41 protein-coding genes (1 of these 41 cut by a window edge) are annotated in these 57,671 nt (G+C 64.0%); 10 read left to right on the forward strand and 31 right to left on the reverse strand.

The genetic code is table 11. The annotated features are described in order from the left end of the window. The first annotated feature begins 12 nt into the window (after nt 1-12). From hfq to tsf, 4 genes are all read left to right on the forward strand, one after another. On the forward strand, nt 13-246 hold the full coding sequence (hfq, locus tag BMI86_RS09215; protein ID WP_078521029.1) for an RNA chaperone Hfq: 234 nt from the start codon (nt 13-15) through the stop codon (nt 244-246). A 33-nt stretch (nt 247-279) separates the two neighbouring features. Then, entirely contained in the window at nt 280-1,566 is a 1,287-nt protein-coding gene (gene hflX / locus BMI86_RS09220) for a GTPase HflX (RefSeq protein ID WP_078540910.1), read from the forward strand. Nucleotides 1,567-1,904: 338 nt separating this feature from the next. Further along, on the forward strand, nt 1,905-2,672 hold the full coding sequence (rpsB, locus tag BMI86_RS09225; protein ID WP_078540912.1) for a 30S ribosomal protein S2: 768 nt from the start codon (nt 1,905-1,907) through the stop codon (nt 2,670-2,672). Between the two features lie 73 nt (nt 2,673-2,745). Beyond that, a complete protein-coding gene (gene tsf, locus BMI86_RS09230) occupies nt 2,746-3,627 on the forward strand; it encodes a translation elongation factor Ts (RefSeq protein WP_078540914.1) in 882 nt (293 codons plus the stop codon). A gap of 85 nt (nt 3,628-3,712) precedes the next feature. On the opposite strand, the gene BMI86_RS09235 is transcribed toward tsf, so the two are convergent. The 19 genes from BMI86_RS09235 to BMI86_RS09325 form a co-directional block, all read right to left on the reverse strand. Further along, the gene (locus tag BMI86_RS09235; protein ID WP_078520694.1) at nt 3,713-4,480 is read right to left on the reverse strand and encodes a LuxR family transcriptional regulator; all 768 of its coding nucleotides are present in this window, start codon (nt 4,478-4,480) and stop codon (nt 3,713-3,715) included. 149 nt (nt 4,481-4,629) lie between these two features. Further along, nucleotides 4,630-6,381: a sulfate permease gene (gene sulP / locus BMI86_RS09240; protein WP_078540916.1), complete on the reverse strand. Its 1,752-nt coding sequence runs from the start codon at nt 6,379-6,381 to the stop codon at nt 4,630-4,632. 24 nt (nt 6,382-6,405) lie between these two features. Then, a complete protein-coding gene (locus BMI86_RS09245) occupies nt 6,406-6,846 on the reverse strand; it encodes a TIGR01244 family sulfur transferase (RefSeq protein ID WP_078540918.1) in 441 nt (146 codons plus the stop codon). A 68-nt stretch (nt 6,847-6,914) separates the two neighbouring features. Next, nucleotides 6,915-7,778, reverse strand: coding sequence for an MBL fold metallo-hydrolase (locus BMI86_RS09250; protein ID WP_168173840.1), 864 nt, complete (start codon nt 7,776-7,778; stop codon nt 6,915-6,917). A 48-nt stretch (nt 7,779-7,826) separates the two neighbouring features. Then, a complete protein-coding gene (locus BMI86_RS09255) occupies nt 7,827-8,528 on the reverse strand; it encodes an HAD family hydrolase (RefSeq protein WP_078540922.1) in 702 nt (233 codons plus the stop codon). Further along, the gene (locus tag BMI86_RS09260) at nt 8,522-9,184 is read right to left on the reverse strand and encodes a phosphoglycolate phosphatase (protein ID WP_078520689.1); all 663 of its coding nucleotides are present in this window, start codon (nt 9,182-9,184) and stop codon (nt 8,522-8,524) included. The genes BMI86_RS09255 and BMI86_RS09260 overlap by 7 nt, the downstream gene beginning before the upstream one ends. Next, the gene (locus BMI86_RS09265; RefSeq protein ID WP_078540924.1) at nt 9,181-9,735 is read right to left on the reverse strand and encodes a thioredoxin family protein; all 555 of its coding nucleotides are present in this window, start codon (nt 9,733-9,735) and stop codon (nt 9,181-9,183) included. The genes BMI86_RS09260 and BMI86_RS09265 overlap by 4 nt, the downstream gene beginning before the upstream one ends. Before the next feature lie 8 nt (nt 9,736-9,743). Beyond that, nucleotides 9,744-10,700: an MBL fold metallo-hydrolase gene (locus BMI86_RS09270; RefSeq protein WP_078540926.1), complete on the reverse strand. Its 957-nt coding sequence runs from the start codon at nt 10,698-10,700 to the stop codon at nt 9,744-9,746. A 2-nt stretch (nt 10,701-10,702) separates the two neighbouring features. Continuing rightward, nucleotides 10,703-11,611 (reverse strand): MBL fold metallo-hydrolase, encoded by a 909-nt coding sequence (locus tag BMI86_RS09275; RefSeq protein ID WP_078540928.1) that lies wholly within the window; start codon nt 11,609-11,611, stop codon nt 10,703-10,705. A 112-nt stretch (nt 11,612-11,723) separates the two neighbouring features. Next, the gene (gene rpe, locus BMI86_RS09280; protein ID WP_078540930.1) at nt 11,724-12,425 is read right to left on the reverse strand and encodes a ribulose-phosphate 3-epimerase; all 702 of its coding nucleotides are present in this window, start codon (nt 12,423-12,425) and stop codon (nt 11,724-11,726) included. A 15-nt stretch (nt 12,426-12,440) separates the two neighbouring features. After that, entirely contained in the window at nt 12,441-14,768 is a 2,328-nt protein-coding gene (locus BMI86_RS09285) for a VWA domain-containing protein (protein ID WP_078540932.1), read from the reverse strand. Nucleotides 14,769-14,780: 12 nt separating this feature from the next. Beyond that, nucleotides 14,781-15,617, reverse strand: coding sequence for a CbbQ/NirQ/NorQ/GpvN family protein (locus BMI86_RS09290; RefSeq protein WP_078520683.1), 837 nt, complete (start codon nt 15,615-15,617; stop codon nt 14,781-14,783). An 83-nt stretch (nt 15,618-15,700) separates the two neighbouring features. After that, nucleotides 15,701-16,066, reverse strand: coding sequence for a ribulose bisphosphate carboxylase small subunit (locus tag BMI86_RS09295; protein ID WP_078520682.1), 366 nt, complete (start codon nt 16,064-16,066; stop codon nt 15,701-15,703). A 41-nt stretch (nt 16,067-16,107) separates the two neighbouring features. Then, nucleotides 16,108-17,541: a form I ribulose bisphosphate carboxylase large subunit gene (locus BMI86_RS09300; protein ID WP_078540934.1), complete on the reverse strand. Its 1,434-nt coding sequence runs from the start codon at nt 17,539-17,541 to the stop codon at nt 16,108-16,110. Nucleotides 17,542-17,612: 71 nt separating this feature from the next. Continuing rightward, the gene (gene fba / locus BMI86_RS09305) at nt 17,613-18,692 is read right to left on the reverse strand and encodes a class II fructose-bisphosphate aldolase (RefSeq protein WP_078540936.1); all 1,080 of its coding nucleotides are present in this window, start codon (nt 18,690-18,692) and stop codon (nt 17,613-17,615) included. 44 nt (nt 18,693-18,736) lie between these two features. Beyond that, nucleotides 18,737-19,738 (reverse strand): type I glyceraldehyde-3-phosphate dehydrogenase, encoded by a 1,002-nt coding sequence (gap, locus tag BMI86_RS09310; protein WP_078540937.1) that lies wholly within the window; start codon nt 19,736-19,738, stop codon nt 18,737-18,739. A 13-nt stretch (nt 19,739-19,751) separates the two neighbouring features. After that, nucleotides 19,752-21,725: a transketolase gene (tkt, locus tag BMI86_RS09315; protein WP_078541379.1), complete on the reverse strand. Its 1,974-nt coding sequence runs from the start codon at nt 21,723-21,725 to the stop codon at nt 19,752-19,754. Between the two features lie 17 nt (nt 21,726-21,742). Next, complete coding sequence (locus BMI86_RS09320; RefSeq protein ID WP_078520678.1) at nt 21,743-22,615, reverse strand: phosphoribulokinase; 873 nt, start codon at nt 22,613-22,615, stop codon at nt 21,743-21,745. Between the two features lie 3 nt (nt 22,616-22,618). Continuing rightward, on the reverse strand, nt 22,619-23,614 hold the full coding sequence (locus tag BMI86_RS09325) for a class 1 fructose-bisphosphatase (RefSeq protein WP_078540938.1): 996 nt from the start codon (nt 23,612-23,614) through the stop codon (nt 22,619-22,621). Nucleotides 23,615-23,721: 107 nt separating this feature from the next. Between BMI86_RS09325 and BMI86_RS09330 the strand changes: the two genes are divergently transcribed. Beyond that, nucleotides 23,722-24,651: a LysR family regulator CbbR gene (locus BMI86_RS09330; RefSeq protein WP_078540940.1), complete on the forward strand. Its 930-nt coding sequence runs from the start codon at nt 23,722-23,724 to the stop codon at nt 24,649-24,651. A 47-nt stretch (nt 24,652-24,698) separates the two neighbouring features. After that, the gene (locus tag BMI86_RS09335) at nt 24,699-25,670 is read left to right on the forward strand and encodes a quinone oxidoreductase (RefSeq protein WP_078540942.1); all 972 of its coding nucleotides are present in this window, start codon (nt 24,699-24,701) and stop codon (nt 25,668-25,670) included. Nucleotides 25,671-25,792: 122 nt separating this feature from the next. Here BMI86_RS09335 and BMI86_RS09340 read toward each other — a convergent pair whose 3' ends face one another. From BMI86_RS09340 to BMI86_RS09365, 6 genes are read right to left on the reverse strand one after another with little or no spacing between them, the layout of a single operon-like run. After that, nucleotides 25,793-27,418 (reverse strand): alpha-D-glucose phosphate-specific phosphoglucomutase, encoded by a 1,626-nt coding sequence (locus tag BMI86_RS09340; RefSeq protein WP_078540944.1) that lies wholly within the window; start codon nt 27,416-27,418, stop codon nt 25,793-25,795. Further along, the gene (gene glgX / locus BMI86_RS09345; protein ID WP_078540946.1) at nt 27,415-29,433 is read right to left on the reverse strand and encodes a glycogen debranching protein GlgX; all 2,019 of its coding nucleotides are present in this window, start codon (nt 29,431-29,433) and stop codon (nt 27,415-27,417) included. The genes BMI86_RS09340 and glgX overlap by 4 nt, the downstream gene beginning before the upstream one ends. Beyond that, on the reverse strand, nt 29,430-30,851 hold the full coding sequence (glgA, locus tag BMI86_RS09350; RefSeq protein WP_078540948.1) for a glycogen synthase GlgA: 1,422 nt from the start codon (nt 30,849-30,851) through the stop codon (nt 29,430-29,432). The genes glgX and glgA overlap by 4 nt, the downstream gene beginning before the upstream one ends. A gap of 58 nt (nt 30,852-30,909) precedes the next feature. After that, nucleotides 30,910-32,181 carry a glucose-1-phosphate adenylyltransferase gene (gene glgC / locus BMI86_RS09355; RefSeq protein WP_078540950.1) on the reverse strand — a complete coding sequence of 424 codons (1,272 nt, stop codon included), beginning with the start codon at nt 32,179-32,181 and terminating at the stop codon, nt 30,910-30,912. A 26-nt stretch (nt 32,182-32,207) separates the two neighbouring features. Next, nucleotides 32,208-34,352: a 1,4-alpha-glucan branching protein GlgB gene (glgB, locus tag BMI86_RS09360; protein ID WP_078540952.1), complete on the reverse strand. Its 2,145-nt coding sequence runs from the start codon at nt 34,350-34,352 to the stop codon at nt 32,208-32,210. A gap of 13 nt (nt 34,353-34,365) precedes the next feature. Next, complete coding sequence (locus tag BMI86_RS09365; RefSeq protein ID WP_078540956.1) at nt 34,366-36,762, reverse strand: glycogen/starch/alpha-glucan phosphorylase; 2,397 nt, start codon at nt 36,760-36,762, stop codon at nt 34,366-34,368. A 166-nt stretch (nt 36,763-36,928) separates the two neighbouring features. Here BMI86_RS09365 and BMI86_RS09370 point away from each other — a divergent pair, with 166 nt between their 5' ends. From BMI86_RS09370 to BMI86_RS09380, 3 genes are all read left to right on the forward strand, one after another. Continuing rightward, the gene (locus tag BMI86_RS09370; protein WP_078540957.1) at nt 36,929-38,515 is read left to right on the forward strand and encodes an alpha-glucosidase; all 1,587 of its coding nucleotides are present in this window, start codon (nt 36,929-36,931) and stop codon (nt 38,513-38,515) included. A 296-nt stretch (nt 38,516-38,811) separates the two neighbouring features. Next, complete coding sequence (gene mprF / locus BMI86_RS09375) at nt 38,812-41,373, forward strand: bifunctional lysylphosphatidylglycerol flippase/synthetase MprF (protein ID WP_246831680.1); 2,562 nt, start codon at nt 38,812-38,814, stop codon at nt 41,371-41,373. A 1-nt stretch (nt 41,374) separates the two neighbouring features. After that, nucleotides 41,375-43,411 (forward strand): bifunctional DedA family/phosphatase PAP2 family protein, encoded by a 2,037-nt coding sequence (locus tag BMI86_RS09380; protein ID WP_078540960.1) that lies wholly within the window; start codon nt 41,375-41,377, stop codon nt 43,409-43,411. Nucleotides 43,412-43,420: 9 nt separating this feature from the next. Here the strand turns inward: BMI86_RS09380 and BMI86_RS09385 are convergent, their stop codons facing one another. Together BMI86_RS09385 and BMI86_RS09390 are read right to left on the reverse strand one after the other, a co-directional pair. After that, nucleotides 43,421-43,777, reverse strand: coding sequence for a YigZ family protein (locus BMI86_RS09385; RefSeq protein ID WP_078540962.1), 357 nt, complete (start codon nt 43,775-43,777; stop codon nt 43,421-43,423). 72 nt (nt 43,778-43,849) lie between these two features. Continuing rightward, nucleotides 43,850-44,824 (reverse strand): NAD(P)-dependent oxidoreductase, encoded by a 975-nt coding sequence (locus BMI86_RS09390; RefSeq protein WP_281480110.1) that lies wholly within the window; start codon nt 44,822-44,824, stop codon nt 43,850-43,852. Between the two features lie 48 nt (nt 44,825-44,872). Here BMI86_RS09390 and BMI86_RS09395 point away from each other — a divergent pair, with 48 nt between their 5' ends. Beyond that, nucleotides 44,873-47,356 (forward strand): penicillin acylase family protein, encoded by a 2,484-nt coding sequence (locus BMI86_RS09395; RefSeq protein ID WP_078540966.1) that lies wholly within the window; start codon nt 44,873-44,875, stop codon nt 47,354-47,356. 46 nt (nt 47,357-47,402) lie between these two features. Here the strand turns inward: BMI86_RS09395 and BMI86_RS09400 are convergent, their stop codons facing one another. The 4 genes from BMI86_RS09400 to BMI86_RS09415 form a co-directional block, all read right to left on the reverse strand. Further along, on the reverse strand, nt 47,403-48,695 hold the full coding sequence (locus BMI86_RS09400) for an HlyD family type I secretion periplasmic adaptor subunit (protein WP_078540968.1): 1,293 nt from the start codon (nt 48,693-48,695) through the stop codon (nt 47,403-47,405). Between the two features lie 37 nt (nt 48,696-48,732). Then, a complete protein-coding gene (locus BMI86_RS09405) occupies nt 48,733-50,631 on the reverse strand; it encodes a cadherin-like domain-containing protein (RefSeq protein ID WP_078540970.1) in 1,899 nt (632 codons plus the stop codon). Nucleotides 50,632-50,634: 3 nt separating this feature from the next. Beyond that, nucleotides 50,635-52,407, reverse strand: coding sequence for a type I secretion system permease/ATPase (locus BMI86_RS09410; RefSeq protein WP_078540972.1), 1,773 nt, complete (start codon nt 52,405-52,407; stop codon nt 50,635-50,637). Between the two features lie 73 nt (nt 52,408-52,480). Then, a protein-coding gene (locus BMI86_RS09415; protein ID WP_078540974.1) for a peroxidase family protein crosses the window boundary here: on the reverse strand, nt 52,481-57,671 show its 3' portion. Its footprint extends 1,652 nt past the window's final position; the window shows 5,191 of its 6,843 coding nt (coding positions 1,653-6,843); its start codon lies beyond the right edge, outside the window — the gene reads right to left on this strand; the stop codon is at nt 52,481-52,483.

The raw sequence follows: 57,671 nt of genomic DNA on the forward strand, positions 1-57,671 counted from the left end.
GGCAAGAACAATATGGCTGGCGATAGACAGAACCTGCAGGACGCATTCCTCAATCACGTTCGCAAAACGAAGGTTCCGGTCACGATATTTTTGATCAACGGGGTGAAGCTGCAGGGTGTCATCACCTGGTTTGACAACTTCTGCGTGCTTCTGCGCCGCGATGGGCAATCTCAGCTTGTCTACAAGCATGCGATCTCGACGATCATGCCGGGACAGCCTATTTCGCTTTACGAAGGCGACGACTAAGCGTCGCGACACGCGGCTTTAGCGATACATATCTTGAGCGAAACGACCTCTACCGAGACGCCCGATACCCGGGCCTACGTGATCCATCCCGACATCCCGTCGCGAGAGGGCCAACGGCACTTGCCCCAATTCGCGCTGTCCGAAGCGGTCTCGCTGGCCGCGGCCCTGCCGCATCTGCAGGTCATCGGCGAGGAGATCGTGAAGCTGCGCAAGCCCGAGCCGGGCAAGCTGTTCGGTCAGGGCAAGCTCGCCGAGATCAAGGCGCGGCTGGAAGCGAACGAGATCGACCTCGTCTTCATCGACGGACCGGTGACGCCGGTGCAGCAGCGTAACCTCGAGAAGGAATGGGGGGTGAAGCTCCTCGACCGGACCGGGTTGATCCTTGAAATCTTCGCCGACCGTGCGCGCACCCGTGAAGGTGTGTTGCAGGTGGAGCTGGCCGCACTGAGCTATCAGCGCACGCGGCTGGTGCGCGCCTGGACCCACCTCGAGCGTCAGCGCGGCGGGCTCGGTTTCGTCGGCGGCCCCGGCGAGACCCAGATCGAGGCCGACCGCCGCGCCATCGACGAGCAGATCGTGCGCCTGCGCCGCCAGCTTGCGAAGGTCGTGAAGACCCGCGAGCTGCATCGCGCCGCGCGCCGCAAGGTGCCGTTCCCGATCGTGGCGCTGGTGGGCTACACCAATGCCGGGAAATCCACGCTGTTCAATCGCGTGACCGGGGCGGAAGTGCTGGCGAAGGATATGCTGTTCGCCACGCTCGACCCGACGATGCGCGGGTTGGAGCTGCCCACCGGGCGCAAGGTGATCCTGTCCGACACGGTGGGCTTCATCTCGGACCTGCCGACGCAGCTTGTCGCGGCCTTCCGTGCGACGCTGGAAGAGGTGCTGGAAGCCGATCTGATCTTGCATGTCCGCGACATCTCGCATCCCGAGACCGAAGAACAGGCGGAGGATGTGAACGACATTCTCGCCAAGCTGGGCGTCGCCAAGGAAGTGCCGCTGATCGAGGTCTGGAACAAGATGGACGCCGTCCCGCCCGATCAGCGCCGCGCGCTGATGGTGCAGGAAGCCCGCGAGCCCGATCTGCAGGCGATCTCGGCGCTGACCGGGGACGGACTCGACGCCCTTCTGACGGCGATCGACGAGAAGCTTTCCGAAGAGCGCTACCACGAGGAAATCACGCTCCGCTTCGCGGATGGGCGCAAGCGCGCCTGGCTGCACGAACAGAACGTGATCCGCGGCGAGACCCAGACCGAAGAGGGCTGGAACTTCGAGGTCGAATGGACCGGCAGCCAGCGCAACCGGTTCCGGGCGCTGTAGGCTGGGTCGACCGGGGCAGGGGCGCTGCCCCTCTTCGCTGACTTCGCCGGCCCTCCGCTTACGCTTCGGGCGTTCGGCGGGCGTCCTTCCACAGGAAGGCCGCTGAGCCCGCCTCACCCCCGGGATATTTTCACCAAGCCGAAGCAGGCGCGCGCGCCTTGGTTTTCCCGGGGACGCCCGTGACCGGTAGGGGTTGCCAAGCCTGCGCGATGGGTCTATATCGCGCGCACTTCACAGGCGGAGGCGGGCCAATGAGGGAGACATCCTCAAAGGTCCACCGGTTGGGGCATCAGCCCTGAGACCCTCCGCTCAGGCGCAAACCGGAAAAGGAATTGGACATGGCGCTTCCTGAATTCTCCCTGCGTCAGCTCTTGGAAGCTGGCGTTCACTTTGGCCACCAGACGCAGCGTTGGAACCCCCGTATGGGTCAGTACATCTATGGCGAGCGTAACGGCATCCACATCATCGATCTGACGCAGACCGTTCCGATGCTCGATCAGGCTCTGCAGGTCATCCGCGACACCGTTGCGAAAAACGGCCGCGTTCTCTTCGTCGGCACCAAGCGTCAGGCTGCTCGCCCGATCGCTGAAGCCGCTGAGAAATGCGCACAGTATTACATGAACCACCGCTGGCTCGGCGGCACGCTGACCAACTGGAAGACCGTCTCCCAGTCGATCAAGCGTCTCAACGAGATCGACGAGAAGCTCGCGGAAGGCGCTGAAGGCCTGACCAAGAAAGAGCGTCTCGGCATGGAGCGTGACCAGGCGAAGCTTCAGGCGTCGCTCGGTGGTATCCGCGAAATGGGCGGTCTGCCGGACCTGCTGTTCGTGATCGACGTGAACAAGGAAGACCTCGCCATCGCGGAAGCCAAGAAGCTCGGCATTCCGGTCGTGGCCGTGGTCGACACCAACTGCCCGCCGAACGGCGTGGACTACGTGATCCCGGGCAACGATGACGCGGCGCGCGCCATCGCGCTCTATTGCGACCTCGCTTCGCGCGCAGCTCTCGACGGCATGTCGGCCCAGATGGGCGCCGCAGGCGTGGACGTCGGTGCCCTGACCGAGACCCCGGTCGAAGAGGCGCTGACCGAAGCTGAGGCTCAGTAAGCCACGACCGTCACCCAGATGACATGAGGGCGGGCTATCCCGCCCTCGCAGAGTTCTTGAAGGAGATCCGACCATGGCGATTACCGCCGCTCAGGTGAAGGAACTGCGCGAAGCAACCGGCGCAGGCATGATGGACGCGAAAAAAGCGCTGACCGAGACCGATGGCGACATGGACGCCGCCGTTGACTGGCTGCGCACCAAGGGCCTCGCGAAAGCCGCGAAGAAATCCGGCCGCGTCGCGGCTGAAGGTCTCGTCGCCGTCGCCGTGAATAACGGCAAGGGCGTCGCGATCGAGATGAACTCGGAAACCGACTTCGTCGCGAAGAACGCCGATTTCCAGAAGCTCGTCTCCGACATCGCGGAAGTCGCGCTGGAAACCGGTGAAGATGTCGAGGTCGTCAAGACCGCCCATCTCAACGGCAAGAAGGTCGAAGACGTGATCACCGACGCCATCGCGCGTATCGGCGAGAACATGAACCTGCGCCGCATGCACATCCTCGAAGGCGACACGCTGGTGCATTACGTGCACAACGCCGCCGCCGACGGTATGGGCAAGATCGGTGTGCTCGTCGCGCTGAAGGGCGACGACAACGGCATCGGCAAGCAGATCGCGATGCACATCGCCGCGACCAACCCGGCCGCGCTGTCGGAAGCCGATCTCGACCCCTCGGTCCTCGAGAAGGAAAAGCAGGTTCAGATCGACATCGCACGTGAATCGGGCAAGCCCGAGCAGGTGATCGAGAAGATGATCGAAGGCCGCATGAAGAAATTCACCGCGGAAGTCACGCTGCTGAACCAGCAATTCGTCGTCAATCCCGACCTCACCGTCGGTCAGGCTGCGAAAGAAGCTGGCGTCGAAATCACCGGTTTCGTCCGGATGGAAGTCGGCGAAGGCATCGAGAAGAAAGAAGAAGATTTCGCTGCCGAAGTGGCGAAAACCGCAGCTGGCAACTAAGCCCGCGCCTCTTCTTTGAAATTAGAAACGCCGCCCTGATCGGGGCGGCGTTTTTCGTATTATAGCAGAGTGTTGCGCGGCGATCCTAACGCGCGGCTGCCGCATGCGAGGCATTGAGGAAGATCTGCTTTTGCACAGATGCTTTCATCACCGCCTGCGCGGTGGTGTCGACATCGAGCGCTTCGCGCGCCAGCCTCAGGTGTTTCTCCACCGTGGATGGCGTCAGCCCCATGATGATCGCGATATCGGCGGTCGTCTTGCCCTCGGCCACCCATTCGAGCACTTCGCGCTGCCGATCCGTCAGCGGGCGGCGTCCGGTGGAATAGGGCATGGTGGAGATGCGCAGATGCACGAGGCTGTTCATCACCATCAACTCGCGCTCGTTCTCGCGCCAGATGCGGTCGATCTCGTCCTGGCTCAACCCCGGCCGCCCCACGAGGCCGATCGCACCACGCGCGTAGGAGAGCGGATCGGAAAAGCCGATCGAGTAGCCCGTACGGATTCCGAAGCGGTGGTTGATTTCGATGACTTCGATTTCGCCCGGAGTGAGCTCGCCCCGCATCGCACGGTCTGCCACCACGCGCCACGAGCAGGGTCCGTCGTTCTGCGCTGCCCACTGAACCATCGGGGCGTTGCGGTATTTTCCCTCCCCGACAAAAATATCGAGATATTCCTTCGGGTGGTTCGATAGGATCAACAAATCGTCTTCGTGGCCGAAATTGTTGCCCTTTCGGAAACTTGTGAAGCCATAGATCAAACGATGGAACCCGTAGCGTTCCATTTCTTGGCAGTGACGTGACCAGATCTCCTGCACCGATTTCGCGCGTAAGACTGCCTCGCAAAAGGATAACATCGCGTTTCACCTCACAATTAGGTAGGTCGCGTAGCTCGTTACTACTATTCCAGCGCGCGAATTCTCCGCTCCGGAAGATATATCCGAATGTCCTATTTTCTGGGCGTTATGGCAACCCGCATGGGCGCCGATCTAGGTGGTGAAACGCTTTAGCGATGGGTCTCGATGCGGCTCTCGTGCGCGCAACCTTGGGTGGTCTCGGGGGCAAGGGTCGCCAGCGCATCGTAATGGGTGAGGTAGATCTGCCCGGTCAGATGCGTGATCAGGTCCGAGCGCGTGAGCCGGTCCATCACCGGACCCTTCACTTCGGACAGGTGCAGGCGCACGCCGGCGTCATTGAGCTGGTCGTTCACCTCTTCCAGCGCCTCGAGCGCGGACATGTCGATATGGTTGATCGCAGGGCAGTTCAGCACGACATGCTTGATCGACTCGTCGCTCGCGATGCGGTCGTAGATCATCTCCTCGACGAAGCGGGCATTCGGGAACCACAGGCTCTCGTCGATGCGCAGGCTGAGGATGCCCGGCGCGCAGCTGACGCGGTGGCGTTGGACATTGCGGAAATGCTCGGTGCCGGGAACCTGACCCAGTTCTGCCACATGCGGGCGCGAACTGGCCCACAGCCGCAGCGCGATCGAGAGGATGACGCCGAAGGCGATGCCGTCCTCGACGCCCCAGATCAGCGTGACCAGCACGGTCAGCGCCATGCCGATGCCTTCGCGCGGTGCGTATTTGAACGTGCGCTTGAGCGCTTTGGTATCGACCAGCGTCAGCACCGAGACGAAGATCGTGGCGGCGAGCGTCGCTTGCGGCAGGTAATAGAGGGCAGGGGTCAGGGTGAAGGTCGCGAGCGCCACGCCGATCGCGGTGAAGGCCCCGGCGGCGGGCGTTGTTGCTCCGGCCTCGAAACTGACGACGGAGCGCGCAAACCCGCCCGTGATCGGGAAGGACCCCGAGATCGCGGAGCCGATGGAGGCGCCGCCCAATGCGATGAATTCCTGATCGGGGTCGATGCGTTGGCGCTTCTTCGCGGCCAGTGTCTGGGCGACGGAGATCGTCTCGACATAGCCGATGATCGCGATCAGCAGCGCCGGAACGAAGAGTTCTTTCCAGAGTGCGAGATCTGCGGGGGGAAGGCTCGGCGTCGGGAAACCGAGCGGCACGGTGCCCACCACGCGGACGCCGCGCCCCTCCAGACCGAAGAGCCAGGTGATCAGGATGGTCGCGGCCACGGCATAGACGGGGGCCGCGCGGGTCAGGATCGCCGCGAGCCGCTCGGGCAGACCCGCTTTCAGCAGGCGCGGTTTCAATCCGCGCCGCGCCCAGAACAGGAAGACCAGCGACAGGATCGAGATGACGACCGTGTAGCCGTTGGTCTGGTCGAGATGCGCCCAGAGCCCGCCGAGAATGTCGAAGATGCCGCCGCTTTCACCTTGGATGCCGAAGAAATGCTTCATCTGGCCCGCGGCGATCAGGATGCCGACGGCGGAGGTGAAGCCCGAGAGCACCGGATGGCTGAGGAAGGCCGTGATGAAGCCCATCCGCAGGAAGCCCATGATCACCAGCATCACGCCCGACAGGAAAGCCAGCGCCACGGCGGCGGCGATATATTCGGGCGTGCCTTGCGCCGCAACCTTGCCCACCGCGGCCGCCGTCATCAACGAGATCACTGCGACAGGCCCCACGGCGAGAGGCCGCGAGGTGCCGAAGACCGCGTAGATCAAGAGTGGCAGCACCGAGGCGTAAAGCCCGTATTCCGGCGGCATGCCAGCCAGCAGCGAATAGGCCAGCGATTGCGGGATCAGCATGATCGTCACAATCACAGCCGCGATCAGGTCGGCCTCGAAGGTTGGGCGATCGTAGTCGCGCCCCCAGCTGAGGATCGGCAGGTAGCGTTTGAGCATCTCGGTCTTCGGATAAGGCGCGGATCAGGCCTGATCGCGGCGGCTGGCGTAATACTGCATCACCGGCACCAGCGAGGAATGGTCATAGCCCGCTTCGGCCGCCGTGGCGACGATCTTGTCGATCTCCATTTCCCCCGCTTGGCTCACCCCCCACAGATGCGACGAGCGGGTGCCCGACCGGCAATAGCCCAAGGCGGGCTTCTCCGCGGCATCCATGATCGTCGCGAAATCGTCGACCAGTTCCAGGCTCAGTTCGCCGGGATAATAGGGAAGGTAATAGGGGGTGAGGCCATGCGACTGGCACAGCGCCGAGATTGCGTCCGAGCGCTGATCCGCGTCCTCGATCTCTTCGTCGGGGCGGTTGATGATCAGCGTGCGAAAGCCCATTTCGGCGAGCTTCGGCACGTCCTCGGGTTCGATCTGCGGGGCGACGGAAAACTCGTCGGTAAGTTTGCGCAGTTCCATAATCTGTCCTGTTATCCTGCCTTTAGATGGAGACGGGCGGGATCATGCCCGCCCGCTCGCTTATGGTCTCAGAGCCCGTTGACCGGCACTTTGAGGTACGTCTTGCCCTCGTCATCGGCGGGCGGCATCTGGCCCGCGCGCATGTTCACCTGCAGCGAGGGGATGATCAGCTTCGGCATCGCGAGCGTCGCGTCGCGCTCGGTGCGCATCTTGACGAATTCGGCCTCGGACTTGCCGCCGCCGATATGGATGTTGCGGGCCTTTTCCTCGGCCACGCTGGTTTCCCACGCATATTCGTCGCGGCCCGGAGCCTTGTAGTCGTGGCCCACGAAGATGCGGGTCTCGTCGGGCAGGGTGAGGATCTTCTGGATCGAGGAATAGAGCGTTTCCGCCGAGCCCCCGGGGAAGTCGCAGCGCGCGGTGCCGAAATCGGGCATGAAGAGCGTATCGCCCACGAAGGCCGCATCGCCGATCACGTAGGTGAGGCAAGCGGGCGTGTGGCCCGGCGTGTGCAGAACGCGGCCCTCGAGCGCGCCCACGGTGAACGTGTCGCCTTCCTTGAAGAGCTTGTCGAACTGCGAGCCGTCGCGCTGGAATTCGGTGCCTTCGTTGAAGATCTTGCCGAACGTGTCCTGCACGACCTGAATGCGGTCGCCGATACCGATCTTGCCGCCGACGCGTTCCTGAATATAGGGCGCGGCGGAGAGGTGGTCGGCATGGACGTGGCTCTCGAGGATCCATTCCACCTCAAGACCGTTTTCCTGCACATAGGCGATGACCTCGTCGGCGGATTTGGTATCCGTGCGACCCGAGGAATAGTCGAAATCGAGCACGCTATCGACGACGGCGCAGGATTTGCTGCCCGGATCTTTCACCACGTAAGAGACGGTGAAAGTCGCGGTGTCGAAAAACGCTTTGACGTCAGGTTTGATCATGGCGGCCTCCGTTAACCTGCCCAGCAGATAGTGCCGGGGATAATCTTATGAAATTGCGGCACTCTGTCCCAGCCCTTCCGTGATCTCGGGCGGTAAGCGATGCGAGAGGTCGGGAAGAACCCACTCCGCGGTCGAAAAATCGCCCCCGTCGGTATAGGCCGAAGGGGTTATCAGCACGCGCAGCCCAGCCCCTTGCGCCGATTGTAGACCCATTTCGCTATCCTCAAAAGCGATGCAGGCCTCGGGCGACAGATGCAACCGGTTCAGCGCCAGCTCGAACACGTCGGGCGCGGGCTTCTTGGTCTCCACCTCGTCTCCGGCTGCGATCGCGTCGAACAGGTGATCGGGATCGGCGCCCAGCGTCGCGCGGATCAGCGCATCGACATTGGGCCGGTTCGTGGTCGTGGCGATGGCAAGCTTCAATCCCGCGTCGCGCGCATTGGCGATCAGCCGGGCCACGCCGGGGCGCAGCGGCACCTCGCCGTCGGTGATGATCTCGACATAACGCCGGGTCTTGATCTTGTGCAGATCGGCGATTTCGTCGTCAGAGGGGCCGAAACCCATGACCTCGCGGTGGCGCGACATGCGCTCCTTGCCGCCGGTGGTCTTCAGCAGTTCGCGATAGGTCTCCTGCGACCAGTTCCAGTCGACGCCGCGCGCCGCGAAAGTCTCGTTGAAGGCGCGGCGATGCGCTTCTTCGGTCTCGGCCAGCGTGCCGTCGACGTCGAAGATCAGCGCGCTCACCACTTCCAGCCCTCCACCAGACCGGGCAGCATCGCCCAGTCCGAGAAGGCCACGTCATGGGGCACTTCGGTCAGCGGCGTCTTGCGATAGCCCTCGGAATAGATGGCGAAGGGGGCCTGCGCGTTAACGGCTGTTTCCGCATCGACCTCGCTATCGCCGACATAGATCATCGCGCCGCCGCCGAGTGCCTGATGGCAATGGTGCAGCATCTGCGGCTCGGGCTTGCGGGTGGGCATGGAATCCCCGCCCAGAGTCAGCTCGAAATACTCCCAGAGGCCGACATGGCGCAAAGCGGCCTCGGCGGGTGCGAAGGGCTTGTTGGTGCACACTGCCATCCGGCAGCCCATCTCCTTGAGCGTGTCGAGCGCGGCGATCACGTTCGGATAGGGCACGTTGCCCTCGACGTCCGTCTCGTAGCGCGCGATCAGAGCGTGCTCCACGCGGGCGAAAAGCGGCCCGTCCGGGTCTTCGCCCGAAGTGATGAGGAGCTGGCGCACGAGGTTGGGCACGCCCTTGCCAACGAAGCTGCGGATCATCGGCAGCGAGAGCGGCTCGAAGCCCATTTCGGTCAGCACGGCATTCGAGACGGCATGGATCGCGGGCACGGAATCGATCAGCGTCCCGTCGAGATCGAAGATGACGGAAGGGGCGTCGCTCATGCGGCTTTCCACTTGATCGAGCAGCCCATCGACGGGATCTGGTCGCGCGGGCCTTCACCGGTTTCCACGACCATCATCATGCCCTCGTACAGCTCGCGTTTGGCATCTGCCGCAGCGGCCTGCTTGGTCGAGGCATCGAGACGCCCGCGATATTGCAGTCCGTCCTCGGCGTTGAAGCCGAAGAAATCGGGGGTGCAGGCGGCACCATAGGCCTTCGCGACCTCCTGGCTTTCGTCATAGAGATAGGGAAAGGGGAAGCCCTTCTCCGCGGCCAGTTTGGCCATGTTCTCGAAGCTGTCCTCGGGGTAGTCGTCGACATCATTAGCCGAGATCGCCACGACCCCGATCCCCGCCTTCTGCAACTCGGCTGCATCGCGCAGGATGCGGTCGAGGATCGACTGGACATAGGGGCAATGGTTGCAGATGAACATCACGAGCGTGCCCTTGGGGCCACGGATGCCATCGAAGCTGTATTGCTTGCCATCGGTGCCGGGCAGGGTGAAGCCCGGAGCCTTCCAGCCGAAATCGCAGACGGGGGGTGTGACGGCCATGAGACCTCCTATTCGAATTCCATTTCCTCGTAGACGACGCCCGCGTTCTTCGTCGCCAGTTCCTCGAACGTGTCGAGGTTTTTGTAGGGGCTCTGATCCACGTAGTAGGCCTCGGTCAGATCGCCACCATTGTCGATATGCTCACCGATCTTGCCGCGCAGATATTTCAGGTAGCCGGTCGTGCCGCGCGTGACCTTGTCGAGATTGGTCGGATGGCCGTGGCCGGGGATGATGAAGGCGGGCTCCAGCGGTGCGAATTTGGTCTCGAAGGTCTCGATCCAGCAGCTCGTGCAGGTGCCCGAGAAGATCGGCGGCATCCGTTCGGAGAAAGCGATATCGCCCGCGATCATGAACTTCTGCTCGGGCAGCCAGACCTGCGTATCGCCGGGGCTATGCGCGGAGCCGAGATGCATCACTTCGATGGTCATGTCGCCCATCTCGATGACGCGTTTGTCCTCGAAGGTCTCGGTGGGCAGTTTCGGATCGGTGCCTTCGGCAGTCTCCTTGCCGTAATTTTTCAGCGCCTCGAAAGCGCCACCTGCGTCATGCTCGAACTCGGCCGCCGCATCGACATGGGCGAGCACGGGCACGCCCTGTTCGATCCAGTAATTGTTGCCGAGCATCGCATGGCCCTGACCGTTCTCGTTGATCACCAGCTTCACCGGCTGATCGGTCACCGCCTTGATCTCGTCATGCAGTGCCTTGGCGAGTTGATAGGACGCTCCGGAATTCACAACGACAACGCCATCGCCGGTGACGATGAAGCTGAGATTGTTGTTATGGCCCGCATTCTCATAGGTCGGCGGTGCGGTCGCGCCGATCGAGGTCCAGACGCCGGGGATCACCTCATAAGGCTTCGAATAGAGAACCGAGCCGGGATACATGTCCGGCACGTCCTCGGAGGCGAGCGCGGGGCTTACATGAAGAAGCCCCGCCAAGACGCTGGTCAAAAGAAGTTTTTTCACCCTCAGACCTCCGGCACGTAGCGATAGGCGTCGCCGTCGCGCTCGACCCGGCCCAGACCACCTTCGGGCAGGTGATAGCCGATGATCGGAAGGTTGTCGGTCGCAAGCTGATCGAGCAGCGCCACGCGCGTCGTTGCACCCAGCTCCGGGTTCTGATCCGAGCCCGCCTCCATGCCCGGCGCCGCGAAGGCGAGGTAGTGGTTCACGATCGCATCGCCGATGATGAAGGCCTGCGTGTTGCCGTTCTTGACGTGGAAGGACATGTGACCGGGCGTGTGGCCGGGGGTCATCTGCGCCATGATGCCGGGCAGGATTTCCTCGCCATCTCCGAAGGTTGCGATCTGATCTTCAAGGATTTCGAGGCGCCGCAGCGCGCCTGCCGCGAAGGTCTTGCGACCGTCGTCGATCGTGTCGAGCGTCTCGGGATTCAGCCAATATTCGAACTCGTCCTTGCCCATCATGTGCTGGGCGTTGGCGAAGAACGGCTCGTCGAAATCGTCGAGCACGCCCCAGAGGTGATCCGGGTGGCCGTGGGTGAAGACGACATGGGTCACGTCATCGGGCGCGACTTCGAGCGCATCCATCGCTTCCATCAGCTTGCCCGCCGAGGGCATGAAATCATTGCCCGAGCCCACGTCGAACAGCACCGTGTTGGTCCCGTCGCGATAGAGCGTGACATTGCAGGGCGGCTCGACCGAGTCGCCGGTGATGCCGTAGCTCTCGAGGATCGGCTTGGCGTCGGGATTGTCGCTCACGAAGCTGAGCGGCAGGACGAGATTGCCATCGGACAGCGTGTCGAGCCGGGCCGACCCCATTTCGAGGGTCTGGGCGGCGAAGCTGAGCCGGGGAAGGGCGGTCATGGCGCCCATCGCCAGCCCTCCGCGCAGAATGGTGCGTCGCGTGAAAGTCATGCCAGTCCTCCCTTACTGGTATTCAATTCCACGAATATGAACGAGAGGCGGCGGCAGGGCAAGCGGTCAGATCACGGTTTTGCGACCGCGCCGCCCTGCGTCGTTCCGCTCGTCATTGCGCCGCTTTGAGGGCCCCCTGAGCCGCTTCGCGGATCGCGCGCATATTCGCGCCATAGACCTCGGGTTTGTCGACCGAACCGCCCTTGAAGACGGCCGAGCCCGCGACGAAGCAATCCGCGCCGGCTTCGACCAGCGGGCCGACGGTGGTTGGATCGACACCGCCATCCACCTGAATGTGGATGTCCCGATCGCCAATCATTTCGCGCACTTGGCGCACCTTGTTGATGCTGGAGGGGATGAATTTCTGACCGCCGAAGCCGGGGTTCACGCTCATCACCAGAACCATATCGACGAGGTCGAGCAGTTCCGAGATCACGTTCGCGGGCGTGCCGGGGTTCAGCGAGATGCCGCATTTCACGCCCTGCGCCTTGATCGCCTGCAGCGTGCGATGCGGGTGCGGACCAGCCTCCCAATGCGCCACGATCATGTCGGCGCCAGCCTCGGCATAGGCCTCGATGTAGGGGTCGACCGGCGCGATCATCAGGTGGACGTCCATGAAGGTCTTCACATGCGGGCGGAAGGCTTTCACCGCGGGCGGGCCGAAGGTGAGGTTCGGCACGAAATGCCCGTCCATCACGTCGACATGGACCCAATCGGCCCCCTGATCTTCGATGGCGCGGATCTCGGCGCCGAAATTGGCGAAATCGGCCGACAGGATCGAGGGCGCGATCTTGATGGAACGGTCAAAGCTCATGGGGTCCTCCGGGGATCATTTTGTCAGTTGCGCGAACAGGGTCGGCAGTTTCTCGGGCAGGCGCTCGACCTGATCGATCACGGTGAAGTTGTTGGCCCCGAAGATGCGCGACACATAGGCGTCGGCCTCGGGGTCCAGCGTCAGACAATAGCTGTTAATGCCGATCTGCTGGAGTTCCGCAACCGCCTTCTTGGCATCCATGCGCAGATATTGCGGGTCGCGCTCGTCGATATCGGCCGGTTCGCCATCGGTGACGATCAGCAAGAGCTTATGCGCCTCGGGGCGCAGGCTCAGGTGATGGGCGGCATGGCGCATCGCAGCCCCCATCCGGGTCGAGAGCCCGCCTTTCATGCCCGCCAGGCGCCCCTTCGCCTCGGTATCGAGCTTCTGCTCGAAATCCTTGAAGCGCTGATATTGCACGTCGTGGCGACCATCCGAGGAAAAGCCGTGGATCGCGAACGGGTCGCCAATGCCCGAGATCGCCGAGGCCACGAGCGCCGAGGCTTCGCGCGTCAGCTCCAGCACGGTCTTGTCCGAGCCGCGCACGGTCTCGTTCGTGCTTTCCGACAGGTCCAGAAGGATACAGACCGCCAGATCGCGCCGGTTGATGACGTTGCGCATGGTGATCCGCATGTCGGGCTGCATCCCGATGCGCTGCATCACCATCGCATCGACGGCGGCGTTGATATCCAGCTCGTCGCCATCCTCCAGCCGCCGCTGGCGCGAGATGCCCTGCGGGCGCAGCCGGTCTACGATCTGCTTGATGCGATGCCGAATGCCGCGATGCGCGGTCAGGATCGTGTCGATCTCGTCCGGGTCGCCCATCGGCGGACGGTGTTCATAGACGGTCGACCACGACGGGCGCATCAGCTGCACCTTGTAATCCCATTCGCCGTAATGAAACGGATCGGAGATCGGGGCCTTGCCCTCCATCTCGTTATAGCTGACGCCCTCATCCTCGTAGGGGAACAGCTCTGACGACAGCACCCAGACCTCCTGCGCATCGTCGCCCGCGGTCTCGACATCGACCTCGTTGACGAATTCCATCAGGCCCACGCGCTTGCGCACTTGTCCTTGGGCGGGCTGGTAGGCGTTCTGGTTCGACCAGTCGTAATCCGAGAGCGACCAGATGAAGCGGTTGTCGTCGCGATACGGAATTTTCAGAGATTCGAGAATGCGCAGGGACGGCACCGCGCGGCGCTGCGCGAGTAGGTTGAACAGCTCGACCCCCAGCGACCAGGAGAACATCGTCTCGCGCGCATTGGCCGCGATCTCGCCGTGGAAGGTCTCGACGAGATTGTCGATCTCCAGATCGCCGGTGCGGGTGCCGGTCGTGTTCAGCGCGCGCGCCACCTTCTCCAGCAGATACATCGTCTCGTGCTCGTATTGCCCTTGCGGTGTGTCCGGCATCAGCCGGTCGAACATCGCGCGCAGCCCCGGAAAGGCCTGCGTCGCGCAATATTCGACGCGGGCATCCTCGATCATGCCGATCAGGAATATCTGCGCGGGGTTGAGCGCTTCCTGCCCCAGCCCATGATCGGAATAGACGATATGGGCCGCCATATGGGCGCACATCGCGCGGTAGAGATCGAGGCCGGAGGCACCGTTGATCCCGTCCACGGCATCGGGCAGATGCAGCGCGCCGTCCTCGATGAAGGGGCGGAACCCTTCGAAGTCGGCGGCAGAGGGGCGCAGGAAGAAGTCGCGGGCCCAGAAGGCGCGGAGGTAGAAGTTCAAGCGGCGCTGGCTGTCGATGAAGAGCGTGCCGCGGCGTTCCTGTTTGAGCACCGCACGGCTGTCTTCACTTACCAGACCGAAGTAATCCGCCTGTTTCGGCAGGTCGCGGCGATAGGCCTCGGCGCCGAAATCCACCCAGCGGCGCAGACCCGAGAGGGTGAGTTTGCTCAGGAGTTCCTCGAGCACACCGAACATCGGGCGCAGACCGCGCGGCGCGCGGGCCGCCAAACGATGCAGCAGCGCGAGATAGCCGCGCAGCAGCTCCGGATCGCCGAAACGGTTGGCGGCGCCGGGCAGCGTGTCGAGCATCAGCACTAGAATCTCGCCCGAGACCATCGAGGCCAGCTTCAGCACCGCACCCACCACGTCGCGGATCACGTCTTCGCCGCACTCCTTGGCGACCTGCGGCATCTCGTCGAGATAGGAGATCAGCAGGCGCGGCCCCTTGCCGAGCGAGGTCATCGCCTTCGCGCCGTCCATGTAATCCTTCAGACCGGCGGGCGACATCATCCGCGCCGCCTCGTGGAAGAGCCCGTCGAGGGTCTCCTCCAGCTCCGGCGCGGATTTGATCAGATCGGCGGCGTAATCGTCGAGATCGACCTTCATCGGACGCGCTCCTTACGCCACCTTCGAGCTGTCGGTGATCTCGGGGAAGAAGGTCTGGACGGCCGCCTGCAACGTGTCACGCATATCCGCGTCGTCGGTCAGCGGCTCCACCAGCGCCATCTGGCAAGCGGCGGGCGCGGGGATGTTTTGCGAGATCAGCTGGCCCGCGTAGACCAGAAGGCGCGTCGACATGCCCTCATCGAGCCCGTGGCCCTTGAGGTTGCGCGAGCGTTCGGCCACCTGCACGAGCCGTTCGGCAGTCTTCAGGTCGATCCCGGCCTCGTGGCTGACGATCTCGGCCTCGGTCGCGGCCTGCGGGTAATCGAAGCTCATCGCGCCGAAGCGCTGCTTGGTCGATTGCTTGAGGTCTTTCATCATCGACTGGTAGCCGGGGTTATACGAGATCACGACCTGGAAATCGGGATGCGCGTCGACCAGTTCGCCCTTCTTCTCCAGCGGGAGCTGGCGACGGTGGTCGGTCAGCGGGTGGATCACGACGGTGGTGTCCTGACGGGCCTCGACCACCTCGTCGAGGTAACAGATCGCGCCGATCCGGGCGGCGACCGTCAGCGGGCCGTCCTGCCATTTCGTGCCGTTGATATCGAGCAGAAACCGCCCGATCAGGTCGGAGGCGGTCATGTCCTCGTTACAGGCGACGGTGATCAACGGGCGCTGCAATTTCCACGCCATATATTCGACGAAACGCGACTTGCCGCAGCCCGTGGGGCCCTTGAGCATCACCGGCATGCGCACGTCATAGGCGGCGGCATATTGCTCGATCTCGTTGCCGACGGGCCGGTAATAGGGCTCGGTCTTCACACGGAACTGGTCTGGGTCGATATCGCTCATGGGTGGCTCTCCGTCGCGCTGGAAAATCCGGAAAAATGGGGCAGGGCGGGCCGCCGCGATCGGCAGCCCGCCCCGGTCTCAGATCAGGCAGAGGCCGACATGTCGGCGCGGTGCACGACCATCGAGGTGCCCTGCGTCTGCTTGAAGTTGTCGTAGCCCACGAGGCGGACATGGTTGCCCGGGTTCGCCTTCTTGCACATCTCGATCTCGCGGAAGATCGCATCGACATCGGTTTCCCCGAACATCGGCAGCTTCCACATATACCAGAAGTTCGACCGCATATTCTCGGGCTCGGTATGCTCGATGGCCGGGTTCCAGCCCTTCGAGACGATGTATTCCACCTGCTTGCGCAGCTCGTCGTCGTTGAGCTGGGGCAGATAGGAGAAGGTGCCCATCTTGCGGCTGTTCGGGTCCGAGATACGCGAGCCGTAATCTTGCATTTCACTCATGGTGTCAGTCCTTTCTCAGGCGTTGGTGGGAGGGGCGCACCTTAGCGGTGCGCCACGTCCAGCTTGTCCACGGTGTCGAACTCGAACTTGATCTCTTTCCACGTCTCCATGGCGATCTTGAGTTCGGGCGAGTGCTTGGCGGCCGAGGTCATGATGTCTTTCGACTCCTTCTCGAGATCGCGGCCCTCGTTGCGTGCCTTGACGCAGGCCTCGACCGCGACGCGGTTGGCCGCTGCGCCGGCTGCGTTGCCCCAGGGGTGGCCCAGCGTGCCGCCGCCGAACTGAAGGCAGCTGTCATCGCCGAAGATGTTGACCAGCGCGGGCATGTGCCAGACGTGGATGCCGCCCGAAGCCACCGGGAGCACGCCCGGCATCTGGCCCCAGTCCTGATCGAAGAAGATGCCGCGCGAACGGTCTTCCTTGACGTATTTGTCGCGCATCAGGTCGATCCAGCCCAGCGTCGCTTCGCGGTCGCCTTCGAGCTTGCCGACGACGGTGCCCGAGTGCAGGTGGTCGCCGCCCAGAAGGCGCAGCATCTTCGCGAGAACGCGGAAGTTGATGCCGTGCTTGGGGTGGCGGTCGATCACGCCATGCATCGCGCGGTGGACGTGCAGCAGCATGCCGTTATCGCGGCACCAGCGGCTCAGCGAGGCCTGCGCGGCCCAGCCCATCGTCAGGTAGTCCGACATGATGATCGGCGAGCCGATCTCCTTGGCGAACTCGGCGCGCTTATACATCTCTTCGATGTTCGGCGCGGTGACGTTCAGGTAGTGGCCCTTGCGCTCGCCGGTCTCGCGCTCGGCTTTCTCGATCGCTTCCTGACAGAACTCGAAACGGTCGCGCCAGCGCATGAAGGGCTGCGAGTTGATGTTCTCGTCATCCTTGGTGAAGTCGAGGCCGCCCCGCAGCGCCTCGTAGACCGCCCGGCCGTAGTTTTTCGCCGAGAGACCCAGCTTCGGCTTGATCGTGCAGCCGAGGAAGGGGCGACCGTATTTGTCGAGCTTGTCGCGCTCGACCTGAATGCCGTGGGGCGGGCCATCGCAGGTGGTCACGAACCACAGCGGGAAGCGCACGTCTTCCAGACGCAGCGCACGGACGGCCTTGAAGCCGAACACGTTGCCCACGAGCGAGGTGAAGACGTTGACGACCGAGCCTTCCTCGAACAGGCCCATCGGGTAGGCGATGAACGCGTAGTAGCTCTCGTCGTCGCCCGGCACGTCCTCGATCGCATAGGCGCGACCCTTGTAATAGTCGAGATCGGTCAGAAGGTCGGTCCAGACCGTGGTCCAGGTGCCGGTCGAGGATTCCGCAGCGACGGCGGCTGCGGCTTCCTCACGCGGGACACCGGCCTGCGGCGTGATCTTGAAGACGGCGAGCACGTCGCTGTCCTTCGGCGTGTAGTTCGGTTCCCAGTAGGTTTCACGGTACTCTTTGACGCCGGCGCTGTATTTACCGGGATTTGCATGCTGGTTCATCGGGGTCTCCTTGTCTCCCTAAATCCGATATCTGCGGCCCCGGGCGCTCGACTGCCGGGATCGCGGGTGTGTCAGGCGGCTTTTGCAGCCGAAATCACCGGGTCGAGCGATCCGTCGGCATAGCGCTTGGCCATGTCGTCGAGGTCGATCACCTTGATCTTGCTGGCATTCCCGGCGGTGCCGAAACGCTGGAAGCGGTCGAGGCAGAGCTTTTCCATCTCTTCCATCGCGGGGATCATGAATTTGCGCGGGTCGAACTCGGTCGGCTTGTCCTGCGCGACCTTGCGGAACTGAGCCGTCAGCGCCATGCGGTTGTCGGTGTCGATATTCACCTTGCGCACGCCCGACTTGATGCCGCGCTCGATCTCTTCGACCGGAACGCCGTAGGTCTGGGGCATCTCGCCGCCGGACTCGTTGATCAGGTCCTGCAGATATTGCGGCACGCTGGACGAGCCGTGCATCACGAGGTGAACATTCGGGATCTTCGCGTGGATCTTCTCGATCTGGCTGATCGCGAGGATGTCGCCCGTAGGCTTGCGCGAGAACTTGTAGGCGCCGTGGCTGGTGCCGCAGGCGATCGCCAGCGCGTCCACCTTGGTCAGCTTGACGAAATCGAGCGCCTCGTCGGGATCGGTCAGCAGCTGGTCATGGCTGAGCTTGCCAACCGCGCCCGAGCCGTCTTCCTCAGCCGCTTCGCCGGTCTCGAGATTGCCGAGCACGCCAAGTTCGCCCTCGACCGAAGCGCCGACCCAATGGGCCATGTCGGCCACGCGCTTGGTGATTGCGACATTGTAGTCCCAATCGGCGGGGGTCTTCATGTCTTCCTTCAGCGAGCCATCCATCATCACCGAGGTGAAACCATGGCGGATCGCGGTAAGGCAGGTGGCCTCGTTATTGCCGTGGTCCTGATGCATGCACAGCGGGATATCGGGATACATCTCCGACAGCGCCTGGATCATGTGGCGCAGCATGATGTCGCCGGCATAGCTGCGCGCACCGCGCGAGGCTTGCATGATGACGGGGGCGTCGCATTTCGCCGCCGCCTTCATGATGGCGATACCCTGTTCCATGTTGTTGATGTTGAACGCCGGCACGCCGTAGCCGTACTCCGCGGCGTGATCGAGCAATTGTCTAAGCGTAATCAATGCCATATCAGGTGTTCCTTACGTTGTGGGCCAAACGGTTCGAACCGCGGTTAGAGGAGCTTTCCCATCGCGACGGCGGTGTCGGCCATGCGGTTGGAGAAGCCCCATTCGTTGTCGTACCAGCTGAGGATGCGCACCATCCGGCCGTCCATCACCTTGGTCTGGTCCATGTGGAAGACCGATGAATGAGGGTCGTGGTTGAAGTCACTGGAAACATTGGGTTTGTCGGTGTAGCCGAGGATGCCTTTCATCGGGCCGTCGGCCGCCGCGCGGATAGCGGCGTTGACCTCTTCCACCGTGGTATCTTTCGCGGCCTCGAAGACCAGATCGACGACCGAGACATTCGGCGTCGGCACGCGGATCGCGACGCCGTCGAGCTTGCCATTGAGTTCCGGCAGCACGAGGCCCACGGCTTTCGCAGCGCCGGTCGAGGTCGGGATCATCGACAGCGCGGCGGCGCGGGCGCGATACATGTCGGAATGCATCGTATCGAGCGTCGGCTGGTCGCCGGTATAGCTGTGGATCGTCGTCATGAAGCCTTTCGAGATCCCGATCGCGTCATTGAGCGCCTTGGCGACCGGCGAGAGGCAGTTCGTGGTGCAGGACGCGTTCGAGACGACCAGATCGTCCTTGGTCAGCGCACCGTCATTGACGCCGAAGACGATGGTCTTGTCGGCACCGGCCGCCGGGGCGGAAACCAGCACGCGCTTCGAGCCGTTCTCGAGGTGGAAGGCTGCTTTCTCCCGCGCGGTGAAGATGCCCGTGCATTCCATCGCGATGTCCACGTCGCCCCAGGGCAGGTCCTTGGGATCGCGGATCGCGGTGACCTTGATCTTGCCGCGGCCTGCGTCGATCCAGTCCTCGCCGGTGGTGACCTCCTGCGGGAAGCGGCCGTGGACGCTGTCGAATTGCAGCAGATGGGCGTTGGTTTCGACCGGGCCCAGATCGTTGATCGCGATCACTTCGATATCGGTGCGACCCGATTCAATGATCCCGCGCAGCACGTTGCGTCCGATACGTCCAAACCCGTTGATGGCAACTTTAACCGTCATTCTCGTTAGTCCCTCAGATCAGTTCTTTTGCATCCGAAACAATCGCTTCGGACGTGATGTTGAAGTGTTTGTAGAGCGCCGGGGCAGGGGCCGAGGCCCCGAAACCGGTCATGCCCACGAAGCGGTCCTCGGGGCGCAGGAAGAGATCCCAGCCCTGACGGATCGCCGCTTCGCAGCCGACGCGCGGGGCGTCGCCCAGAACCTCGGTGCGATACGCCGCGTCCTGTTTCTCGAAGAGTTCGAAACACGGTGCGGAGACGACCGCCGCCTTGATCCCTTGCTCGGCCAGCTGGTCGGCTGCCGCCATCGCGATCTCGACTTCGGACCCGGTGGCGATCAGCGTCACGTCGCGGGCTTCCGGTGCACGCAGCAGATAGGCGCCGCGGGCGGTGAGGTTCTCGTCCGTGTGTTCGGTGCGAACCGTCGGCAGACCCTGACGCGAGGCCACGATCATCGTCGGCGTGGCCGTCGAAGTCATGGCTATTTCCCAGGCCTCGGCGGTCTCCACCGCATCAGCCGGCCGGAGGATGAGCAAGTTTGGAATGGCTCGGAGCGAGGCCAAATGCTCTACCGGCTGATGGGTGGGACCGTCCTCGCCGAGGCCGATCGAGTCATGGGTCATGACATAGCAGGTCGGCACGCCCATCAGCGCCGACAAACGAATAGCGGGGCGGCAGTAATCGGCGAAGGCCATGAAGGTGCCGCCATAGGGGCGCAGCCCGCCATGCAGCACGATCCCGTTCATCGCGGCGGCCATGCCGTGCTCGCGAATGCCGTAATGGATGTAGTCGCCGGTGAAATCCGTGGGCGTGATCGATTTCATGCCCGAGGATTTCGTCAGGTTCGAGCCGGTCAGATCGGCCGAGCCGCCAACGGTGAAGGGCAGGGTGGCGTTGACCACTTCCAGCGCCATCTGGCTTGCCTTGCGGGTCGCGACCTTGGGCTTGTCTTCCGACAGCTTGCGCTTGTAGGCGGCGATCGCGGCGGTCAGAGGGCTGGTGTCGGCCTCTTCGGCAGCGATGAATTCGGCGCGGGCGGTTGCGGTGTTCAACCGCTGTTCCCACTCCGCCCGCGCACGCGCGCCTCGCGACGCGATCCGGCCCCATTCGTCGTAAATCGCCGCAGGGATTTCGAAGGGCGGGTGATCCCAATGCAGCTGCTTGCGCGCGGCGGCGATTTCCTCGTCGCCGAGCGGTGCGCCGTGGACATCGTGACCGCCTTGCTTGTTCGGCGCGCCGAAGCCGATGATGGTGCGGCAGGCAATCATCGAGGGGCGCGGATCCTGACGCGCGGCCTCGATCGCATCGGCGATCTCGGTCGGCGTATGGCCGTCGCATTCGAGAACGTGCCAGCCGGCGGCGGCGAAACGCGCCTTCTGATCCATCGAGGTGGACAGATCCGTGTCGCCGTCGATGGTGATCGAATTGTCGTCCCACATCACGATCAGCTTGCCGAGTTCGAGATGCCCCGCGAGGTCGATCGCCTCGTGGCTGATCCCTTCCATCAGGCAGCCGTCGCCCGCGATGACATAGGTGAAATGATCCACCAGATCAGCGCCATAGCGCGCGTTCTTCATCTTCTCGGCAATCGCCATGCCCACGGCGGTGGCGATGCCCTGACCGAGCGGCCCGGTGGTCACTTCGATCCCCTCGGCATGACCGTATTCAGGGTGACCAGCGGTGCGCGAACCCAGCTGGCGGAACGCCTTGATCTGGTCCATGCCCATGTCTTCATAGCCCAGCAGATGGTTGATCGCGTAGATCAGCATCGAGCCATGGCCCGCCGACAGAACAAAGCGATCGCGGTCGGGCCATTTCGGCGCGGTGGGATCGATATTCATGAAGCGGTTGAACAGAACGGTCGCCACATCCGCCATGCCCATCGGCATCCCGGGATGGCCCGAATTGGCCTTTTGCACCGCATCCATCGTAAGCGCACGGATTGCATTCGCCATGCGCGTTTCTTGAGTGATTTGAATGTCTTTCATCACCTTGTTCATCCTTCTCAAGCCCGCTTCGATTCACGCACGATGCGCTCGATGAGGGGGGTGAGGATCAGCTGCATGGCCAGATCCTGACGGTTGCCGGGAATGACGATCGAGTTCGCGCGGCTCATCCAGGAGCCGTTGATCATCGAGGTGAGATAGGGGAAATCGATGCCGCGCGGGTTCTTGAAGCGGATCACCACGAGGCTTTCATCCGCCGTCGGGATCCAGCGCGCCACGAACGGGTTCGAGGTGTCGACGACCGGCACGCGCTGGAAGTTGATATCCGTCTCGGTGAATTGCGGCGTGATGCAGTTCACGTAGGAATGCATGCGGCGCAGGATCACGTCGGTGACCGCTTCCGTCGTGTAGCCCCGCGAGGCGCGGTCGCGATGGATTTTCTGAATCCATTCGAGGTTGATCACCGGAACCACGCCGATCTTCAGATCCGCCAGCGCCGAGAGGTTCACCTCGTCATTGACCACGCAGCCGTGCAGGCCTTCGTAGAAAAGCAGGTCGGACTCGTCCTCGAAATCGCTCCACTCGGTGAAGTGGCCGGGCGGCGTGCCCCATTTCTCGGCCTCGGCGTCGTCATGGACGTAATGGCGGGTCTTGCCCTTGCCGGTCTCGCCATATTCGCGAAAGACGCGCTCCAACTCCTTGAGTTCATTGGCTTCATAGGAGAAGTGGGAAAAGCCCTGATCGCCCGCGTCATACCGCTTTTGCAGCTCTTCCTTCATGTCGGCGCGGTTGTAGCGGTGGAAGGCGTCCCCCTCGATCGAGACCGCGGAAATTCCTTCGCGACGGAAGATCTGATCGAAGGTCGATTTCACCGTCGAGGTGCCTGCACCGGAGGAACCGACGACGGAAATGATGGGGTGTTTCTTGGACATGGATTAGCTCCGGAAGAGGCCGCGGGTGTTGAAGAGCGCGTGGGCTTCATCCTGCGGCAAGTCGTGATAGGCGGCGACGCGGGCGACCTTGCTGGCCGAGCCGAAGACGAAGGGCGTGCGGGCATGCAGCCGGTCGGGCGTCGCAGACATGATGGGATCGGCGCCGTCGGTGGCCTCGCCGCCGAGCTGCTCGATCAGCATCGCGATCGGTGCGCATTCGTAGACGTGGCGCAGACGTCCGCGCTCGTAGCCGTCGCGGTCGTCGCCCGGATAGAGGAAGACGCCGCCGCGCGAGATGATGCGATGGGTTTCGGCCACCAGAGAGGCGATCCAGCGCATGTTGAAATTGCGCCCGCGCGGGCCTTCGGCGCCGGCGACGAGATCGTCGATGAAGGCGCGGATCGGCTGCGGCCAGTGGCGATAGTTCGACGCGTTGATCGCGTATTCCGAGGTCTCGGAGGGCAGGGGCTTCGGGTCCGCCACGCGGCGCCAGATGTCGCTGCCGGGCTCGAGAACCCATTGCTGCACACCCTTGCCGAAGGTCACGACCAGCGCGGTCTGCGGCCCGAAGATGATGTAGCCGCCTGCGATCTGCTCATTGGCCGGGCGCAGGAAGCTGGCATCCATGTCCTCGGCGGCCTCGAAAATCGAGAAGATCGTGCCGATCGAGACATTCACGTCGATATTCGAGGACCCGTCGAGCGGATCGATGGCAAGCGCGAGCGTACCGGTCCCGAAATCGACCACCTCGTCTTGTTCTTCCGAGGCGTAATGGCGCACCTCACCACCGCGCAGCGCATCCATGAAGGCCTCATCCGCGATCACGTCGAGCGCCTTCTGACCGTCGCCACCGGCGTTGGTGCCTGCGGCTTCCGCCAGATTTCCCTCAAGCCCGTTGCGCGCAATCATGCGGGCAAGCTGGGCGCCGACGCTGGTCAGGCGGGTCATGGTGTCGGCAAGATCGGCAGAAATACCGAGGCCGTCGAAACTCACGGACATCTTCTTCTCCTCCAAAGTCGATGTTCTTGTGAGCCAGACCATTGCCCGGATCGAATTTTTATGAAATTTAAATAAAGGGAATATGCGTTAAGGGAAATTGAAACTACATGCGGATGAACGCTGTAACGCTGAAGCAATTGCGCGCGCTTGATGCGGTGGCGCGGGGTGGGTCTCTGACCGCAGCCGGGGAAAGCCTGAACCTCACAACGCCCGCAATTCATACGCAAATTCGGGGTTTGGAAGATGCGGTCGGGATGAAATTGATCCAGCGCGCCGTCGACGGTGCGGGATCAGAACTGACCGAGGCCGGCAAGGCGCTGCGCGAAACCGCGCTGCGGATCGAGGACAACTTGTCGCAGGCTGAGGCGACCTTGAGCGCCATCGCGCGCGGGCAGGTGGGTCGGATCACGCTCGGCGTCGTCTCGACCGGCAAATATTTCGCGCCGCGGCTGGTGAAGATGCTGCAAGACGCCCATCCCGAGATTGAGGTCGCACTGCGCGTGGGCAACCGTTCGGCCATCATCGAAGGGATCGAGCGCGGCAGTTTCGACATCGCCGTGATGGGCCGTCCGCCGCGCCATCCGCCCGTTGTGGCCGAGCCGATCGGCCAGCATCCGCATGCGCTGGTTGCACCGCCGGACCATCCGCTGATTTCCAAGGCCGACGATCTGGAGCAGCTTTTCGGCGAGACTTTCATCTCGCGCGAGGAAGGATCGGGTACGCGAATCCTGATGTCGCGCTGGCTCGACCGGGTCGGCGACGGGCGGCTCTACGACACGCTGGAGATGGACAGCAACGAGACGATCAAGCAGGCGGTGATGGCGGGTCTCGGCATCGCGTTTCTCAGCCTCCACACCGTGACGGACGAGCTGGAGACCGGGCGCCTGGCGCTGATCCCGGCGCCGGGATTGCCGCTGATGCGCCACTGGTTCCTCGTGCGCCGCGAGAGCGAACGCCCGCGCGAACTGGCGCTGCGCGTCTGGGATGAGATCGTCGAAATGAACGGAGCCTTCCTGCCGCATCCGATCCCGGATTGACGCCGGGGCCGCGCGCAGTACCTTTGCGCGGCAACAGGGAGGATAACATGGCTTATGCGATGGCAATCTCGCGCCCCGGCGGGCGCGACCAGTTCCACAAGATCGAGATCGAGGTCCCCAAGCCGGGCCCCGGCGAAGTCACTTTAAGACATACCGCTATCGGATTGAATTTCATCGATGTTTACTTCCGCACCGGGCTCTATCCGTGGCCCGTGGAGAGTGATCTGATCACCGGCGGTGAAGCGGCTGGCGTCATCGAGGCGGTTGGCGATGGCGTCGATCTGAAGGTCGGCCAACGCGTGGCCTACACGCAGCCCAACGGCGCTTATGCGAGCCACCGGGTGATGGCCGCGAAAAACGTTGTGCCGATCCCTGACGATATTTCCGATGCGGTCGCGGCGGCGGTGATGCTCAAAGGTCTGACCGTGCATTACCTGATCCATCACTCATATCCCGTAAAGTCCGGTGACACCGTGCTTTTCCATGCGGCTGCCGGTGGCGTCGGCTCGATTGCGGGGCAATGGCTGAAGGCCAAAGGCGTGCGCGCGATCGGCACGGCTGGCGGGCCAGAGAAATGCGCGCGTGCGCTCGAGCACGGCTATGACGCGGTGATCGATTACCGGTCCGAGGATTTCGGCGCGGAGGTCAAACGGCTCACCGATGGCGCGGGCGTCGCAGCGGTCTATGACTCGGTCGGCGCGGATACGGTGATGACGTCGCTCGATGTGCTCAAGCGGTTCGGCACGCTGGTGTGCTTCGGACAGAGCTCCGGACCGGCGGATCAGTTCAAGATCGGTGATCTGGCACGCAACTCGCTGTTCCTGACGCGTCCGACCTTGTTCCAGCACACGGATCAACCGGGCTGGTTGCGCAACTCCGCCGCAGAACTCTTTGAGATGATTGGGAAAGGCGAGATCAAGATCGACGTGCCACAGACGTTTTCTTTGGAGGATGTCGCCGCTGCCCATGAGGCTCTGGAGGGCCGGAAAACGGTCGGGAGCACGGTTTTGACCCCATAATGGACGCCAAATCGCACTAATAATTTACATAATACCGATTATCGGTATAACGCTGGTATAAAAACGGGGGGCGATTTCAGCCCCCCGACTTTGTTTTCGGCTGGATTTACCGCCTGACGGGATCAGGTGATGACGTCGGGCTTCACGCGCCCCGTGCGTTCACGGATGTCCACCAGCGCCTCTGTCGCCCGGATGATCGGCGAAAGCGCCTCTTGCGGATCATGGTCTAGCCCATCCGGTCCCGGCGCATAGCGCTCGAGATACACGCGCAGCGTCGCCCCCTCGGTGCCCGTGCCCGACAGCCGCAGCACGACGCGCGAGCCGCCTTCGAACAGAATACGGAAGCCCTGACCTTCCGCGATGGAGCCATCGACCGGGTCGGTATAGGAAAACTCGTCTGAGCTTTCGACGACAAGCCCTTCGACCTGCGTCCCTTTCAGCTCTCCAAGGCGGCTGCGCAGATCGTCCAGCATCGCCTCTGCCTGCTCGGTCGGCAGCGCCTCGTAATCGTGGCGCGAATAGTAATTGCGGCCGTAGCGCGCGAAATGATCGGCCATGATCTCGGCCACCGACATCTTGCGCACGGCTAGGATGTTGAGCCACATCAGCACTGCCCAGAGCCCGTCCTTCTCGCGCACATGGTCGGAGCCCGTGCCGAAACTTTCCTCGCCACAGAGCGACACGCGCCCCGCATCCATCAGATTGCCGAAGAACTTCCAGCCCGTCGGCGTCTCGTAGCAATCGAGGCCAAGCGCCTCGGCCACCCGATCCGCCGCCGCAGAGGTCGGCATCGAGCGCGCGACGCCCTTCAACCCGTCCTTGTAGCCCGGCACGAGATGCGCATTTGCGGCCAGCACAGCGAGGCTGTCCGACGGCGAGACATAGGTGCCCGCGCCCAGGATCATGTTCCGGTCGCCATCGCCATCCGAGGCCGCGCCGAAATCCGGGGCATTTTCGCCCATCATCTCGTCCATCAGCTCATGCGCCCAGGTCGGGTTCGGATCGGGATGCATGCCGCCGAAATCCGGCAGCGGCGTGCCATGCGTGACGGTCCCTGCGGGTGCGCCAAGGCGGTTCTCGAAGATCTCAACCGCGTAAGGTCCGGTGATGGCGCACATCGAGTCCATCCGCATCCGGAAGCCCGCTTTAAAGACGTCCCGCAACGTGTTGAAATCAAATATCGTTTCCATCAGGTCGGCATAGGCGGTAACCGGGTCGACGACTTCGACGGTCATCTCTCCGAGCGGCGTCTCGCCGAGGCTGTCCAGATCGGGATCTGCTGCATCCAGCAGATGATATTCGCTGAGCTCCTGCGTGCGCTTGTGGATCGCCGAGGTGATCGACTCCGGCGCAGGCCCGCCATTCGCGGAGTTGTATTTGACGCCGAAATCTTCCTCCGGGCCGCCCGGATTGTGGCTGGCCGAGAGGATGATCCCCCCATCCGCCTGGCGCTGCCGGATCAGGTTCGACGCGGCGGGCGTGGAGAGCCACGCACCCTGCCCCACGATCACCCGCGCAGCCCCGTTGGCGGCCGCCATTTTCAGGATCGTGCTTGCCGCTTCCCGTCCGAAATAACGCCCGTCACCGCCAAGAACCAAGGTCTTGCCGCGCAGGCCGCCGATCGCGTCGAAGGTCGATTGCACGAAATTCTCGAGGTAGCTCGGCTGCATGAAAACGCGGGTTTTCTTGCGCAGCCCCGAGGTGCCGGGTTTCTGGCCGTCGATGGGCTGGGTCGCGTGGCGGGTCATGATTTCTCCTGCACTGTGGCGCGGGTAAAGACTTGAACGGATTGTGCGGCAAGGCAAGCCTCGGGGCCGTCGATTTGTTCCGCGTCCCCTCCGGGTGAGGCAGAATCGAGCGTGCGAGTCCATCTTCCGGGCGGCAACGTGATGTGCCGTTCGGGCCCTGCGTTGAGGATCACATAGACGGCTTCGCTGCCTGCCTCGCCGGCCGGACCTTCGGCAGCGCCGCGGATTTCGACGCCGATGCAGCGCAGCTCGGGGTCGTTCCAATCATGCGGCTCGGGTTCCTCGCCAGAGGCAAGCCGCCAGATCAGGTCGCGCATCCCGTCCTGATTGCGGATCAGCGAATGCAGATAGCGGTTTTGTCTCAGGACGCGGTGATCTTTTCGTGTCTTTATCAGATGCTTGACGAAGGTTTTTAAAGTATCGTCGGGCGCGCTCCAATCGACCCAGCCGATCTCGTTATCCTGCGCATAGGCGTTGTTGTTGCCGCCCTGCGAATTGCCGATCTCGTCGCCCGCCAGCAGCATTGGCACGCCCTGGCTCATCATCAGCGTCGCAAGCAGCGCGCGTTTGCGCAGGGCCTGCGCCTCGACGCTCTCCAGCGCCTCCGAGAAATTCGCGTCGTGGCCGTCGCGGTTTTCCTCGCCATTCGCGAGGTTCTGTTTTTCACCATAGGAAACAAGGTCTTGCAGCGTGAAGCCGTCATGGGCGGTGATGAAATTCACCGAAGCCGTCGCGGGCCGCCCCTTCTGGTCGAAGATTTCCGCCGAGCCTGCCACGCGCCGCGCCAGATCGCCCGCCATGCCCCGGTCGCCGCGCCAGAACCGCCGCGCATCGTCGCGGAAACGGTCGTTCCATTCAGTGAACGGATGCGGGAAGCCGCCGAGATAGTAGCCGCCCGGCCCGATATCCCAAGGCTCGGCGATCAACTTCACGGTCCGCAGCACCGGATCCTGCTCGAGCGCGGCGAGGAACTGCGCATGCGCCTCGACGGCCCCCGAGGTGCCGCGCGCCAGTGTCGCGGCCAGATCGAAGCGGAAGCCATCGACGCCCATCTCCTCGACCCAATGGCGCAGGCAATCCATCACGAGCCGCAGACAGAGCGGGTTCGACAGGTCCAGCGTATTGCCGGTCCCGGTCTCGTCGATATAGGCGCCCTCGGGCGTCAGGCGGTAATAGTTCGCATTGTCGATCCCGCGCAGGCTGAGCATCGGCCCGATCGAGTTGCCCTCGCCCGTGTGGTTGTAGACGACGTCGAGGATCACCTCGATCCCGGCCTTGTGGAACCTCCGCACCATCTCGCGAAATTCGCCGCGCGGATCGGCACCGGAATAACGCGGTTCAGGCGCGAAATTGGCGATGGGCTGATAGCCCCAGTAGTTGCTCAGCCCCTTCTCGACGAGGAAGCGATCGTCGAGATAGGCGCAGCTCGGCAGCAGTTCGATTGCGGTGATCCCGAGATCGGTGAGATGCGACAGGATCGGATCGGAGGCGAGCCCCGCCCAGGTGCCGCGCAAGGCTTCGGGCACGTCCGGATGGGTCATCGTGAGCCCCTTGGGATGGGCCTCGTAGATCACCGTCTCGGACCAGCTATGTTGCGGGCGATCCCATTCGGGCCGCGCGATCTCGGCCACGACGGATTTCGGCGTGACGCTTGCACTATTGCGCCGGTCGGGCTTGGATTTCCCATATTGCATAGGGGCTTGCCAGCTGATCTGCGATTCGATCTCGCGCGCATAGGGGTCGATCAGAAGCTTCGCCGGGTTGAACCGATGCCCCGCTTCGGGTGCCCAGGGCCCATGCACCCGGTAGCCATAACGCGCGCCCGGCTTGAGCCCTGCGACAAAGCCGTGCCATGTCGGCCCGGTGCGCCCCGGCAGGTCGATCCGCTGCTCGCCAGACTTGGTGAACAGGCACAGCTCCACCCGCTCGGCATGGGCCGAGGCCAGCGCGAAGTTCACGCCGCCCTCGCAGGGCGTGGCGCCCAGCGGGTCCGGTTTGCCGGGGCTTATCTTCATCGCGCGAGAAGCGCGTCGTAAAGCGCGGCGTAGCGTGCGGCCGATCCGTCCCAGCCCCAATCGGTCTTCATCGCCCGGCGCTGCATCGCGGCCCAGCCCTTGCGATCGGCATAGAGCGCGATCAGCTTCATCAGCGCCTGCCGCAACGCGAGATCGTCGACGGGATGGAAGACGATCCCGGTCGATGCGCCTGCGGCCTCGGTCGCGGGCGTCGCGCCCACCACCGTATCGGCGAGGCCGCCCACGGCGGAGACCACCGGCAGGCAGCCATAGCGCAGCCCGTAGAGCTGGGTCAGTCCGCAGGGCTCGAAGCGCGACGGCACCAGCACCGCGTCGCCGCCTGCATACATCCGGTGGCTCAGCGCCTCGTCATAGCCGATCTTCACGCCGACCCGGCCGGGGTGGCGCGCGGCAAGGTCGCGCATCGCGTCTTCCGCCCAGCCGTCGCCCGATCCCAGCACCGCAAGACCGCCGCCCGACTCGAGATAGGGCCCAAGCGCCGGAGCGAGCAAATCGATCCCCTTCTGCGGCGTCAGGCGCGAGATCAGGATCGCAAGCGGTCCCGGCACATCGAGATCAAACTCGGCCTCCAAGGCTTTGCGGTTCTTCGATTTTCCGCCAAATTTGGCCGTGGAGAAAGAGGCTACTTCCGGATCGGTCTCGGGGTTCCAGACATCCAGATCGATCCCGTTGAGAATACCGTGCAGATCGCCCGCGCGCGCCTGAATGACACCTTCCAGCCCCATGCCGAACTCGCCGCGCATCAACTCGTCTGCATAGCGCGGACTGACCGTGGTGATCGCGCTCGCCGCGACCAGCCCGGCTTTCAGCGTTGAGATGTCGCCCCAGAATTCCACACCCTCGCGGGTGAAATCCCAGGTCTGCAGTCCAAGCGCCGCCAGCTTGTCGCGGCCGAACCGGCCCTGAAATGCGATATTGTGGATGGTCATCACCGTCGGAATGCCGGTGCCGCGCAGATACCACGGCACGAGCCCGGTCTGCCAATCGTGGCAATGCACCAGATCGGGCTGCCATTTGCCTGCACCCTCGCGCGCGATCTCGGCGGCGACGAAACTGAAGGCTGCGAAGCGTTCCGCATTGTCGGGATAGTCGCGCCCGTCTTGCGAATATGGGCCCCCGTCTCGGTCGAACAGGTGGTCGGCCTGCAGCGCCAGCACCTCCATGCCGCCCGCCTTGCCCAGCACCAGCCGCGCCGGGCCGCCATAGAGGCTCTCGCTTTCCCATACCGGTTTCGGAGATTTCAGCTTTTTCAGAATCCCGCGATAGGCCGGGATCATCACCCGCATCTCCCAGCCCTGCCCTTTGAGGGCGGCGGGCAAGGCGCCTGCCACATCGGCCAGACCGCCCGTCTTGATCAGCGGAACCGCTTCTGACGCAACCGAGAGCACGCGTTTCATATCTTCGCTCTTTCCAAATATCCCGGGGCGCGGGGCAGCGCCCCGCTCTCTGCCCCCGTTAGTCCAATGCCGCCGCGCGTTTGTCGAGCATCGTCTGCGTGATCAGCACGACGCCGCCTTCAGACCGGCGGAACCACTTCTCGTCCTCCTCCGGGTCTTCGCCCACAACGAGCCCTTCGGGAATATGCACGCCGCGGTCGATTACGCATTGGCTCAGCCGCGCATGGCGTCCGATATCGACGTAAGGCAGCACCACGGCCTCCTCCAGGCTCGCGAAACTATGCGCGCGCACGCCGGTATAGAGCAGCGAATTGCGCACCTCCGCGCCCGAGACGATGCAGTCGCCCGAGACCAGCGAGGAGATTGCCGAGCCGCGTCTGCCATCCTCGTCATGGATGAATTTCGCGGGCGGCACGATCTCGGCATAGGTCCAGATCGGCCATTCGGTGTCGTAGAGGTCCAGCTTTGGTGTGAAATCGGTCAGGTCGATATTGGCCTGCCAGAAGGCATCCACCGTGCCCACATCGCGCCAGTAAGGTTCGGTCTCGAGCCCCGTCGTCACGCAGCTATCCGAGAACTTATGCGCCATCGCCTTGCCGTGTTTGACGATCTGCGGGATCAGGTCATGGCCGAAATCATGGCTCGAATTCGGGTCTTCCATGTCCCGGATCAGAAGCTCGCGCAGGAATTGCCAGTCGAAGACATAGATCCCCATCGAGGCCAGCGCGTGCTCGGGATCGCCGGGCATCCCGGGCGGATCGGCGGGCTTTTCGAGGAAATCGGTGATCTGTCCGGTCTTGTCGATCGCCATCACGCCAAAGGCGGTCGCCTCCATCCGCGGCACGGTCAGACAGCCGATCGTGACATCGGCCTTGGTGTCGACATGCTGGCGCAGCATCACCTCGTAATCCATCTTGTAGATGTGGTCGCCAGCAAGGATGATGACGTATTTGACGCCGTAATCTTCAATGATATCAATGTTCTGCGCCACCGCGTCGGCGGTGCCTGCATACCAGCGGCTATCGGCCACGCGTTGGCTCGCGGGCAGGATGTCGAGATATTCGTTCCGTTCCGCGCGGAAGAAATCCCAGCCGCGCTGGATGTGGCGGATCAGCGAATGGGCCTTGTATTGTGTGGCGATCGCCATCTTGCGGATGCCGGAATTGAGCGCGTTCGACAGGGCGAAATCGATGATCCGGGTCTTGCCGCCGAAATAGACGGCGGGTTTCGCGCGCCGGTCGGTCAGTTCCTTGAGGCGGCTCCCCCGGCCGCCCGCCAGAACGAAGGCCATGGCCTGCGCGCTCAGGCGCGTGTTGGGCTGTGGTTTCATATTCCTCCCCCTCCTCTGGGCATCGCTTATGCGGGCGTGAACATCACGACCGAGAGCGGCGGCAAATACACCTCCGCGCTATGGGCGCAGCGGCCCTGCGCGTGATCTTCGGCGCGGATCGCACCGAGATTGCCGCGGTTCTCGCCGCCGTAGAAACCGGAATCCGTGTTGAGTATCTCGCACCATTCGCCGTCCAGCGGCAGGCCGATGCGGTAGCTGTGCTCGACCGGGGTCAGGTTCGCGACCACCACGACCGGATCGGACCCGGGCGCGCGGCGCTCGAAGATGAAGACCGAGGCCTCGGAGTCGTCGGCGGCGATCCATTCGAACCCGTCCGGCTCGCAATCGCCCCAATGCAGCGCGGGCGTCTCGCGATAGAGCCGGTTGAGGTCGCGCACCAGCGCGCGCAGCCCGTCATGCCGCGGATCGTCGAGCAGATACCAGTCCAGCTCGCGCTCGTGGCTCCATTCCGACCACTGGCCGAATTCCTGCCCCATGAAGAGAAGTTTCTTGCCCGGATGCGCCCATTGGAACGCGTAGAAGGCGCGCAGATTGGCATATTTCTCGGGGTCGTTGCCGGGCATCTTGCCCAGCATCGAGCCCTTGCCGTGCACGACCTCGTCATGGCTGATCGGCAGGATGAAATTCTCGCTGTAAATGTATGAGCTCGCGAAGGTTAGCTCGTTATGGTGGAACTTGCGATAGAGCGGATCGCGCGCGAAATAGCGCAAGGAGTCGTTCATCCAGCCCATGTTCCACTTGTAGCCGAAGCCCAACCCGTCCTCATGCACGGGGCGCGTGACACCGGGATAGGCGGTGCTTTCCTCCGCCACCGTCATGATGCCTTCCGCGCCGCCATAGGAGGCCGCGTTCATGTTCTGCAGAAACTCGATCGCCTCAAGGTTCTCGCGCCCGCCATATTTGTTGGGCACCCATTCGCCCGCGGCCCGCGAATAGTCGCGGTAGAGCATCGAGGCTACCGCATCCACGCGCAGCCCGTCGAGGTGATATTCCTCCAGCCAGAACAGCGCATTGGCCAGCAGGTAGTTGGACACTTCCCGTCGCCCGTAATTGTAGATCAGCGTGTTCCAGTCCTGATGGAAACCCTCTTTCGGGTCGGCATGCTCATAAAGCGCCGTGCCGTCGAAATGTCTCAGTCCGTGATCGTCGGTCGGGAAATGCCCCGGCACCCAGTCGAGGATCACACCGAGGCCCCGCCGGTGCGCCGCATCCACGAATTCCGCGAATTCCTCGGGGCGGCCGTGGCGGATCGTCGGCGCATAAAGCCCGATCGGCTGATAGCCCCAGGAGCCGTCGAACGGATGCTCGGTAATGGGAAGCAGCTCGATATGGGTGAAGCCCATGTCGCAGACGTAATCGACCAGTTTCTCGGCCAGTTCGTGGTAAGAAAGCGGTCTGCCCCCCTCGTCCCAGATCCGCATCCAGGAGCCCAGATGCACCTCGTAGACCGAGATCGGCGCGTGGCGTTCCTGCGCCTCGGCGCGCGTCTGACACCACGCACTGTCGCCAAAGCGATGCCGCCCGAGCTTGCGCACGACCGAGGCCTGCGCGGGCGGGTGCTCTGCGCCGAAACCGACCGGATCGGCCTTCAGCGGCAGCACCGTGCCCTCCGCGTCGAGCAGCTCGTATTTGTAGAGCGCGCCTGCATGGATGCCGGGAACGAAAATCTCCCACACGCCGGACGCGCCGATCCGGCGCATCTGGTGACGGCGGCCGTCCCAGAAATTGAAATCGCCCACGACCGAGACGCGGCGCGCATTGGGCGCCCAGACCGCGAAATGCACGCCTTCGACGTCCTGATGGGTGATCACATGGGCGCCGAGCTTCTCCCAGAGCCGCGTATGCGTCCCCTCCCCGATCAGATATTCGTCGATCGCGCCCAACACCGGCGCGAAGCCGTAAGGGTCGTCGAAATCCCATGTCGTCTGATCGTGCCGCGCGCGCAGACGGTAGGTTTCCTCGCCCCATTTGCCGATGAAGATCCCCGGCACGACGGGCTCCAGCGCGACCTCTGTCTTGCCAAGCGCCCAGACCTCTTCTGCGCCGGGCACAAGCGCCACGATTTCCCCGTCATGCAGACCCAGCACGGAAAACGGATCGGGATGTTGCGCGTGGATAAGCGCTTCGGCCTCGTCGCGGGAAAGTGTCATAGCGCTCCTTGGTTCACAGGGCCGATTGAGTGGTCCAGATCTCGTCCATGTAGCCTTTGATCGCCCGGTCGGAGGAGAAGAACCCCATCCGCGCGGTGTTCAAAACAGCCATCTTCGCCCAGCCTGCGCGATCGGCGAAGGCCGTGTCCACCTCTTTCTGGGCCGCCGCGTAGGCCTCGAAATCGGAAGCGACGAGGAAATAATCGCTATGCCACATATTATGAACAAGATCGTGATAGCGTTCTGGTTCCTCAGGAGAAAACCGTCCCTCGGCGATCATCTGCAGCACGTCCTGCAAAGGCTGGCTTGCGAGGATGGCGTGGCGCGCATGTTCGGGATCGCGGCGGCGCTCCATCACCTCGTCGGCGGTCATGCCGAAGAGGAAGAAGTTCTCCGCGCCCACCTGTTCACGAATTTCCACATTCGCGCCATCGAGCGTGCCGATGGTCAGCGCCCCGTTCAGCGCGAACTTCATGTTGCCAGTGCCGGAGGCTTCCTTGCCGGCGGTGGAAATTTGCTCTGACAGGTCCGCCGCCGGGATCAGCCGCTCGGCCATGGAGACGTTGTAATTCGGCGGATAGACGATCTTGAGACGTCCATCGACGTAGGGGTCGTTATTGACCACCTCGGCCACGTCATTGATCAGCCGGATGATCTGCTTGGCCGTGTGATAGCCCGGCGCCGCCTTGCCGCCGAAGATCTTCACGCGCGGCTGGAACTCGGCCTGCGGGTTCTCGCGGATCGCGTGCCATTCGGCGATGGTCTGCAGGATGTTCAGAAGCTGTCGTTTGTATTCGTGGATGCGTTTCACCTGAATGTCGAAGATCGCATCGGGGTCGAGGGTGATCCCTTGGGTGTCACGCACCCAATCCGCCAGATGCACCTTGTTGCGCCGTTTCGCGGCCATGAAAGCGTCGCGGAAGCTCGCATCCTCGGCGTAAGCCTCCAGCCCGCGCAGCTTGTCGAGATCGGCCTCCCAGCCATCGCCGATCGTATCGATGATCAGATGAGACAGCTCGCCATTGGCCATGCGCAGCCAGCGGCGCGGCGTGATCCCGTTGGTCTGGTTGATTATACGCCCGGGATGGAGACGATCCAGTTCCGGGAACAGGCTGCGCTTGATCAGCTCGGTATGGAGCGCAGAGACCCCGTTCACCTTATGCGAGGTGATGAAGGCCAGCTCGCCCATCCGCACTTCCTGATGCTTCACGATGCCGACGTAATGCGCGCGTTTGGGGAATTTGCGGCGGTGCCAGCTGTCGATCTTCTCGATGATCTGCATATGGCGCGGCAGCACGGTGCCCATCAGATAGGTCGCCCAACGTTCGAGCGCCTCGGGGAGCAGTGTGTGGTTCGTGTAGCCCAGACATTGCATCGTGATCTCGAGCGCGGCGTCGAACTCCATGTCATGCAGATCGGTGAGGATGCGGATCAACTCCGGCCCCGCGATCGCCGGATGCGTATCGTTCATCTGGATCGCGACGAACTCCGGCAGCTCCTCGATCGTGTGCCCGGCGGCCAGATGGCGGCGCATGATGTCCTGCAGCGCGGCGGAGGTCAGGAAATACTCCTGTTTGAGGCGCAATTCCTTGCCCGCATAGGTCGTGTCATCGGGATAGAGCACGCGGGATAGCGTGCGGGCCAGCGCCTCGGGTTCGGCCGCGGCGGCGTAATCGCCATGATTGAACCGCGCGAGGTCGAACTGCTCGGTGGGCTTGGCCGACCACAGCCGCAGCGTGTTCGCCCATTTGCCCTCCCAGCCGATGATCGGCATGTCATAGGCCTCGGCCAGAACGGTCTCGCCCGGCACCCAATGCGGCTTGCCGTCCACGGTCTCGACCTGACCCTTGAAGCCGATCTCATAGGCCGCTTCGGGCCGCTCGAATTCCCACGGGTGGCGCTGCTTGAGCCAATCCTCCGGCGTCTCGACCTGACGCCCGCCCTCGAAGCGCTGCTTGAAGAGACCGTGTTCATAGCGGATGCCGTAGCCATATCCGGGGCAGCCCAGCGTCGCCATGCTCTCCATGTAGCACGCGGCCAACCGCCCTAGCCCGCCATTGCCGAGCGCCGCGTCGGGTTCGTTCTCGACCACAGCCTCCCAGTCCTGTCCAAGCGCCTCCATCGCCTCGCGGCAGGTGGCGCGCAGCCCGAGGTTGATCGCCGCATCCTCGAGCATCCGCCCGATCAGGAATTCCATCGAGAGGTAATAGACCCGCTTGCGTCCCTCTTCCCATGTCCGCCGGGTCGCTGCGAACCACGGTGCCACGACCCGGTCACGGATCGCGAGAGACAGCGCCATGCGCCAGTCATAGACCGAGGCGTGATCGGGATCCTTGCCCATCGAAAAAGTGATGTGGTGCAGAATTTCTTCGCGAACTGTCTCGGCACTGGGCAATTGGGTGTCTTTCAAGGGGGAGGTCTCCGGAACGCGTCAGATAGCAATTGATTGATGTGCCGCCCCCTGCTCAAGGTCAAGCGAAGGCGCAGAAACGGCCTGAGCGGCGGTTGCCGTTTGCGCTAACAAGTCTACCCTTGCCGCGATAACGGGCAACAGGAAACTGAAAGAGGAGCGATTCATGGCAAAGGATTGGTGGCGCGGGGCGGTTATCTACCAGATTTATCCGCGCAGCTTTCAAGACGACTCGGGCGACGGTATCGGCGATCTGAAGGGGATCACGCGCAGGCTCGATCATGTCGCCTCGCTGGGCGTCGATGCGATCTGGCTGTCGCCGATCTTCACCTCGCCGATGGCGGATATGGGCTATGACGTCTCCGATTATCGCGGCATCGATCCGCAATTCGGCACGCTGGAGGATTTCGACGCGCTGGTGGCGCGGGCCCATGAGCTGGGCCTGAAAGTCGTGATCGATCAGGTGATCTCGCACAGCTCCGATCAGCATCCGTGGTTCAAGGACGCCAAGAAAGGCGGAGCCAAGAAGGATTGGTATGTCTGGGCCGATCCCAAGCCCGATGGCAGCCCGCCCAACAACTGGCAGGCGGTGTTCGGCGGCTCGTCCTGGGAATACGCCCCCGAGCGCGGCCAGTATTACCTGCACAACTTCCTGATCGAGCAGCCTGACCTGAACCTGCACAATCCCGAGGTTCAGGACGAATTGCTCGACGTGTTCCGCTTCTGGCTGGATCGCGGTGTCGATGGCTTCCGCCTCGATACGGTGAACTACTACTTCCACGACCCGAAACTGCGCGACAATCCGGCGATGGACCCCGATCCCGAACGCTGGCCGCCGGTCTCGACCTACGACATGCAGGATCACGAGTTCGACAAGAACCGCCCCGAGAACATCCCCTTCCTCAAGAAGATGCGCGCGGTGATGGACGACTACGAGGCCCGCACGCTGATCGGTGAAGTCGGCGAAGCGCCCCATCGCGCGCTCGGCATCATGGAAGAATACACCCGCGGCGATGACCGTCTGCACATGGCCTACAGCTTCGACATGCTGGGCCCGAAATTCTCGCCCGCGCATTTCCGCGGCAAGATCGAGGGCTTCTTCAAGGGCGCGCCGGACGGCTGGCCGAGCTGGTCCTTCTCGAACCACGACGTGCAGCGCCACGTCACCCGCTGGGCGAAATACGGCACCGAGGACAGCATCGCGCGGCTGGCCATCGCGATGCTCGCGTCCTTCCAAGGCACGATCGGGATCTATCAAGGCGAGGAACTCGGCCAGACCGAAACCGAGATGGAATATCACGAGCTGACCGACCCGCCGGGTCTGCGCTTCTGGCCCGAGAACAAGGGGCGCGACGGTTGCCGCACGCCGATGGTCTGGGACGAGAGCACGAATGCGGGCTTCTCCAAGGCCAAGCCGTGGCTGCCGGTGAAGCCGCCGCAGGCGGCCCGCGCCGTGGCACTGGAAGAGGCCGACGACACTTCTGTCCTCGCCTATTACCGCCGCGTTCTGGCCTTCCGGAAGGAAAACCCGGTGCTGCGCGAGGGCACGTCGAAATTCCTCGACCTGCCCGACCCGGTGCTCGGCTTCATTCGCGACGATGGCGCGATGAAATTCGCCTGCTACTTCAACCTCGGCCCCGATCCGGTGACGCTCGACGCCGACGGGGAGCTTGTCGGCCCCTGCCTCGCCGCGACGCTGGAGGGCGGCACGCTGTCGCTCGGCCCGAATGGCGCGGCTTGGGTGAAGCTCTGAGGCGCTAAAGACGACCCAAAGACGCGGCGGACAGGACCGGAACAGGACCTGTCGCCGCCTCACGGACCCATGACGGCGTCGGGAGCGTTTGCTCTCGGCGCCGCGTGTGTTTCTGTTTTCTTTCTCTAGTAAGTCGCGCGGTCTCGGCCAATAAGGTGCGTTCGGGACGATTTCTTACGGAATTTTAAGAAGGCCATAAATTCCTTCTGCGATTGTCCCGCCAGAGATAGGAAAAAACGTGGAAATATAAGATGGCTCTCGCTGATCCGGCGCAACCTGCCCCACCCCAGTCGCGTGTGAAGATTCTCTGGCCGATTGCGCTCGGGCTCGTGCTGTTCCTGATGGGGCTGTGGGCGCTGCATCATCTTCTCGCGAGCATCGATGTCCATCAGGTCATCGCGCAGATCAAGGCGACGCCGTGGCCCACGCTCGGCGCGGCTTTGGGGGCGACGTCGCTGGGCTATCTGGCGCTGGTGGGCTACGATTTCTGGGCGCTGCATTACCTCGGCAAGCAGCTGCCGCTGCGCACTGTCGCGCTTGGCGGGTTTCTGGGCTACGCCTTCGGCAACACGGTCGGGATCAGCGTGATCTCGGGCGGGGCCGTGCGCTACCGCATCTATTCCGCCGCCGGCCTGAACGCCTTCGAGGTCGCGGCGCTGTCGTCCTATATCGCGCTGGCGATGGGGCTCGGGCTGACGATGGTGGGCGCTCTGGCGCTCTGCGTGCATCCGGCAGCGCTCGCAGGCGTCATCTCCGCGCCGGAGGCCCTGATCCGCATGGGCGCACTGGCAGCGACGGCGCTGCTACTCGGAGGGGCCTTCTGGCTCTCCTATACCGGGCGCGCCTTGCGCATCCGCGACCGCGAAATCGCGATGCCCGCGCCGCGCATCCTGATGGGCCAGCTCGGTGTGGCGCTCTTCGACTCGACCATGGCCGCGGGCGCGCTTTGGGTGCTGATGCCCGCAGGCACCCCGCCATTTGCAAGTTTCGTCGCGATCTATGCGGCGGCCAGCATGGTCGGCATCCTCAGCCACGTCCCCGGCGGCGTCGGCGTGTTCGAGACGGTGGTGATCGCCGCCCTGCCCGCGGGCGTGCCCCTGGGCGAGGCGGCAGCGGGCCTTCTGGCTTTCCGCATGATCTATTTCCTGCTGCCCTTCGTGATCGCCTTCGTCGTGGTCTCGCTGAACGAGGCGCGGCTCGCCGGCGGTTGGGCCACGCGCGTCTTCGGCGAAATCTCCGAACCGATGCGCCCGGTGATCAGCGGAATCGAGGGGCTCGCCCCCCGGATCGCCGGGGTCGCGGTTCTGGGCCTCGGTTTCTGGATGGTGATCGTCGCGCTGATGCCGGTGCTGGGCCGACAGGGCGGAGAGCCGGGGCTGATCACGGCAATGCTGGCCGAAGGCGGCACGCAGCTTTGCGCGCTGGCCGGTGTCCTGCTGATCGTGCTGTCGCATGGTTTGGTGCGGCGGGTGCGGCTGGCCTATTGGCTGGCGCTGGTGGGGCTGATGCTGGGTGTGATCTCGGTGCTGGCGGCCAATCTCGACATCGACAACGCGGTCGTGCTGTCGCTCGCCGCGCTGGTGCTGCTGCCGTTCCGCCGCGCCTTTCACCGCCGTGTCGCGCTGACCGAAGGGGGCTATGGGCCGCTGTGGTTCGCGGTGATCACGGGGATGATCGCCTCGGCGGCGGTGTTCTTCTTCCTCGCCTATGCGGCGCATCCCTATTCGAACGCGCTCTGGCTCGATTTCACCGCCCAATCGCCGACACCGCGGGCGCTGCGGGCGGGGCTCCTGATCAGCGCGCTGCTCCTTGGCTTCCTTCTGTGGCTCACGCTGCGCCCGATGCGCCGCTTCGAACTCTCCCCCGATCCCGAGCAGGACGCCTCGGTTGCCGAAATCCTTGCCGCCCAAGACGTGCCGCAGGGCTGGTTCGCGCTGACCGGCGACAAGAGCGTGATGTTCTCGCCCGACCGCTCGGCCTTCCTGATGTATGCGCAGCGCGGCGGGATGCGGGTCGTGCTCGGCGATCCCGTCGGCCCGCCCGAGACCGCGCGGCAACTGGCGTGGGAGTATCACGAACGCGCGGTGAGCGAGGGGCTCACCCCTGTCTTCTACGAGGTCTCGACGAAGAACCTGCCGCTCTGGATTGAGATGGGCTATGCGCTGCACAAGATCGGCGAGGAGGCCGTGGTCGACCTCCAGAAATTCTCGCTCACGGGGTCGAAATTCAAGACGATGCGGGCCGAGCAGAACCGTGCTTTGCGCGAGGGTTTCACGCTAGAGATCGCGTCCCCGCCGCACGCGCCCGAGCTGATCGCGACACTCCGTGATGTCTCCGATGCGTGGCTGGCAGGCCAGAAAGGTCGCGAGAAAGGCTTCTCCATCGGCCGCTTCGATCCGCGTTACCTCAACCATTGCGAGATCGCGCTGATCCGCCGCGGCGGCGACATCCTCGGCTTCGCGAACCTTCTGGGCGGGCCGGATGCACGGCGTTTCGCGATCGACCTGATGCGGTATCGCCCGGAGGCGGCCGACGGCGTCATGCAATTCCTGTTCATCGGCCTGATCGAGGCGCTGCGCGATCGCGGCGCGAGGGAGCTCAGCCTCGGTCTCGCGCCGCTCGCGGGCCTGCCCGACCGTGCCTCTGCGCGGCTGACCAGCCGCCTAGGCAATCTGATTTACCGTCATGGCGGAAGTTTCTATAACTTCGAAGGGTTACGGCGTTTCAAACAGAAATTCCGGCCCGAATGGCGGCCCCATTATGTCGCGCTTCCGCCCGGCACCTCCCCCTATCTCGCGCTCACCGAAATTACCCTACTGATCTCCGGCGGCGCGCGCAATCTGCTGACAAAGGACTGAAATGCTCGACGCCATCCACCAAGTGCTCCCGAATCTCGCCGCCCTGGGGATCTTCGGCTACTGGGTGATCGGGGCGGCGGCGGGGCTGGAGGCCTTCCTGCCGACCGGGATTTTCCTGCCCGGCACCCTGCTTGTCGATGCCGGCGGCGTGATGGTGCAGCAGGGGATGCTCGACCCGCTCGACCTTCTGTGGTTCGTGGCCATCGGCTCGGTCCTCGGCGGCGAGGCCACCTTCTGGCTTGGTCGCCACGCGCGGCGCGGCATGCTCGGGCGCTGGAATGTCGAAGGTATGGCCGCCTATCGCCGCGCGGAGAAGCTATTTGCACGCCATGGCGGCTTCGCGATCGTCATGGGGCGGTTTCTCGGCCCCGTGGCGGGTTTCGTGCCCTTCGCTGCCGCCCTCGCCGGGATGGAGACGCGACGCTTCCGGATCTGGAACCTGCTGAGCGGCTTTCCTTACGCGATCTTCCATGTCGGCTTCGGGTATGCGCTTGGCGCGGGGTTCACCAAGCTCGGCCCGATGATGACGCGCAACACCTTGTTCCTGCTGGGGCTCGTCGTGATCGCCGCACTGATTTTCTGGATCCTGAGGCGGCTCGACCGGGCGGTGCCCTATCTCCTCGCGATGGCAGGCGGGCTGATGGACGAGATCGCCCGCCACCCCCGCGTCGACAGCTGGGGCGGGCGCCATCCGAAAACGGCAGCCTGGATCGCGCGCAGGCTCGACCGCAGCAAGTTCTCCGGCCTGCCGCTGAGCCTTTTGGCACTCGCCTTCCTCTACCTCGCCTCGGTGCTGGTCGGGCTGTCGCTCGACTTCCTGCAAAGCGACCCGATCGTGCAGATCGACGCGCGGCTGGCGGCACTGATGCGGCTGTTCTGGACGCCGGGCCTCATTCAGATCTTCACCTGGATCACCGCGCTCGGCGATACCCAGCTCGTGGCGGCGCTGCTCGTGCTCGCGCTCGTCTGGCTCGCGTGGCTGCGTCGGTTCGATCTGGCTGCGGGGCTCGTGGTCTCGCTCGGGCTGGACCTGATCTCGGTGATCATCCTGAAGGCGAGCTTCGGGCGGCCGCGCTCGATCCTCGGTTATTTCCATGAAACCTCGGGCAGTTTCCCTTCCGGCCACGCGACTCTCTCGGTCGCCTTTTACGGGATGCTCGTCTTCCTCCTCTGGCGGCTGACGCGGCTCGGGGCGCTGAGCGCGAGCTTTCTGGCGGCCTTGGTCGCCGGTCTGATCGGGTTGAGCCGTCTCTATCTGGTCGAGCATTACCTGAGCGATGTGCTGGGCGGCTGGCTTCTCGGCGCGATGTGCTTGCTGGTGGGTATCGCGGTGGCCGAGTGGTTGTATCCGCGATGGGCCGGGGCACCGCGCGCCCGGCCGCGCTGGCAGGTGGGCGTTATCGGCGTCGTGACGCTCGCGCTGCTGGGCTTCACGATGGTTCGCGTGCGCGATTATTCCAAGGCGCTGAACCCGCCCCCCGTGGCGCAGCCGCTGATCGTGATCTCGGAAGGGGCCGAGCCGCAGGCGCTGCGTGACGCGCCGCTGATGGCGCAGACTCTCGACGCGGATCAACAGTTTCCGCTCTCGATCGCGCTCTGGGCGACGAACCCCGATCAGATCACGACGGCGCTGAGCGCGATCGGCTGGCAACGCGCCGATGCGGTGACGCTCAAGGCGCTGGCGGGCGCGGCCTTCGGGGCTGTGCGCGATACGATGCGCCCCGGCGCCGCTCTTGCGCCGCTGTTCTGGAAGAACGAGCCGAGCGGGCTTGGCTTCACCCGCCTGCCGGATGGCGAAGCGACCGACACGCTGCCGCGGCTTCGGATGTGGCAGACGCGCTATACCGATGCATCCGGTGCGCGGCTCTGGATGGGGGCGATTACTCGCGATGACGGGCTGGTGCCGAGCGACGGGTCGACGGCGGGGCCGCTGGCATCCGATCTTGCGAAGGCATTGACCCAGAACGGCGGGGCTAAACCGGTGGGCCAGATTTCCGGCACGTCCGTGTCGGATATTCCGGTTCTGGCGCTGCGGTAGCGACGCGCCTCAGCCCGCGCGCAGGTCTTCGAGGTAGATCCGCACCGCTTCCTGCACATGGCGGAAGCGGACGCCGCCCAGATGCTTGCCGCCGAACCAGCGGGTGACGACGATGATATGGTCGTAAAGCTCTTCGCGTTCGAGCATCCGCAGGATCACCATGCCCGCGCCTGCCTCGCCATCGTCGTTCTTCACCGGGGCCTCCGCCGTCAGAAGCGCCCAGGTGTTATGCGTGGCCTTGGCGTATTTCTTCTTCCGACACAGTTCCTTGACGGAGGCCTTGGCCTCCTCTTCCGAGGCGCAAGGGCCGCCCGAGACCGCGTATTTCGAGCCGCGGTCGCTGATGATGTTCTCGAGGATGCGCATGGCGCAGGTTTAGGGGCCAAGCGCCCAAGCGGCAAGGGTGGGCGGCAGACCGAGGCCCGCCGCCCTGCCCGTTCAGCCTAGTTTGCGCAGGCGCGCGATCAGCGAGGAGGTGTCCCAGCGGTTGCCGCCCATCGCCTGCACATCCTTGTAAAACTGATCGACCAGCGCGGTGACGGGCAGCGAGGCTCCGATCTCGTCGCCGGTCTTGAGGCAGATCCCCAGATCCTTGCGCATCCAGTCCACCGCGAAGCCGAACTCGAATTCGTCCTTCGCCATGGTCTCGTAGCGGTTCGCCATCTGCCACGAGCCGGCGGCACCTTGCGAGATCACCTCGACCACGGCGGCGATATCGAGGTCGGCCTTCTCGGCGAAGTTCAGGCTCTCGGCGAGGCCCTGCACCAGACCCGCAATCGCGATCTGGTTGCACATCTTGGTGACCTGCCCGGCGCCGCTTTCGCCCAGTCGGCGGCAGATCTTGGCATAGGCGTCGATCACCGGCTCGGCCTTGTCATAAGCCGCCGCGTCGCCGCCGCACATGACCGACAGCTGACCGTTTTCGGCCCCGGCCTGCCCGCCCGAGATCGGCGCGTCGATGAAGGCCACGCCATGGCCCGCCGCCTCGCCCGCCAGTTCGCGGGTGACGGCTGCCGAAACCGTGGTGTGATCGACGAAGACCGCGCCGGTTTTCATGCCCTTGAACGCGCCATCCTTGCCGAGGCAGACCTCGCGCAGATCGTCGTCATTGCCGACACAGGACATCACGAAATCCGCTCCTTTCGCGGCTTCGCGCGGCGTCGCTTCGGCCGTGCCGCCATGCTGTGAGACCCATTTCTCGGCCTTGGCGGCCGTGCGGTTATAGACCGTGACCTCGTGGCCCGCCGATGCGAGATGCCCCGCCATCGGATAGCCCATCACCCCAAGCCCCAGAAATGCAACTTTCGCCATCGACCTCTCCCTTGCGTGAATACGAAACCGCGCCCCGTGTAGCGCGAGCGCGTTGATTGTAGCGTCGGGCTCAACTACTAACGCGCCAACCGGGCGCGTCAACTCATGCGCCGGGAGGCGGGATTTCGGGTGAGGCGCGCAGAGGGCTCGATGTATAAGGCATTTCGATGGGGCGTTCGGCTGATCATGGCCGCGATCGTGGGTGTGGTGCTCGTCGGGGGGCTGATCTATTTCTTCGCCTCGCGCTCGCTTCCCGATTACGACGCGACCTATAAGGTCACCGGGCTTACCGCCCCGGTGGAGATCGTACGCTCCACCGAGGACGTGCCGCATATCTTCGGCAAGGACGACCCGGATGCGTTCTTCGCACTGGGGCTCGCCCATGCGCAGGACCGGCTCTGGCAGATGACGCTGATGCGCCGCACGGTGCAGGGGCGGCTGTCGGAAGTGTTCGGGCAGGAGACGCTGAAAACCGACGAGCTGATGCGCCGGATGGGCCTGTATCAGGCGGCGGTCGACTCGGTGTCCGCGCAGGACGATTACACCAAGGCCGCGCTCGAGGCCTATGCGCGTGGCGTCAACCAGTGGATCGAGATCGTCAACGAGGGCGCAATGGGGCGCGGCGCGCCGGAATTCTTCCTCTTCGACAGCAAGATCTCCTATTGGACGCCCGCGGATTCGCTCGCGATCATGAAGCTGATGGCGGTGCAGCTGTCGAACCAGCTGCAAGACGAGGTGCTGCGCGCCCGTGTGTCGCTCGTCGGCAAAGACCTCGTGCGCGACATCATGCCCGACGATCCGCAACAGGCGACCGCTGCCCTGCCCGATTACGCGAGCCTGTTCCCGACCATGCAAAAGGGCATTCAGACGGCGGAGAACGGGGCGCCGGGGGCGTTCTCTCCCTTCCCCGCACGTGGCTCTGCCGGTGCGTCAAACGCATGGGCTGCGGGGCCTGACCGCTCGGCTGCGGGGGGCGCGCTTCTGGCCAACGATCCGCATCTGGGTCTGACGGCGCCCTCGATCTGGTATCTGGCGCGGCTGCAACTGCAATCGGGCGGCGTGATCGGCGGCACGATCCCGGGGATGCCGCTGGTGCTGTCGGGCCGCAACAAGGATCTGGGTTGGGGGCTGACCACGGCCTATGTCGACGATCAGGACCTGCATATCGAGGAAATCGATCCCGACGATCCGACGAAATACCGCACGCCCGACGGCTGGAAGCGTTTCAAGACCAAGCGCGTGATCGTCGAGGTGAAGGACGCCAAGCCGGTCACGCTGACCCTACGCTGGACCGATAACGGCCCGGTGCTGCCCGGCAGCCATTTCGATCTGGCGACGGTCACGCCGCCGCATTCGGTGATGTCGCTCAGCTGGACCGCCTTCGATCCGAAGGACACGACGATGACCGGCGCGATGGACCTGATGCGGGCGCATTCGATCCCGCAGGCGATGGATGCGGCGAAGAAAATCGTCGCACCCGCGCAGAACATCACGCTGGCCGACAAGGACGGGGTGGCGCTGGTCACGGCCGGGAAAATCCCGCTGCGCGACCGGGCGAATGACACGGAGGGCCGGATGCCGAACGCGGGCTGGAAGCCCGAGAACCGCTGGAAAGGCTTCCTGCCCTTCAAGGACAACCCGCAATTCGTCGAGCCGAAAAGCGGCATCGTCGTGAACACCAATAACAAGACGGTGGACCGACCCTTCCCCTATAACGTCTCGTTCCACTGGGGCGACACGCAGCGTATTCAGCGCCTGTCGAAACTGATGGGCGAGCGTGAGGTGCATTCGCGCGACAGCTTCATCTCGGCGCAGCTCGACACGGTGTCGCCTGCCGCGCGCGGTCTGCTGCCGCTGGTGGGCGCGAACCTGTGGTATACCGGCGATCCTGCGCCCGCCGGCACGCCCGAGCGGATGCGCCAGCGTGCGTTGGAGATGTTGGCGAGCTGGGATGGCGAGATGTCAGAGCATCTCCCCGAGCCGCTGATCTACGCCGCCTGGATGCGCGAATTGCAAAACCGGCTGATCCGCGACGAGCTGGGCCCGCTGGCGAAGAAATTCGACCATCTGGAGCCCCTGTTCATCGAGCGTGTCTTCCGCGACACCCAAGGCGCGAGCCACTGGTGCGACATCATCCAGTCCGCGCCGAAAGAGACCTGCAGCGATATCGCGCGGCAGTCGCTCGATGCGGCGCTCTTGGATCTGTCGAAGAAATACGGGCCGAATATCGAGAGCTGGCGCTGGGGCGATGCGCATATCGCCGAGCAGGACAATCAGGTCCTGGGCAAGGTGCCGGGGCTGAAATGGTTCGTGAACATCCGGCAGTCGACCTCGGGCGGCGATTTCACCCTGATGCGCGGGCGCACCAAGGGCGGCGACGGCTCTGATCGATTCGCCAATGTCCATGCGGCGGGCTATCGCGAAGTGCTCGATTTCGCGGATCCCGACAGTTCGGTCTTCATCATCTCGACCGGGCAGTCGGGCCATCCGCTGAGCCGCCACTACGACGACCTGTCGGAACTGTGGCGCTCGGGCGAATATATCCCGATGTCGCTCGATCCGGCGCTGGCGCGTGCGGCGGCGGCGGGGATCACCCATCTGGTGCCGAAAGGCGGGTCGAAGCCGGGCAATTGAACTGAATTGAAACGCGGGGCGGACACTCGCCCGCCCCGTCTGCCCCTCAGTCCTCGCGCATCGTACGCTGCACTTGGTCGGCGACCGGCTTGAGTAGATAGGAGATCGCGGTGCGCTCTCCGGTCTGGAAGAACACCTCCACCGGCATCCCCGGACGCAGGCCCCGCCCGTCGGGCAGCACCGGCGCCTCGGTCAGCGCGACGGCGCAGAGGTAATAGCTCCCCCCGCTTTCGTCCTTCGTCGCCGAGGCTGCGACCACACGCACCTCGCCCGCCACTTCCGGCGTCGTGCGTTGGTTGAAGGCGGTGAAGCGCAGCCGCACCGATTGGCCCGGCATGACCTGATCGATATCGGTGGTGCGCAGCCGCGCCTCCACGATCAACTCGCCATCGGGCACGATTGCCATCACCCGCTCTCCGGGCGCGATCACACCGTTCAACGTGTGCACGCCCAGTTCGTTCACCACGCCCGCGATCGGCGCGCGAATCTCGGTGCGCGAGAGCCGGTCGCGCGCGGCCACGGCGCGTTCGTGCAGTTCGGCCATTTGCGCGTCGATGTCGCGCAGCTCCTTTTGCGCAGCGGTGCGGGCCTGATGGTCCAGCTCGAGGATGCGCAGGTTCGACTCGCTGATCTGGCCCTTCACCCGCGCGATATTGGCCTCGATCTCACCCGAGACCCCGTCGAGCCGCGCCATGTCGCGCTCCACCTCGGTGATCGCGCCTTTCTCGGTCAGGCCCTTCTTCAGCAGCTTTTGCAGCCTCTCGTGATCCTCACCGCGCAGACGGCGTTCGATCTCGTTCGACTGGCGCTGCGCTTCGAGGGCACGGATCTCTTCGTCGAACTGGTCGACCTGAGACAAAAGCTGGTCGCGACGCAAATCCTGCATCGCGCGGTCATGGGCCAGAAGCTGGCGTTCGCCATCGGCAATCGCAGCCGTCTCCTCGGCGGTCTCGAATCCGTCCGGGAACACGATCTCGGCCGCGCTGTCGCGCACCGCGATCAGCCGCGCGCGGCGGCCGGTGAATTCGCGAATCTGGGTCTCAACGATCCCCAGTTCCGAGCGCAGCTGCGTATCGTCCAGCAGCACCACCACGTCGCCCGCCTGCACCAGATCGCCGTTTTCCACGCGGATATCGCGGATCACGCCGCCATCCGGGTGCTGCACGACCTTCAGTTGCGATTTCACCGCAACCTGCCCCTGCGCGATCACCGCGCCGGAAAGTTTCGCCTGCGCTGCCCAGCCCCCGAAGACGAGGATCAGCGCGCCCAGAAACGCCGTCGCGAACAGAATGCGCGCGCGGATCGAGAACAGGGCCGGATCGTTGTCAGTCTTGGTCATTTTCGGTTCCCCCCACCAAAAATTCGCGCGCAGCCCGTCAGGCGGGCACGTCGCAATCAAACAGGAAATTGGTTTCTTCGAGCGTGAGATGGCCGTCGAGTTCGATCTCGAAATCGTAATCCTCGATGCTGCCATCCTCGTGCTGCGCGCTCAGCTTCGCTTTCACGACGGTGAATTCATGAGCGTTGTCTCCGTCTTCGATCTCGTAGGCCACGAAAACGCCGCCGCGCGCCTCCGGGACCTCGCCGGTGGCGCCAGCAAAGAACAGGCGCATCTCGCCATAGCCTTCGCCCATCGGGTCGATCTGCGAGAGGTCGATCCGGTCACCGGGTTCGAAATCGGTGATGCGGTCATGGCCTTGGCCCGCGTTCTGGATAGATGCGAGCGAGGTGAAGACGAAGACATCCTCGCCCGCGCCACCGGCGAAGAGGTTGCAGGCATCGCTTGCGACCAGTTGGTCGTCGCCTGCGCCGGTGGTGACGTTCTCGATGCTGACGAGAGATGCCTCGCCCGCAGCGCTCGTCATCATTCCGCCAGACAGATCTACGGTAACGGACTCCGCGATGCGGCTGAGATCGAGCGTGTCCGAGCCTCCGCCGCCATCGTAGCTGTCGCCCGCGCTTTCCGAAATTTCCACGACGACGATGCGGTCCTCGCCCGCGCCACCGGAGACGAAGTCTTCGCCTGCGCCACCGTCGAGCAGATCGCAGCCTTCGCCGCCCATCAGCGTGTCGTTGCCCGATCCGCCATCGAGACTGTCCGCGCCCATGCCGCCGTCGAGATAGTCGTTGCCGTCTTCGCCATGCAGCGCATCCGCGCCCGCCTCGCCGAAGACGATATCGTCGCCCGCACCTGCAAAGACCGTGTCATTGCCGGCACCGCCATAGATGACATCCGCGCCCGCGCCGCCGATCAGCACGTCGCAGCCATCGCCGCCGTCGAGCATGTCGTCGCCTTCGCGGCCATAGAGGATATCGTCGCCCCCCTCGCCCCGGATCGCGTCGCAGTCGGGCGTGCCGGTCAGCAGATCGGCCTCGGCGGTGCCGATCACGTCATGATAGTCCGGCGGCAGGATCAGTGCCGTCGCGGTCTGGCCGATTGCCAGCTCGCCATCGCTGAGATCGTAGGTGATGATCAATTCGCCCTCGAACCCCTGATCGGGTTTGATGAGCCATTCGCCCTCGCCATGGGCGATCACCTCGCCCCCTTGGGCTTGCATCGACAGGATCGAGAGCGGGTCGCCGTCGGGATCGCTCGCCCCGCTCAAGAGCACCGCCGCCACGACGAAGAAGCTCTCGTCACGCCGACCGGGTGAGAGGCGCACCGGGCCATTCGTCTCCGGCGCGCGGTTGCGCGGGGCTTCGGGCGTCGGCCCGGGCGGACGCGGCTCATCAGGCGCGCGGTCCCCGCTCTCGCGCGCCTTGCGCGCCGCGGCACGGGTCGAGGAGAAGACCGGAACTTTCGGAAAATCGAACTCCTTCACCTCGATCGCCTCGGGGAAGAAAAGCGTATCGTCCTGTGCATCCACCGTCGCCTTGTGCTTGGCGCGCCAGCGTTGCGGAGAGAGCGCGAAAGGTGCCGGATTTGCGCCCGGGAACAGGATCACGTTGTCGGGCAAGGGATCGGGTTGCTCCTCCTCTTGCGCCAGTGCCGCGCTCGACCCCATTTCGGGGATGTGATGCGCGTTCGGCGTCTGCGGGCCGGCGGGGGCGTCGGGATCTGCCGGGGGGTGGGCCGGGCCGTCCTGAACACCTTCCGCCTGCGCCGCATCCGTGCCGAAGAGCTTGCGCGCGAGCGCCGCCCAGGCAAGAGCTACCAGCCCCACCGCCACGCGGCCGGGCCAGACCGAGCGCCCCTCGGGCGCACGGTATTTCTGTATCGGCGCGAGGGCCGCTTCGTCATCCGGGATACCGAGCTTGAGCTTGTCCTGGTCCATGGCTCAGCCCACCGCCTGTTCGATGCTGTCCCCCAGCTCCGCCGCTGCTGCGGGGCGTTTGCCCTTGGGCAGCGGTTTGAGCCCGACGGATCGGTTGACGATCTCGTCTTTCGGACCGAAGGCCACCAGCTTGCCGCCCTGGACGAAGCCCACAAGATTGACGGATTCCAGCGCCTTGGGGCGGTGCGCGATCACCACGACGATGCCGCCACGCGCCCGGACCGACGCGATGGCCGCGCTGAGCGCCGCTTCGCCATCGGCGTCGAGGTTTGAGTTCGGCTCGTCCAGCACCACGAGGAAAGGCGCTCCATAAAGCGCGCGCGCAAGTCCGACGCGCTGACGCTGGCCCGCCGACAGCGAGGTGCCGAAGGGACCAAGCTGCGTCTGGTAGCCGTCGGGCAGATGGATGATCGTCTGATGCGCGCCTGCAGCCTTCGCCGCCGCCACGACATCCGCATCCGTCGCATCGGGGGCAAAGCGCGCGATATTCTCGGCGACCGTGCCCTCCATCAGCGAAACCTCCTGCGGCAAGTAGCCGATATGATCGCCCAGAAGGTCCACCCGCCATTGATCAAGCGCGGCCCCGTCGAAACGGACATGGCCCCGCAGCAGTGGCCAGATGCCGACGATCCCCTTGGCGAGCGTGGTCTTGCCCGAGCCCGACGGCCCGATCAGACCGAGCGCATCGCCCGATTTCAGATCGAAGCTGACATCGCCCAGCAGCACCGCACCGGAGCCCGGCGCGACGACCGTCATTCCCTCGACGGTGAAGCTCTCAGTCGGCGCGGGCAAGGCGACCATGGTGTCATCATCCTCGAGCGTCGCGAGCGTGTCGCGCAGCCGCGCATGGCTGCGCCGCGCCGCCACGAACCCTTTCCAGTTGCCGATCGCCATTTCCACCGGGGCGAGTGCGCGCGACGCGGCCACCGAACAGGCGATAATCGCGCCGGGCGACAACTCGCCCACGATGGTCAGGTAAGCGCCAAGCCCCAGAAGCGCCGATTGCAGCATCATCCGGGTGACTTTCGATAGCCCGCTGAGCGTGCCGGTGATGTCGCTGGTGCGCGCATGCAGGCGCAGATGCTCGGCATTGGCGGTGTCGAACCGCTCGACCGCGCGACGACCGAAGCCCATCGCGTGCAGCACATCGGCGTTACGCGTGTTGGTGTCGGCGATCATCGCACGCGCGATGGAGGCCTTCTGCAGCTCCCGACCCGAGCGGCGCGACATCATCTCGGTGATGACGGTCAGCGTAATCAGAATGCAGGCCCCGCCGATGGTCATCAGCCCCAGCAGCGGGTGCAGCAGATAGACGAAGCCGAGAAACAGCGGCATCCAAGGCAGGTCGAGCAGCGCAATGGCCCCGGCCCCCGAGACGAAGCTGCGGATCGTGTCGACGTCGCGGCCCCGCTCCAGAGCCTCGGAGGTCGAATAGCCGAAACGCGGCATCTCGATCGCGACGCGATGCGTGAGCGGCGCGAGGCGGTTGTCGATCCGTGCGCCGACGCGCACGAGGATCTGGTTGCGCAGCACATCGAACAGCCCCTGAAACAGGTAGAGCGCGATGGCGAGAACCGAGAGCGCCAGCAGCGTCGGCACAGAGCCGCTGGTCAGCGCCCGGTCGTAGATCTGCAGCATGTAGAACGAGCCTGTCAGCGCCAGAAGGCTGATCACGAAGGACAGGCCAAGAAGAAAGACGATCAGCCCGCGATAGCGGCCGAGACGTTCGGAAACGAGCTCTTCGCTGGCTTGGAAACGGCGACGTGCATTGCTCATGTGATCCTCCCACCAAGATCTTGAGACTTTGAAAAATCACGCCCGGCGGACCCCTCCGCCGGGCGCTACCCCCTTAATTCACCCCGTTGAAATCAGAGGCGTCGAGCATGTGACGGCCCGCGATGTCGATCTCGAAATCGGCATCCAGATCGTCGTCGACATTGCCCGCGACAATCGTGTGCTCGCCGTCGTCGCGCATCTCGTAGGAGACCCGCAGCTCGCCCGCGGCGCTAAAATCGCCCGCCGCGAACAGGACGAAGGATTGCGAACCGGCCGCGCCCTGATCGGCGTCGATCCCGCTCAGGTCGATCTTGTCGCCCGGTGCGAAACCGTTGATCCGGTCGCCATCGGCATCGGCCGCCGAGGTGAACACGAAAGTGTCGTGACCGCCCCCGCCATCCATCACGTTGACCGCGCTGTTGGCGATGATCGTGTCGTCGCCGCTGCCGGTGATGACATTCTCGAAGCTGTAGATCTGATCCGCAGTCTCGCCGATCATCACCTGACCGTGGCCGTTCGTGCCGTGGCCCAGATCGACCTCGACCGAGGCCTGGATCGCGGCGTAGTCGAGCGTATCCGAGCCCTCCCCGCCCCAGTAGCTGTCGGCCCCGTCGTCTTCGGTCGCGATCACGGTGTCGTCGCCTTCATCGGCAAAGACCATGTCGCGGCCTTTGCCAGCCTCGATCACGTCGTCGCCCTCGCCGCCGAAGAGACGATCCGCGCCGCCGTCACCGAAGATCATGTCGTCGCCTTCGTTGCCGAGCGCATTGTCCGCGCCGCTGCCTGCGAAGATGACGTCATTGCCCTCCATGCCGATGAAGGTCTCGGCGGTGTCGTCGCCGACCAGCACCAGCCCGTCGGGCATCGCGCTGTCGGAGCCGTCATCGCTACCACTGCCGCTATCCGAGCCGTCCGGGTTCGTATTGTCCGGACGCGCGCCGTGGCGTGCATCGACAAGCACGTCCTGCGACCGCGTTCCGCCGACCAGAACGTTGTCGCCGCCGCCACCGTGGAAGACGATGCGGTGATCGGATTCGAGTTGCGAGATGTCCACGACATCGTCGCCATCATCGCCGTTCACCGTGATTGTCGAGTAGTTCAGGCTGGTGCCGGTGAAGTCGCCGACGATTTCGACATTGTCGCCGCGCCACCCGCCCGTATTGCCACCGTCGAGCCCGCCATTGCCGTTATCGGCGGTCACGTCGAGCGTGTTGATCGTGATCTCCTCGATATTGGCAAGCTCGGCGATCACCTCGCCATCGCGGGTGATGACGATTTCGGCGGCCGCGTTCTGCACCGTGATATTGGCCGCCATCGCAGCCGCGACAGTGTAGATCACGAAGTTCTCGCGGGTGTTGTTGCCGGTGACGACGAAGCGGTCCCCCGCGGTGCCATTGGCTCCACCATCCACGAAATCACGCCCGTCGGGCCGTTCCGGCTGGTTGCGACGCAGATTGGTCACGTTCCAGATGATGGTGTCGTTGCCATCCCCGCCGGTAATCGTGTCATTGCCTTCGCGACCGTAGATCGTGGTGTCATTCGTCGCGCCGGTCAGGTTGATCACCTCGTCCGTCGCATCGCCGGTGACGATATCGAAGGTCTCGGTGACCTGCGTGCCCGACGCGTCGGTGGCGCGGATCGTGGCGGTGAGCGCCTCATTGTCGCCAAGCCCGCCCTGAATGCGCACCTGATCGTCATTGAAGCCGCCAAGCCGCACCTCCGGCGAGCCGGAAAGCAACTCGTAGGTCGCCTGACCGCCGAAGGGCACATCCGCGCTCAGCCGGGCGATGGTGCCGCCGCCACTGCTGCCGGTCGCGTTCCACATGATGTCCGACATTGGATCGGGATTGAGCGAAATCGTCTCGCCATTCGCGAACTCGGCCCATTCGACGCCGACGAGGATATCCACGCCATCGGTCGCGACCGGGTTGCCCTGATTGTCGGTGCCGCTGCGCAGATCGGTGATCTTCACCGCCTGCTGGCCGTTCATCGAGATCAGCTCGATCCGGTAGTCGTCGCGGTTGCCGGTATAGAGCGCGGTGTCGGTGCCCTCCGTCCCGGTATCGCCGAGGATATGGCCCAGCGAGCCGTCCGAGAACTGAACGCGGGTGTCGCCGGTGCCGTACCAATCCTCGATGAAGCCGGTCACGGTCACCGACTGATCGTGACGGTTGTCGCCGATCCAGTAGAGGTTCGAGTCCACGATCACGCTGTCGCCGAAGATGAAATCGGCCTGCCCCGTAGTCTCGTCGCCGCCATCGCCGAGGCCGGTCAGACGGTCGTCTCCGCCGCCGCCCACGAGATAGTTGTTCATCCCGTTCGAGCCGATGCCATTCTCATCCGCGCCGGTCAGATCGTCATTGTATTGCGAACCGACAAGCCCTTCGAGGAAGGCATACTGGTCCATCAGGACCGAGCCGGTGCCTGCGTTGTTCGAAGTCTGCAGGTTCGCGACCACGTTGATATAGGCGTCCTCGTAGGAGCCGATATCCATGTCGCCCTCGGTGCCGTCTCCGTTGAACTCGATCACCGGGTTGAGCTGCGCGGGGCTGTCGCCATTGAGACGGTCGCCATCGTTCGCGGTCGGGCCGAGGCCCCCTTCGAGCAGGTCGTTGCCCGAGCCGCCGTTGATGTTGTCGTCGCCCACGCCGCCGACCATCCAGTCCGCGCCGTTGCCGCCGAACATCTCGTCGACGCTGTCGCCGCCATCCATGTAGTCGTTGCCGTCACCGCCCATCATCAGGTCGGTGTCGCCCTCGCCATAGAGCCGGTCATCGCCATCGTCGCCGAAGACCTCGTCGATGCCGTCGCCGCCATGGACCTCGTCATCGCCCGCGTTGCCGTGCGAGGTATCCAGCACACCCGGGCCCGCAAAGATCGTGTCATTGCCGTTCCCGCCGAGGATGAAGTCGTCATTCTCGTAATCGGTGATGTAGTCGTCGCCGTCGCCGCCATAGATATGGTCGTTGCCCTGCGCACCTTCGATGCGGTCATTGCCCTCGTCGCCATAGAGCACGTCATCGCCCAAAGCCCCGACGATGAAGTCGTCGCCGGAGAGGCCGATCACCGTGATATGGCCGTCATTGGCCGGACCGCCGGGGATGCTCTCGGTCAGTTGGACATTGTCGAAGAGCGTGTATTGGCCGGTGCCGTCGGTTTCGACCACGATGCTCAGGCCCAGACCCGCGAGATCGGCGGGCACGGCATCGGTGCTCAGGGTCACCATGTTCCAGGCGTCGTCCGTCGTGACGTCGTCGTCATCGAGCGGCGGCGCGAAAACGGCGCTGGCCAACACGGTGCCGTCCGAGGCCACCAGTTTGACCGTGCCGCCGGTCGCGACATAGCCGATCTTGTCGCCCACTTTGAGCGTCAGGGTGTAGACATTTCCCTCGACGAGCTCCGTGGCAGTGTCGGCCGTCATCGACGCATTGCGGCCAAGCTGGGCGACCTGCGTGCCTTCGGGCAGGAAGGGCACCGCAGCTTCGGTGGGCGCCCAGGTGCCGCCGGTGCCGTTGAGGGTCCAGCCCTCGATCACCCCATTGAGATAGGTGCCGCGCGCATTGGTCGGGGCTCCCGCCGCGACGAGATCCTGCGCCTCGAAGCCACCATTTGCGAGCGCGACATCGCGCACCTCATCGGGCAGCCGCTCCAGCGTCGCGTTGAAGTAATCGTTGTCGTCATAGGCGTCATCGACCCCCAACAGACCGTCGCGCGCATTGTCGTGGTAGTCGCCGCTCGAGGTCGTCCCGTCGAGCACATAGGTGGCCGAGGGCGTCGCGAACGCGTCCGGGATATGCTCCAGCCCGGTGGTGCGCATGATCAGATGGGCGAATTGCTCGCCGATGATCTGATCGCCCAGATGGTGGCCGACCGGCATCCGGTAAAGGTAATAGAAGCGGTCGCCATCCTGCAGGCGCTGCGTGAAGTCCAGCATGATGAAGCTGAAGGTGGTGCCCAGCGGGCCGTCGAACATCGCCTGTTCGGCCAGACCGCCGACCCAGAGGTCGATATCCCAGAAGCCCTGATCGCCCTGCCCGCCCGAGAGCGACCAGCCCACACCCGGCGTGTAGGTCGGCTCTCCCGAGCCGCGCATGAACATCAGCGCTTCGTCATGCAGCGGATCGGACGCATCGGCTGCGGCATCGAGAATCGCCTGCGCCGCCGCGCGGATCTCATAAAGCTCGCCCGTGCCCGCTTGATAGGCGTCGCGCGCGGCCTGCAGCCCGAACGTGCCGTCTTCGTCCCGCCCGTAAGCGGCGATGAAGTTCACCAGCGATTCCGGCGTGCGCAGATGCGCCCCGAAATCTTCCCAGCTGTGATAGGGCGCGATGCCCGAGCCGTTGGTATTGTTCGAGGTGTTCTGGGTCAGCCCGTCGAAGACTTCCATACGCAGCTCGTTCAACGTCGGCAGCCCGACATCGCGACCGCGCGCGATATTCAGCGCGGGCAGATCGAGCGGCACGCCCACCAGCGACTGTTGCAGCGCGGCAGTGACGAATTCGTCCATCTCGTTGCCCTGCTGGGTCAGCAGACCCGCCGCGATCCCAGACGCGCCATAGACGTCATATTGATCGGGATTGAGGAAGACGTCGAAGAGGCCCTTCTCGACATAGGTCGGCACGTAGCCCGGCTCGCCCGGATTGACGCCCGCCTCGTCGGTCACCGCGATCTGGACGGTCTCGCGCAGCTGCGAATGGCCCAGACGGAACACGGCCTGCGCGAATTCGAGGCTGATGTTGAGGTTGATATCGGCCGAGTAGGACACGAATTCCGGCAATGCCGGGTAGAGCGTGCCCATGTATTGGTCGACCGCGATATGGTTGTATTCGCTCTCCGTGATGATGCGCGCGGCCTGATAGACGCGCTCGCCATCCCAGGTGAGGCTGTCGACGATGGCCTGCACTGCCGCGTCGTCCGTCAGGTCGGTCCCGGCCCAGCTGTCGAAGGTCGCCTGGTCGATATCCACCGCCAGCCAGCCCTCATGCGCCGCATCCGTGCCGTTCAGCCCGTCGATATCGCCGCTTTCGATCGCATCGCGGACCGCCGACATCATGACGTTGCGGGCCTGAATGTTGTGCTCCTCGTGGAAGACGTGGTGCACCGAGGTCAGCGTGATGTTCTCGTTCACACGGCCATCGCCAGAGACCTTGTGACGGGCCAGAAGCGCGTCATCGTATGTGAAGGCGCCCGCATTCGGGTCCGAGGCCGGGTCGAGCTCATTGCCCTGGAAATCCGCGCCCGGCGCGGCGCCATGCGCGATATCG

The sequence above is a fragment of the Thioclava sp. DLFJ5-1 genome, from assembly GCF_002020115.1.
GTDB classification, from domain to species: Bacteria; Pseudomonadota; Alphaproteobacteria; order Rhodobacterales; family Rhodobacteraceae; genus Thioclava; species Thioclava sediminum.

Bases quoted from the DNA above. Each gene is read 5' to 3' on its own strand.
- hfq (WP_078521029.1), top strand. From the start codon at position 13: ATGGCTGGCGATAGACAGAACCTGCAGGACGCATTCCTCAATCACGTT.
- BMI86_RS09340 (WP_078540944.1), bottom strand. From the start codon at position 27,418: ATGACCCGCCACGCGACCCAGCCCATCGACGGCCAGAAACCCGGCACC.
- BMI86_RS09275 (WP_078540928.1), bottom strand. From the start codon at position 11,611: ATGACTTTCACGCGACGCACCATTCTGCGCGGAGGGCTGGCGATGGGC.
- BMI86_RS09335 (WP_078540942.1), top strand. From the start codon at position 24,699: ATGGCTTATGCGATGGCAATCTCGCGCCCCGGCGGGCGCGACCAGTTC.
- BMI86_RS09300 (WP_078540934.1), bottom strand. From the start codon at position 17,541: ATGAACCAGCATGCAAATCCCGGTAAATACAGCGCCGGCGTCAAAGAG.
- BMI86_RS09285 (WP_078540932.1), bottom strand. From the start codon at position 14,768: ATGAAGGTCGATCTCGACGATTACGCCGCCGATCTGATCAAATCCGCG.
- BMI86_RS09235 (WP_078520694.1), bottom strand. From the start codon at position 4,480: ATGTTATCCTTTTGCGAGGCAGTCTTACGCGCGAAATCGGTGCAGGAG.
- rpe (WP_078540930.1), bottom strand. From the start codon at position 12,425: ATGAGCTTTGACCGTTCCATCAAGATCGCGCCCTCGATCCTGTCGGCC.
- BMI86_RS09385 (WP_078540962.1), bottom strand. From the start codon at position 43,777: ATGCGCATCCTCGAGAACATCATCAGCGACCGCGGCTCGAAATACGCG.
- tsf (WP_078540914.1), top strand. From the start codon at position 2,746: ATGGCGATTACCGCCGCTCAGGTGAAGGAACTGCGCGAAGCAACCGGC.
- BMI86_RS09320 (WP_078520678.1), bottom strand. From the start codon at position 22,615: ATGTCCAAGAAACACCCCATCATTTCCGTCGTCGGTTCCTCCGGTGCA.
- BMI86_RS09405 (WP_078540970.1), bottom strand. From the start codon at position 50,631: ATGGACCAGGACAAGCTCAAGCTCGGTATCCCGGATGACGAAGCGGCC.
- tkt (WP_078541379.1), bottom strand. From the start codon at position 21,725: ATGAAAGACATTCAAATCACTCAAGAAACGCGCATGGCGAATGCAATC.
- glgC (WP_078540950.1), bottom strand. From the start codon at position 32,181: ATGAAACCACAGCCCAACACGCGCCTGAGCGCGCAGGCCATGGCCTTC.
- BMI86_RS09325 (WP_078540938.1), bottom strand. From the start codon at position 23,614: ATGTCCGTGAGTTTCGACGGCCTCGGTATTTCTGCCGATCTTGCCGAC.
- BMI86_RS09370 (WP_078540957.1), top strand. From the start codon at position 36,929: ATGGCAAAGGATTGGTGGCGCGGGGCGGTTATCTACCAGATTTATCCG.
- BMI86_RS09330 (WP_078540940.1), top strand. From the start codon at position 23,722: ATGCGGATGAACGCTGTAACGCTGAAGCAATTGCGCGCGCTTGATGCG.
- BMI86_RS09400 (WP_078540968.1), bottom strand. From the start codon at position 48,695: ATGACCAAGACTGACAACGATCCGGCCCTGTTCTCGATCCGCGCGCGC.
- BMI86_RS09290 (WP_078520683.1), bottom strand. From the start codon at position 15,617: ATGAGCGATATCGACCCAGACCAGTTCCGTGTGAAGACCGAGCCCTAT.
- BMI86_RS09410 (WP_078540972.1), bottom strand. From the start codon at position 52,407: ATGAGCAATGCACGTCGCCGTTTCCAAGCCAGCGAAGAGCTCGTTTCC.
- glgX (WP_078540946.1), bottom strand. From the start codon at position 29,433: ATGAAGATAAGCCCCGGCAAACCGGACCCGCTGGGCGCCACGCCCTGC.
- BMI86_RS09265 (WP_078540924.1), bottom strand. From the start codon at position 9,735: ATGGCCGTCACACCCCCCGTCTGCGATTTCGGCTGGAAGGCTCCGGGC.
- fba (WP_078540936.1), bottom strand. From the start codon at position 18,692: ATGGCATTGATTACGCTTAGACAATTGCTCGATCACGCCGCGGAGTAC.
- glgA (WP_078540948.1), bottom strand. From the start codon at position 30,851: ATGAAACGCGTGCTCTCGGTTGCGTCAGAAGCGGTTCCGCTGATCAAG.
- BMI86_RS09380 (WP_078540960.1), top strand. From the start codon at position 41,375: ATGCTCGACGCCATCCACCAAGTGCTCCCGAATCTCGCCGCCCTGGGG.
- sulP (WP_078540916.1), bottom strand. From the start codon at position 6,381: ATGCTCAAACGCTACCTGCCGATCCTCAGCTGGGGGCGCGACTACGAT.
- gap (WP_078540937.1), bottom strand. From the start codon at position 19,738: ATGACGGTTAAAGTTGCCATCAACGGGTTTGGACGTATCGGACGCAAC.
- BMI86_RS09295 (WP_078520682.1), bottom strand. From the start codon at position 16,066: ATGAGTGAAATGCAAGATTACGGCTCGCGTATCTCGGACCCGAACAGC.
- BMI86_RS09245 (WP_078540918.1), bottom strand. From the start codon at position 6,846: ATGGAACTGCGCAAACTTACCGACGAGTTTTCCGTCGCCCCGCAGATC.
- glgB (WP_078540952.1), bottom strand. From the start codon at position 34,352: ATGACACTTTCCCGCGACGAGGCCGAAGCGCTTATCCACGCGCAACAT.
- BMI86_RS09395 (WP_078540966.1), top strand. From the start codon at position 44,873: ATGTATAAGGCATTTCGATGGGGCGTTCGGCTGATCATGGCCGCGATC.
- BMI86_RS09260 (WP_078520689.1), bottom strand. From the start codon at position 9,184: ATGAGCGACGCCCCTTCCGTCATCTTCGATCTCGACGGGACGCTGATC.
- rpsB (WP_078540912.1), top strand. From the start codon at position 1,905: ATGGCGCTTCCTGAATTCTCCCTGCGTCAGCTCTTGGAAGCTGGCGTT.